53 protein-coding genes (1 of these 53 only partly in view) are annotated in these 55,842 nt (G+C 73.0%); 19 read left to right on the top strand and 34 right to left on the bottom strand.

The genetic code is table 11. The annotated features are described in order from the left end of the window. The 3 genes in view from QI554_RS09430 to QI554_RS09420 are tightly spaced (each overlapping or abutting the next) and all read left to right on the top strand, a layout consistent with a single transcriptional unit that may run on beyond the window. Nucleotides 1-1,903, top strand: partial view of an ABC transporter permease gene (locus QI554_RS09430; RefSeq protein WP_281468030.1) — the 3' portion only. Its footprint begins 77 nt before the window's first position; 1,903 of the gene's 1,980 nt are visible here — the last part of the coding sequence; its start codon lies off the left edge, out of view; the stop codon is at nt 1,901-1,903. Continuing rightward, nucleotides 1,900-2,691 carry an ABC transporter ATP-binding protein gene (locus QI554_RS09425; RefSeq protein ID WP_281468027.1) on the top strand — a complete coding sequence of 264 codons (792 nt, stop codon included), beginning with the start codon at nt 1,900-1,902 and terminating at the stop codon, nt 2,689-2,691. The genes QI554_RS09430 and QI554_RS09425 overlap by 4 nt, the downstream gene beginning before the upstream one ends. After that, nucleotides 2,691-3,374: an ABC transporter ATP-binding protein gene (locus QI554_RS09420; protein WP_281468025.1), complete on the top strand. Its 684-nt coding sequence runs from the start codon at nt 2,691-2,693 to the stop codon at nt 3,372-3,374. Before QI554_RS09425 ends, QI554_RS09420 begins: the two co-directional genes overlap by 1 nt. A 130-nt stretch (nt 3,375-3,504) precedes the next feature. Here QI554_RS09420 and QI554_RS09415 read toward each other — a convergent pair whose 3' ends face one another. The 5 genes from QI554_RS09415 to QI554_RS09395 all read right to left on the bottom strand — a co-directional run bounded on the left by QI554_RS09415 (nt 3,505) and on the right by QI554_RS09395 (nt 7,296). Beyond that, nucleotides 3,505-3,813, bottom strand: a complete 309-nt coding sequence (locus tag QI554_RS09415; protein ID WP_281468024.1) for a GNAT family N-acetyltransferase — start codon at nt 3,811-3,813, stop codon at nt 3,505-3,507. 51 nt (nt 3,814-3,864) lie between these two features. Further along, the gene (locus QI554_RS09410; protein ID WP_281468022.1) at nt 3,865-4,971 is read right to left on the bottom strand and encodes an amidohydrolase family protein; all 1,107 of its coding nucleotides are present in this window, start codon (nt 4,969-4,971) and stop codon (nt 3,865-3,867) included. Further along, nucleotides 4,968-5,996, bottom strand: a complete 1,029-nt coding sequence (locus tag QI554_RS09405) for an exonuclease domain-containing protein (RefSeq protein ID WP_281468020.1) — start codon at nt 5,994-5,996, stop codon at nt 4,968-4,970. Before QI554_RS09405 ends, QI554_RS09410 begins: the two co-directional genes overlap by 4 nt. Before the next feature lie 64 nt (nt 5,997-6,060). After that, on the bottom strand, nt 6,061-6,834 hold the full coding sequence (locus QI554_RS09400) for a YidC/Oxa1 family membrane protein insertase (RefSeq protein ID WP_281468017.1): 774 nt from the start codon (nt 6,832-6,834) through the stop codon (nt 6,061-6,063). 123 nt (nt 6,835-6,957) lie between these two features. Further along, on the bottom strand, nt 6,958-7,296 hold the full coding sequence (locus QI554_RS09395) for a DUF6412 domain-containing protein (protein ID WP_281468016.1): 339 nt from the start codon (nt 7,294-7,296) through the stop codon (nt 6,958-6,960). Between the two features lie 198 nt (nt 7,297-7,494). Between QI554_RS09395 and QI554_RS09390 the strand changes: the two genes are divergently transcribed. After that, nucleotides 7,495-8,724, top strand: coding sequence for an ATP-grasp domain-containing protein (locus QI554_RS09390; RefSeq protein ID WP_281468013.1), 1,230 nt, complete (start codon nt 7,495-7,497; stop codon nt 8,722-8,724). A gap of 74 nt (nt 8,725-8,798) precedes the next feature. Then, nucleotides 8,799-10,076: an MFS transporter gene (locus tag QI554_RS09385; protein ID WP_281468011.1), complete on the top strand. Its 1,278-nt coding sequence runs from the start codon at nt 8,799-8,801 to the stop codon at nt 10,074-10,076. Nucleotides 10,077-10,089: 13 nt separating this feature from the next. Here the strand turns inward: QI554_RS09385 and QI554_RS09380 are convergent, their stop codons facing one another. Beyond that, nucleotides 10,090-10,245, bottom strand: a complete 156-nt coding sequence (locus QI554_RS09380; protein WP_281468009.1) for a hypothetical protein — start codon at nt 10,243-10,245, stop codon at nt 10,090-10,092. 209 nt (nt 10,246-10,454) lie between these two features. On the opposite strand from QI554_RS09380, the gene QI554_RS09375 reads away from it, so the two are divergent. Further along, nucleotides 10,455-13,406: a tetratricopeptide repeat protein gene (locus tag QI554_RS09375; RefSeq protein WP_281468006.1), complete on the top strand. Its 2,952-nt coding sequence runs from the start codon at nt 10,455-10,457 to the stop codon at nt 13,404-13,406. Nucleotides 13,407-13,438: 32 nt separating this feature from the next. Beyond that, nucleotides 13,439-13,849: a nuclear transport factor 2 family protein gene (locus QI554_RS09370; RefSeq protein ID WP_281468004.1), complete on the top strand. Its 411-nt coding sequence runs from the start codon at nt 13,439-13,441 to the stop codon at nt 13,847-13,849. A gap of 198 nt (nt 13,850-14,047) precedes the next feature. On the opposite strand, the gene QI554_RS09365 is transcribed toward QI554_RS09370, so the two are convergent. From QI554_RS09365 to QI554_RS09350, 4 genes are all read right to left on the bottom strand, one after another. Further along, entirely contained in the window at nt 14,048-15,343 is a 1,296-nt protein-coding gene (locus tag QI554_RS09365; protein ID WP_281468002.1) for an amidohydrolase family protein, read from the bottom strand. Between the two features lie 5 nt (nt 15,344-15,348). Then, the gene (locus tag QI554_RS09360) at nt 15,349-16,659 is read right to left on the bottom strand and encodes an amidohydrolase family protein (RefSeq protein ID WP_281468000.1); all 1,311 of its coding nucleotides are present in this window, start codon (nt 16,657-16,659) and stop codon (nt 15,349-15,351) included. An 11-nt stretch (nt 16,660-16,670) separates the two neighbouring features. Beyond that, nucleotides 16,671-17,561, bottom strand: coding sequence for an SDR family NAD(P)-dependent oxidoreductase (locus QI554_RS09355; RefSeq protein ID WP_281467998.1), 891 nt, complete (start codon nt 17,559-17,561; stop codon nt 16,671-16,673). A 62-nt stretch (nt 17,562-17,623) separates the two neighbouring features. Continuing rightward, nucleotides 17,624-18,427: an acetoacetate decarboxylase family protein gene (locus tag QI554_RS09350; protein WP_281467996.1), complete on the bottom strand. Its 804-nt coding sequence runs from the start codon at nt 18,425-18,427 to the stop codon at nt 17,624-17,626. A 251-nt stretch (nt 18,428-18,678) separates the two neighbouring features. Here QI554_RS09350 and QI554_RS09345 point away from each other — a divergent pair, with 251 nt between their 5' ends. Next, nucleotides 18,679-19,338, top strand: a complete 660-nt coding sequence (locus tag QI554_RS09345; RefSeq protein ID WP_281467993.1) for a TetR/AcrR family transcriptional regulator — start codon at nt 18,679-18,681, stop codon at nt 19,336-19,338. Nucleotides 19,339-19,364: 26 nt separating this feature from the next. On the opposite strand, the gene QI554_RS09340 is transcribed toward QI554_RS09345, so the two are convergent. Further along, the gene (locus tag QI554_RS09340) at nt 19,365-20,306 is read right to left on the bottom strand and encodes a BAR domain-containing protein (RefSeq protein WP_281467991.1); all 942 of its coding nucleotides are present in this window, start codon (nt 20,304-20,306) and stop codon (nt 19,365-19,367) included. After that, nucleotides 20,306-20,830 (bottom strand): RNA polymerase sigma factor, encoded by a 525-nt coding sequence (locus QI554_RS09335; RefSeq protein WP_281467989.1) that lies wholly within the window; start codon nt 20,828-20,830, stop codon nt 20,306-20,308. The genes QI554_RS09340 and QI554_RS09335 overlap by 1 nt, the downstream gene beginning before the upstream one ends. A gap of 210 nt (nt 20,831-21,040) precedes the next feature. Here QI554_RS09335 and QI554_RS09330 point away from each other — a divergent pair, with 210 nt between their 5' ends. Then, entirely contained in the window at nt 21,041-21,292 is a 252-nt protein-coding gene (locus tag QI554_RS09330; RefSeq protein ID WP_281467987.1) for a hypothetical protein, read from the top strand. A 37-nt stretch (nt 21,293-21,329) separates the two neighbouring features. Here the strand turns inward: QI554_RS09330 and QI554_RS09325 are convergent, their stop codons facing one another. Continuing rightward, nucleotides 21,330-23,108 (bottom strand): serine/threonine-protein kinase, encoded by a 1,779-nt coding sequence (locus tag QI554_RS09325; RefSeq protein WP_281467985.1) that lies wholly within the window; start codon nt 23,106-23,108, stop codon nt 21,330-21,332. A 166-nt stretch (nt 23,109-23,274) separates the two neighbouring features. Continuing rightward, nucleotides 23,275-24,048, bottom strand: a complete 774-nt coding sequence (locus QI554_RS09320) for a hypothetical protein (RefSeq protein ID WP_281467983.1) — start codon at nt 24,046-24,048, stop codon at nt 23,275-23,277. A 239-nt stretch (nt 24,049-24,287) separates the two neighbouring features. Here QI554_RS09320 and QI554_RS09315 point away from each other — a divergent pair, with 239 nt between their 5' ends. Together QI554_RS09315 and QI554_RS09310 are read left to right on the top strand one after the other, a co-directional pair. Next, nucleotides 24,288-25,274: a metallophosphoesterase family protein gene (locus QI554_RS09315; protein ID WP_281467981.1), complete on the top strand. Its 987-nt coding sequence runs from the start codon at nt 24,288-24,290 to the stop codon at nt 25,272-25,274. A 90-nt stretch (nt 25,275-25,364) separates the two neighbouring features. Next, the gene (locus QI554_RS09310) at nt 25,365-26,195 is read left to right on the top strand and encodes an SURF1 family cytochrome oxidase biogenesis protein (protein ID WP_281467978.1); all 831 of its coding nucleotides are present in this window, start codon (nt 25,365-25,367) and stop codon (nt 26,193-26,195) included. Here QI554_RS09310 and QI554_RS09305 read toward each other — a convergent pair. Then, entirely contained in the window at nt 26,179-26,955 is a 777-nt protein-coding gene (locus QI554_RS09305; RefSeq protein ID WP_281467977.1) for an SIR2 family NAD-dependent protein deacylase, read from the bottom strand. The genes QI554_RS09310 and QI554_RS09305 overlap by 17 nt on opposite strands. 64 nt (nt 26,956-27,019) lie before the next feature. On the opposite strand from QI554_RS09305, the gene QI554_RS09300 reads away from it, so the two are divergent. After that, nucleotides 27,020-28,108, top strand: coding sequence for a Zn-dependent alcohol dehydrogenase (locus tag QI554_RS09300; RefSeq protein WP_281467975.1), 1,089 nt, complete (start codon nt 27,020-27,022; stop codon nt 28,106-28,108). A gap of 88 nt (nt 28,109-28,196) precedes the next feature. Here the strand turns inward: QI554_RS09300 and QI554_RS09295 are convergent, their stop codons facing one another. From QI554_RS09295 to QI554_RS09265, 7 genes are all read right to left on the bottom strand, one after another. Continuing rightward, nucleotides 28,197-28,982, bottom strand: coding sequence for an SDR family oxidoreductase (locus tag QI554_RS09295; protein ID WP_281467973.1), 786 nt, complete (start codon nt 28,980-28,982; stop codon nt 28,197-28,199). Nucleotides 28,983-29,107: 125 nt separating this feature from the next. Further along, a complete protein-coding gene (locus QI554_RS09290) occupies nt 29,108-29,752 on the bottom strand; it encodes a hypothetical protein (protein WP_281467970.1) in 645 nt (214 codons plus the stop codon). 10 nt (nt 29,753-29,762) lie between these two features. Next, the gene (locus QI554_RS09285; protein ID WP_281467969.1) at nt 29,763-30,392 is read right to left on the bottom strand and encodes a DUF6286 domain-containing protein; all 630 of its coding nucleotides are present in this window, start codon (nt 30,390-30,392) and stop codon (nt 29,763-29,765) included. Next, nucleotides 30,389-30,763, bottom strand: coding sequence for an Asp23/Gls24 family envelope stress response protein (locus tag QI554_RS09280; protein ID WP_281467967.1), 375 nt, complete (start codon nt 30,761-30,763; stop codon nt 30,389-30,391). The genes QI554_RS09285 and QI554_RS09280 overlap by 4 nt, the downstream gene beginning before the upstream one ends. Then, complete coding sequence (locus QI554_RS09275) at nt 30,763-30,945, bottom strand: DUF2273 domain-containing protein (RefSeq protein ID WP_281467965.1); 183 nt, start codon at nt 30,943-30,945, stop codon at nt 30,763-30,765. Before QI554_RS09275 ends, QI554_RS09280 begins: the two co-directional genes overlap by 1 nt. 65 nt (nt 30,946-31,010) lie before the next feature. After that, complete coding sequence (locus tag QI554_RS09270) at nt 31,011-31,307, bottom strand: hypothetical protein (RefSeq protein ID WP_281467963.1); 297 nt, start codon at nt 31,305-31,307, stop codon at nt 31,011-31,013. Between the two features lie 15 nt (nt 31,308-31,322). Continuing rightward, nucleotides 31,323-31,796: an Asp23/Gls24 family envelope stress response protein gene (locus QI554_RS09265; RefSeq protein WP_281468044.1), complete on the bottom strand. Its 474-nt coding sequence runs from the start codon at nt 31,794-31,796 to the stop codon at nt 31,323-31,325. 181 nt (nt 31,797-31,977) lie between these two features. Between QI554_RS09265 and QI554_RS09260 the strand changes: the two genes are divergently transcribed. Continuing rightward, a complete protein-coding gene (locus tag QI554_RS09260) occupies nt 31,978-32,379 on the top strand; it encodes an Asp23/Gls24 family envelope stress response protein (protein WP_281467961.1) in 402 nt (133 codons plus the stop codon). 2 nt (nt 32,380-32,381) lie between these two features. Here the strand turns inward: QI554_RS09260 and QI554_RS09255 are convergent, their stop codons facing one another. The 5 genes from QI554_RS09255 to QI554_RS09235 form a co-directional block, all read right to left on the bottom strand. Next, nucleotides 32,382-34,307 carry an ABC transporter ATP-binding protein gene (locus QI554_RS09255; protein WP_281467959.1) on the bottom strand — a complete coding sequence of 642 codons (1,926 nt, stop codon included), beginning with the start codon at nt 34,305-34,307 and terminating at the stop codon, nt 32,382-32,384. 87 nt (nt 34,308-34,394) lie between these two features. Continuing rightward, the gene (locus tag QI554_RS09250) at nt 34,395-35,165 is read right to left on the bottom strand and encodes an enoyl-CoA hydratase/isomerase family protein (protein WP_281467957.1); all 771 of its coding nucleotides are present in this window, start codon (nt 35,163-35,165) and stop codon (nt 34,395-34,397) included. Nucleotides 35,166-35,408: 243 nt separating this feature from the next. Further along, nucleotides 35,409-35,633: a helix-turn-helix domain-containing protein gene (locus QI554_RS09245; RefSeq protein ID WP_281467955.1), complete on the bottom strand. Its 225-nt coding sequence runs from the start codon at nt 35,631-35,633 to the stop codon at nt 35,409-35,411. 307 nt (nt 35,634-35,940) lie between these two features. Continuing rightward, nucleotides 35,941-37,539: a ribosomal protection-like ABC-F family protein gene (gene abc-f / locus QI554_RS09240; RefSeq protein ID WP_281467953.1), complete on the bottom strand. Its 1,599-nt coding sequence runs from the start codon at nt 37,537-37,539 to the stop codon at nt 35,941-35,943. A gap of 274 nt (nt 37,540-37,813) precedes the next feature. After that, the gene (locus QI554_RS09235) at nt 37,814-38,269 is read right to left on the bottom strand and encodes an ATP-binding protein (protein ID WP_281467952.1); all 456 of its coding nucleotides are present in this window, start codon (nt 38,267-38,269) and stop codon (nt 37,814-37,816) included. 444 nt (nt 38,270-38,713) lie between these two features. Between QI554_RS09235 and QI554_RS09230 the strand changes: the two genes are divergently transcribed. From QI554_RS09230 to QI554_RS09220, 3 genes are all read left to right on the top strand, one after another. After that, nucleotides 38,714-39,010: a DUF6191 domain-containing protein gene (locus QI554_RS09230; RefSeq protein WP_281467950.1), complete on the top strand. Its 297-nt coding sequence runs from the start codon at nt 38,714-38,716 to the stop codon at nt 39,008-39,010. A 183-nt stretch (nt 39,011-39,193) separates the two neighbouring features. Continuing rightward, nucleotides 39,194-42,193, top strand: coding sequence for a hypothetical protein (locus QI554_RS09225; RefSeq protein WP_281467948.1), 3,000 nt, complete (start codon nt 39,194-39,196; stop codon nt 42,191-42,193). Between the two features lie 102 nt (nt 42,194-42,295). Continuing rightward, nucleotides 42,296-42,931, top strand: a complete 636-nt coding sequence (locus QI554_RS09220; protein WP_281467946.1) for a DUF2889 domain-containing protein — start codon at nt 42,296-42,298, stop codon at nt 42,929-42,931. A gap of 57 nt (nt 42,932-42,988) precedes the next feature. Here QI554_RS09220 and QI554_RS09215 read toward each other — a convergent pair whose 3' ends face one another. After that, on the bottom strand, nt 42,989-44,443 hold the full coding sequence (locus tag QI554_RS09215) for an amidase (protein ID WP_281467943.1): 1,455 nt from the start codon (nt 44,441-44,443) through the stop codon (nt 42,989-42,991). Between the two features lie 130 nt (nt 44,444-44,573). On the opposite strand from QI554_RS09215, the gene QI554_RS09210 reads away from it, so the two are divergent. Then, complete coding sequence (locus QI554_RS09210) at nt 44,574-45,296, top strand: TetR/AcrR family transcriptional regulator (RefSeq protein ID WP_281467941.1); 723 nt, start codon at nt 44,574-44,576, stop codon at nt 45,294-45,296. A gap of 73 nt (nt 45,297-45,369) precedes the next feature. Here QI554_RS09210 and pgl read toward each other — a convergent pair whose 3' ends face one another. The 6 genes from pgl to tkt all read right to left on the bottom strand — a co-directional run bounded on the left by pgl (nt 45,370) and on the right by tkt (nt 53,998). Next, nucleotides 45,370-46,170: a 6-phosphogluconolactonase gene (pgl, locus tag QI554_RS09205; RefSeq protein ID WP_281467939.1), complete on the bottom strand. Its 801-nt coding sequence runs from the start codon at nt 46,168-46,170 to the stop codon at nt 45,370-45,372. After that, nucleotides 46,167-47,330 carry a glucose-6-phosphate dehydrogenase assembly protein OpcA gene (gene opcA, locus QI554_RS09200; RefSeq protein ID WP_281467937.1) on the bottom strand — a complete coding sequence of 388 codons (1,164 nt, stop codon included), beginning with the start codon at nt 47,328-47,330 and terminating at the stop codon, nt 46,167-46,169. The genes pgl and opcA overlap by 4 nt, the downstream gene beginning before the upstream one ends. Beyond that, nucleotides 47,327-48,871: a glucose-6-phosphate dehydrogenase gene (gene zwf / locus QI554_RS09195; protein WP_281467935.1), complete on the bottom strand. Its 1,545-nt coding sequence runs from the start codon at nt 48,869-48,871 to the stop codon at nt 47,327-47,329. The genes opcA and zwf overlap by 4 nt, the downstream gene beginning before the upstream one ends. Further along, complete coding sequence (locus QI554_RS09190; protein WP_281467933.1) at nt 48,868-50,565, bottom strand: glucose-6-phosphate isomerase; 1,698 nt, start codon at nt 50,563-50,565, stop codon at nt 48,868-48,870. The genes zwf and QI554_RS09190 overlap by 4 nt, the downstream gene beginning before the upstream one ends. Nucleotides 50,566-50,761: 196 nt before the next feature. Next, nucleotides 50,762-51,871 (bottom strand): transaldolase, encoded by a 1,110-nt coding sequence (gene tal, locus QI554_RS09185; protein WP_281467932.1) that lies wholly within the window; start codon nt 51,869-51,871, stop codon nt 50,762-50,764. Between the two features lie 36 nt (nt 51,872-51,907). Continuing rightward, entirely contained in the window at nt 51,908-53,998 is a 2,091-nt protein-coding gene (tkt, locus tag QI554_RS09180) for a transketolase (protein WP_281467930.1), read from the bottom strand. A gap of 253 nt (nt 53,999-54,251) precedes the next feature. Between tkt and QI554_RS09175 the strand changes: the two genes are divergently transcribed. After that, on the top strand, nt 54,252-55,196 hold the full coding sequence (locus QI554_RS09175) for a heme o synthase (RefSeq protein WP_425527946.1): 945 nt from the start codon (nt 54,252-54,254) through the stop codon (nt 55,194-55,196). 185 nt (nt 55,197-55,381) lie between these two features. Beyond that, the gene (locus tag QI554_RS09170; RefSeq protein ID WP_281467926.1) at nt 55,382-55,747 is read left to right on the top strand and encodes a hypothetical protein; all 366 of its coding nucleotides are present in this window, start codon (nt 55,382-55,384) and stop codon (nt 55,745-55,747) included. Nucleotides 55,748-55,842 lie beyond the last annotated feature (95 nt).

Raw genomic sequence — 55,842 nt, 5'->3', positions numbered from 1 at the left:
GTCGTACCGGGCGACGGGGGTGTTCAACCTCGGGTTCGGCGCGTTGGCGATGGTGATCGCGTATCTGCTGTGGCAGCAGGTGCGGGTGTGGGACTGGCCGGTGGTGCCGGCGGCGTTGTTCGACGTGCTGGTGGTCGCGCCGGTGTTCGGGCTGCTGTTGGAGCGGTTCGTGTTCCGGGGGCTGGGGCGGCGTGGCGCGGGCCCCGCGGAGATGCTCGCGGCGTCGCTCGGCGTCCTGGTGATGCTGCTCGGCGTCGCGATCCTCACCTGGGGCACCGAGTCGCGGCTGGATCCGCCGGCGCTGTTCGGCGGTCCCCCGATCGACCTGTGGGGCGACGCGACGGTGTCGCGGGCGGCGGTGATCGAGCTGGGCGTGGTGGTCGGTGTCGCGCTGCTGGTCGCGGCCGTCACCCGGTTCACCCGGTTCGGCGCCGACCTGCGCGCGGTCGTGGACCAGCGCGAGCTGGCCGAGCTGACGGGTGTTCCGGCGGACCGGGTCGCGGCGGTGGGCTGGGCGTTCGGGTCGATGCTCGCGGGGCTGACCGGGATCCTGCTCGCGCCGCATCTGCGGCTCGACCCGTTCGGGCTCACGCTGCTCGTCCTGGAGATCATCGGTGTCGCGGTCGTCGCGCGGCTGACGAGCCTGCCGGTGGCGATCCTGGTGGCGGTCGCGATCGGGGTCGGGCAGAGCGAGCTGACCCGCGTCCAGCTGACCGGTCGCGCGCAGAACCTGCTGCAGGCGTTGCAGTCGAACCTGTTCGTCGTCGTGCTGCTGCTGGCGTTGCTGCTGCTGCCGCGCATGGTCGAGGTCGGGGCGCGCGGCACGTCGCCGTGGACCGACCCGGGCGCGCGGGGGCGGCTGCCGGCGCTGTGGTGGCTGCCGTACCCGCTGCTGCTGGCCGCGCCGCTGGCGCTCGGGACGGAGCACCTGCAGTCGGCGCAGCAGGTCCCCGCGCTGGCGATCGTGTTCGTGTCGCTGGTGATCGTGACGGGGTACGCGGGCCAGGTGTCGCTGGGCCAGGCCGGTTTCGCGGGTCTGGGCGCGTTGATCGCGGCGTCCCTGGTGAGCGGGCAGTTCTTCGGTCTTCCGGAGACGCCGGGGCTGCTGGCGCTGCCGCTGGCGGCCCTGTTGGTGATCCCGCTCGGGCTGCTGACGGGCTGGCCGGCGATCCGACGGCGGGGCCTGGCGCTGGCGTTGACGACGTTCGCGGTGGCGGCGGTGGTGTCCCGGTTCGTGTTCGCGCAGCCGATCTTCACGACGGGGCTGAGGCTCGACCATCCGTGGCCGTTCGACGACGAACGTGCTTTCTACGTACTGGAGTTGCTGTGCCTGGGGCTGGTCCTGCTGCTGGTGCGGCGGCTGCACCAGGGGCGGCTGGGCCGGATGCTGGTGGCGACGCGCGACAGCGAGGGCGGCGCGGCGGCGTCGGGGGTCGACGTGCCGAACCTGAAGGTGTTCGTGTTCGCGGTGAGCGCGGGTGTCGCGGCGCTCGGCGGGGCGCTGCTCGGCATGGCCGGACGGGCCTTCGACGCGCAGGTGTTCGACCCGATCCAGGGCCTGATCTGGTTCGCGGCCGTCGTGGTGTTCGGTGTGGACAGCGCGGCGGGCGCGGTGCTGGCGGCGGCCCTGATCGTCGGCCTGGACAGCGGGACGCGGCCGGGCATGTCGGTGATCGTGGTGGGCGCGGGGGCGGTGCTGCTGTCGCGGATGCCCGGCGGCGCGCTCGCGACCGCGCGGCGGTTGTGGGACTCACGGCCGCCGGAGTCCGCGCCGCGTGCTCCCGTGCGGTTGACGGCGCGCGGCGAGGCGGTGCGGGCCCGCGTCCGCTCCCGGCGGCCCGCCGAGGCTCCGACGGGTGACGGTGCGGGCCTGCCCGACGCGCCGGCCGGAGGCGTCTCATGAGCGAGGCACAGGACATGCTCACGGCCCGCGGCCTGGTGCGGCACTTCGGCGGCCTGCGCGCGGTGGACGTCGTCGACCTCGACGTCCCGCCCGGGCGGGTCACCGCCGTGATCGGGCCGAACGGCGCGGGCAAGAGCACGCTGTTCCACTGCCTGGCCGGCGCGCAGCGCCCCGACGAGGGCCGGATCCGGCTCGGCGCCCGCGACATCACCCGGATGGCGGACCACCGGCGCGCCCGGCTCGGTATCGCCCGGACGTTCCAGGTCGGTTCGGTGTTCGCGAGCCTGACGGTGGCCGACAACCTGAGGGTGGGCGCGGAGAACCGGGGCGGGGCGAGCGCCACCGCGCGCCTGCTCGGGCTGCCGGATCCCGCGCGCGGGCGGACCCGCCGGGCCGTCGACGAGGCGCTGGACGCGGTCGGGCTGACGGACCTGGCGGACGTCCCGGCCGGGCGGCTGCCGACCGGCACGCTGCGGCTGGTCGAGCTCGGCCGGGCGCTGGCCGCGCGCCCGTCCGTGCTGCTGCTCGACGAGCCGGCGAGCGGCTTGGACGACGCCGAGACCGTGCGGCTGCGCGTGCTGCTGAGGCGGCTCGCCGACGAGGGGCTGGCGGTGCTGCTGGTGGAGCACGACATGGAGCTGGTCTTCGGGGTCGCCGACACCGTGCACGTGATGGCTGCGGGCAAGGTCGTGGCGTCCGGGCCTCCGGCGGCCGTGCGGGACGACCCGGCGGCGCGGAGCGCGTACCTGGACCCCGTGGGGGCCGCCGGACCCGAGGGGGGCGCCTGATGCCCACGGCGCTCTCGCTGCACGGCGTACGGGTCAGCTACGGCCCCGTCGAGGCGCTGCACGGCGTGGACCTGGCGTTCCCCGACGGCGCGGTCACCGCGCTGCTGGGCCGCAACGGCGCGGGCCGCTCGACGCTGCTGCGCACGCTCGCGGGCCTGCTGACGCCGACGGCGGGCCGCATCGAGTGGGACGGCCGCGACATCACCCGCTGGACGGCCGCGGAACGGGCCCGCGACGGACTGGCGTTGATCCCCGACGGCAAGGGCGTGTTCGGCGGCCTGTCGGTGCGGGACAACCTGACGGTGTTCGCCGGGGGCGCGACCGACATCACGCCCGCGCTCGACGCGTTCCCCGTGCTGCGGAAGCGCCTCGCGCAGCGCGCGGGCACGCTGTCGGGCGGCGAGCAGCAGATGCTGGCGGTCTCCCGGGCCCTGCTGCGCCCTTCACGCGTCCTGCTCCTCGACGAGCTCAGCCAGGGCCTCGCGCCGCGCGTGGTGGGGCAGTTGTACGAGGTGGTCACCCAACTGGCCGCCGAGAAGCGGGCGGTGGTGCTGGTCGAGCAGTACGCCGGCGAGGCCCTGCGGCGGGCCGACGTCGCCTACGTCCTCCGCCGCGGCCAGGTCGCGTTCGCGGGCGAACCCGGCGAACTCATGACCGACGGGCACGTGTCGCTGTTCGACTGACGCCGCGACAGGAGCAGGCGAACACCCGCCCTTGGCAACGTAGTTCACTTCGACAGCGCCGCCCCCGCACACATCGGCGACGACGGGCGACGTGCAGACGTGGGGCCGCACGTCGCCCGTCGGCTCCGCGTCAGTCCGTGACGTGGCTCTGCGATGCGTACACCAGGTCCTGGTACTCCGGGTGCTTGCCGATCCAGCCCGCATAGAACGGGCAGGTCGGCAGGACCTTCAGGCCGTCGGCGCGGGCGGCGTCGAGGGATGTGCGGACCAGGGCGCCGCCGATGCCGCGGCCTTCGAACTTCGGGTCGACCTCGGTGTGGACGAAGGCGATCAGCTCCGGGGTGCGGATGTACTCGGCGACTCCGGCGACCTCGCCGTCGACGCGGGCTTCGTAGCGGCTCGCGTCGGGAACGTCGGTCACCACGGGTGTCTCACTCATGTGCGGTCCTTTCAGGTGCGCTGATCCTGCGTGTGCCGAAGCCCGTCGGGGCTAGAGCACGGCCCCCGAGACGATGTTGCCCCGCAGCACGATCACCGTCGGAGCGGTCAGCACGGCGACGTCGGCGCGCGGGTCGGTCTCGTACACGACGAAGTCGGCCGGCGCGCCCTCGGTGAGCCCGTCGCGTCCGAGCCACTCGCGTGCGGCCCAGGTCGCCGCGGAGAGCGCGGCGCGCGTCGGGAGCCCCGCGCGGACGAGTTCGGCGACCTCGTGGCCGACCAGGCCGTGGGCGAGCGAGCCTCCCGCGTCGGTGCCGACGTAGATCGGGATGCCCGCGTCGTAGGCGGCCCGCACGTTGGCGTACCGGCGCGCGTGGAGGGCGCGCATGTGGGAGGCGTACTTCGGGAACTTGGCCTCGGCGCCGTCGGCGATCGCGGGGAACGTGTCGATGTTGACGAGCGTCGGGACGATCGCGATGCCCCGCGCCGCGAACTGCAGGACGAGGTCCTCGGTCAGTCCGGTCGCGTGTTCGACGCAGTCGATGCCGGCCGCCACGAGGTCCGGCAGCGAGTCCTCGGAGAAGCAGTGCGCGGTGACCCGCGCTCCGACCGCGTGCGCGGCGTCGATGGCCTCTTTGAGCGCGTCGTACGGCCAGCAGGGCGCGAGGTCGCCGCTGTCGCGGTCGATCCAGTCGCCGACCAGCTTGACCCAGCCGTCGCCGCGCCGCGCCTCCTGGAGCACGTAGGCGGTGAGGTCGCCCGGTTCGATCTCGTGCGCATAGTTACGCAAGTACCGGCGCGGGCGGGCGAGATGGCGGCCGGCGCGGATGAGCTTGGGCAGGTCCTCGCGGCCGTCGACCCAGCGGGTGTCGCTCGGGGACCCCGCGTCGCGCAGGAGCAGCGCGCCCGCGTCGCGGTCGGTGAGCGCCTGGCGTTCCGCGGTGTCGTGGTCGACGGCGCCGTGCGCGTCGAGGCCGACGTGGCAGTGCGCGTCGACGAGGCCGGGCAGCACCCAGCCGCGCAGGGTGACGGCGTCGGCGCCCGAGTAGCGCGGCCGGTCGAAGGTGATCCGGCCGTCCAGCACCCACAGTTCGTCGCGGACGTCGTCGTCGCCGGGCCCGGTGAGCACCGGGCCGACGACGTGCAGGACGGCGCTCACCGGGGTCCGCCGGGGCCGGGCGCGTCGGACGGGTAGTAGCCCGCGTAGTCCTCGGGCTCGTCGTACCGCGCGTTCGGCTCGGGTTCCTCGGGCTCGTCGGGCTCGCGGAGCACGTCGTACTCCTCGGGCGCCGGCGCGGCGGCGGGCGCGGGCACCGGCACACGCGCGGGGGCGGGCGGCGCGATCGGCCCGATCGGCCAGTCCCCGGCGATGCGTTCGCCGTGCCCGGGCTTGGTGCGGTCGAGGTACGCCTGGAACGAGGCGGCCTGTTCGGCGGCCCACGCGCGCTGCTCGTTGTGCAGGGCGTGCGGGTCGAGCACGGCGACCTTCGGGTAGCGGGCGCCGATCTCCTGGGCGAGGCGCAGGCAGGCGAGCGCGTCGCCGTCGGCGGTGTGCGCGCCGTCGACGGCGACGCCGTAGAACGCGCTGGTGGCCTCGAGGGTGCGCTTGCCGCGGCGGAAGCGGTCGAGCTGCTTGTCGATGATCAGCGGGTCGACGATCGGGCCGAGCACGGGCGTGCGTTCGGCGAGCGGGGTCAGGCCGTGCCTGCGCAGTTCGGCGTCCAGCAGCGTCAGGTCGAACACCGCGTTGTAGACGGCGACGGGGGTGCCGGACGTGAGGTGGCCGGCGAGGATGTCGGCGATCTCCGCGAGGCACTCGGCGGCGGGGCTGCCGTGGGCGCGTGCGTGCGCGGTGGTGATGCCGTGGACGGCGGTCGCCTCCGCCGGGATGTCCCGGTCCCCCGGGTCGACGAGCCACGTGCGGGTCGCGCCCGAGCTGTCGCACACCGCCGCGCTGACGATGAAGTCGGCGGTGACGTCGACGCCGGAGGTCTCCAGGTCGAAGGCGGCGAGCGGCCGCTGGTGCCAGCCTTCGTGCGTGCCCCGGGCGGGCGCCGCGGGTTTGGGCTCGCAGTCACGGCAGTACGTCGTCCACTTGCCGTCGACCCGGGTCAGCGCGCCTTCACCCGGCTGGACGTACGTCGAGCAGGTGGCACAGGCGGCGCCGTATCGGTTGGTGGCCACAGGCTGGTTCCTCACTCCTCACGTCAGGTCGCATCAGTTCACGGTGCGTCGGTCGGCCCCAACGCTACGGGGTCGCGACGACGCGCCCGGCACGGCACGCGACGAGGCGCCGCAGCAGCGGGCGTTCGGCGGCCGACCAGGCGGAACTGGTGACGACGTACAGGCCCGCGGCGAGCGGGGCGACGGCGACCGTGGCGACGGTCGCGAACGGGAGCCAGACGGCGGCTTTGGCGGCCGTCGCGGCGGTGGGGTCGGACGGGGTCTCGGCCCCGGCGGCGTTCGCGGCGGCCTGCCGGTGGTGGGCGTAGGCGACGAGCGCGGTGAGCAGGAGGACCGCGACGAGGACGAGCGTGCCGGGGCCGGACAGCGCCGCGACGGGGTGGGCGGACAGCGGTGCCCCGGCGAGGGTGTGGCCGAGCAGGTCGCCGTCGCTGGTGAACAGCCGGTACAGCACGAACAGGACGGGTGCCTGGGCGAGTGCGGGCAGGCACCCGGCGAAGGGTGAGACCCCTGCTTCGCGGTGCAGTTCGGCGAGTTCGCGTTGCAGGAGGGCCGGGTCCTTGGCGCGGCGGCGGTCGTGGCGGCGGCGCAGTTCCTGGACGCGGGGCGCGAGGGCGCGGCGGGCGAGGTCGGCGCGGGCCTGTGCGTACGAGAGCGGGATGAGCGCGACGCGTACGCACATGGTGAGCAGGACGATGGCGGCGGCGACCGAGCCGCTGCCGCAGAGCGGGGCGACCGCGTGCGCGAGGTGGGTGACGATCGCTCCGGCGATGTCGATGGGGCCGCCGGTCGCGGCGGAGGCGGTCGGGGGCATCAAGGCGTGCGTGATGGCGGGCATGGGAGGCCTCTCCGGGCGTCAGGAACGTGGACGCGTCGGACGGCGGCGTGGCGCGCGGAGTCGGCGGAACCAGGGTGCGCGAAGGCGGGGCCTCGGCGCGTTGCGAGTGCCGGAAGACTGCGGCTAGGCGGCCGTCGGGACCCGGCCGCCCGGGGCGCGCGGCCTGGTGTGGCCCGGCCCGTCGGGGTCGCGCAGCGGCAGAAACGCCAGTTTCAAAGCGAGTTCGCGCAGAACACGGGCGCGCACGCGCTCCGGTCCGCCGCGCAGATGGTCGCCCGCGAGGCGCACGGACAGCATGACGGCGAGCGTCGCGAACAGCGCCGCGAGCGCGAAGCCTGCGGCGAACAGGCCCGGCGCGGCGGCGTCTTGGCCGACCAGTCCGGCGACGGACGCGCCGGCGGTAAGCAGGGCGAGGCAGAACACGCGGACGAACTCGGCGACCTGCCTGATGCGGTCCGTCATGACGTGTGCCTCCTCCCAGGGTGCGTGCCGCGACCGGCTCGGTGGAGCCGCCGCGATCGGCGTGGCGCCAGCATCGCACACGACCGAGCCGGTCACGTGCGATGCCCGTCGTCGAACATTCCGGACCTGGTCTGCACGGCGGGCCGTGCGCGGTGCCACTATGTCGGCGTGCGCGTACTGGTCTCGGACGGTTTCGGTGTGACATCGCGTCAGGTCGCCTTGCTGCTGGCCCGTGCCGGGCACGAGGTCGACCTGCTGGCGCCCGAGGGGCGGCCGCCGCTGCGGCTGCCTCCGGAGGTCGGTCGGGTCCACCCGGTGCCGGCGTTCGGGTCGGCGCCGTGGCAGTGGCTGGAGGCGGCCGAGAAGATAGCCCGGGTCGACGGCCACGACGTGCTGATACCGGCGGGCGACCAGGTCGCCGTGCTGTCCCGGGCGGACGCCGGCTCGGGCGCGCTGGCCGGGCGTGTGGCCGTACCGCGGTTCGCGGCGCTGGAGCGCGTGCAGGACAAGGTGTCGGCGGCCGTGACGCTCACCGAGATCGGGCTGCCGCAGCCCGAGGGGACGGTGGTGAAGTCGGCGGAGGCGTTGCGGCAGGTTGCGGACCCGCCGCTGTACGTCAAGCTGGCGGTCGGCTCGCGCGGTGACGGGGTGTTCCGCATCGCGCGCCGCGAGGAACTGCTCGCGCTGGCCGACCGGCTCGAGGCGGACGGGGTGTTCGCGGGCGGCGGTCGGGTGCTGGTGCAGCATCCGGCGCAGGGTCAGATGATCAGCGCGCAGGCGGTGTTCGACAACGGGCGGCTGGTGGCCGCGCACGTGTTCCGGCACGTGCGGTCGGACGGGCGCAGTGGCGCGGTGGCCAAGCAGAGCGTGGACATGCCGTCCGTCCGCGAGCACATCACGCTGCTGGGCGCGCACGTCGGCTGGCACGGGGCGCTGTCGATGGACGGCGTGCTGACCGCGGACGGGCCGATGTGGATCGACGTGAACCCGCGGCTCGTGGAGCCGGCCAACGCGGTGCTCTCCGGGACAGACCTGGTCGCGGCGCTGATCGGGGTCTCGGTGGGCCAGGCCCCGCCCGCGGCGCTGCGGGGCCGACCGGCGGTCATGACCCACCAGTTCGTGCCCGCGCTGCTCGCGGCCGCGGGCGAGGGGCGCCTGGCGGTGCTGCGTGAGCTGTGGCAGGCGACGGTGCGGGGCGGCGTCTACCGGGACAGCGCCGAGGAGTTGCTGTCGCCTCGCACCGAGCGGCGGGCGATCCCGTCGCTGCTGGGGCTGGCGGCCGGACTGCTGACCGCCCCCGACTGGGCGGTGCGGCGGGCACGGCGGGGCGAGGACGTGGAGGCGCTGACGGCGTCGGCGTGGGGTCAGATACGGGCGGGGGCGCCGCCGGGTGACCTCGCGCCGACCGACTCGTTGTTCCGTGAGTGACTGAATCGACAAATACTCACGAAACAGCGGCAATCGCACCTTCGCCCGCTGAGCCCTCGCCCGCCGCGCCGTCCATGGCCCGGATCGCCGTCGCGTCGTTCTCCGGGACCGCGATCGAGTTCTACGACTTCTTCGTCTACGGCACGGCGGCCGCGCTCGTCCTCGGGCCGGTCTTCTTCCCGTCGTTCTCCGCCGTCGCCGGGACCCTCGCCGCGTTCGCCACCTATGCGGTCGGCTTCGTCGCGCGGCCGCTCGGCTCGATGCTGTTCGGGCACGTCGGCGACCGCATGGGGCGGCGCCCGGTGCTGATCGCGTCGCTGCTGATGACCGGGCTGGCGACGGTCATGGTCGGGCTGCTGCCGACGTACGCGCAGATCGGCGTCGCGGCGCCGCTGCTGCTCGTCGCACTGCGGTTCCTCCAGGGCCTCGGCCTGGGCGGCGAATGGGGCGGGGCCGTGCTGCTGGCGGCCGAACACGCGCCGGCGCGCAGGCGCGGGCTGTGGGCGAGTTTCCCGCAGACCGGACCCGCGGTGGGGTTCCTGCTCGCGAACGGCGTCATGCTCGTGCTGTCGGCGACCCTCACCGACGCGCAGTTCCGCTCCTGGGGCTGGCGGATCCCGTTCTGGGGCGCGGCGGTTCTGGTCGCGGTCGGGCTGCTGCTGCGGGCGTCGATGGCGGAGACGCCGGCGTTCCGCGAACTGACGGAGAGCCATACGACGGCACGCGTACCGCTGTTCGAGGTGTTCCGCGACCACTGGCGGATCGTGCTGCTGACCGCGGGGGCGCTGTCCGTCGGGTACGCGGTCTTCTACACCGTCACCACCTGGTCGCTGCACCACGGCACGCACGACCTGGGGGTGAGCCGTACGACGATGCTCGCCTGCATCATGGCCGCCGTGGCCGTCAAAGGCGTCTCGACGCCCTTTGTGGCCATGCTCGGTGACCGCTACGGCCGCAAACCGCTGTGCCTGCTCGGCACGACCGCGGTGCTGCTCTGGTCCTTCCCCCTGATCGGACTGCTGCAGACCGGCAAGCCGCTCTACATGACGCTCGGATTCGTGGTCGCGCTGCTGGGCTTCATCACGATGTTCGCCGTCCTCGGCGCCTACCTCCCTGAGCTGTACGAACCGCGCATCCGGTGCACGGGGGCCTCGACGGCGTACAACCTGGGCGGCGTCCTCGGCGGCGCGCTGACCCCCATCGTCGCCACCGAACTCTCCCGTGGCGACGGCACCCCGTGGGGCGTCGCCGCCTACCTGGCGGCGATCGCCGGCGTGAGCCTGCTGTGCTTCGCGGCGCTTCCGGAGACCCGCCCGGTCACGGTCGCCGAACCCGCGCCCGTGCCGGCCTGACGCCGCGCGGCTCTCACGACCCGGCGGGTCGTTCACCTGCCGCCGGGGTGGCGCGGCGTCGGCGCACCACCCCGGCGACGGCACGAACGGCGTTGACGACGGCGGCCGCACGGCCGAGCCATTCGAAGACCGTCGTCGGGTCGAGGTTCACGATGCTGATCAGGTGCACGGCGTCCTCCCGGACCACTCGGGCGAGGCCCTGGGCGGCCTCGCTGATCCAGGTGTAGGAGCGGGCGGAATACTCCTGGAGGGGCCGCGGAGTATGTGCGGAGACGATCGCGGGAGACGGCAGGCGTCGCGTGCCGCTGTCCGGACTATCCGGAGAATCAGCGGAGTTCGCCAGCTAGCCTGTGAGGTCAGCCTTGGGGGGAGGACCACGTGGGCCGCAGTCTCAGTCCGCTCGATCCGGACGCGCCGCAGGAAGTCCGCGAACTCGCCGCATCGCTGCGGGACATCGCAACCGCCGCCGGATACGCCAACGTCGCGGCTCTCGTACAGGACGTCGGCCGAAGCTCGGCGACGGCGGTGTACGACGCTTTCAACGCCCGCCGGGTGCCGACCGAGGACGTGCTGCGGCGAATCCTGAAAGCGTGCAACTCGGCCTACACGTTGCGGTGGGAGAACCGGCTGCGGGCCGCGCGTTCGGCCGAGGCGGGGGCAAAGACGGACGCCTCGCAGGCGGAGCCCGCCCCGCCACCCGTCGCGCCCCTCGTCCGGACGTCCCTCTCGCCGCCGCTGCGCGAACTCCCGGTCGCCGTCCACGGGCGCGACGACCTCCTCGCGGTGCTGCGGGAGCGGGTCGCGGCCCCGAACGGCCGCATGCAGGTGCTGCACGGGCTCGGCGGGTCGGGAAAGACCGCGCTGGCGCTGGCCGTGGCTCGGAACGCGCTCAACGTCGGCGCGCAGGTGTTCTGGATCGACGCGACGACCGAGCACGGCATCGACGCGGCGATGCGTCAGGCGGCGTGGGCGCTGGGGCTGACCGACGAGCAGTTGGACGACGCGTCGTCACGCGGGCTCAGCCCGGTCGACGCGGTGTGGGACCACTTGGAACGCGCACCGCGCGCGTGGCTGCTCGTCTTCGACAACGTCGACGACCGCGCGCTGGCGAACGCCGGCTGCCGGACACCGGGTGACGGCACAGGATGGCTGCGCGCGGGGCGGCGCGGACTCACACTCGTGACCACCCGCATCCGCGATGCGGAGCTCTGGGGCACGGACACCGAGCGGTGGCCGGTCGACGTGCTGCCGCCGGAAGCCGGCGCGGACGTGCTGCTCGACCTCGCACCGCGCGCCGGGGACCGCGAGGACGCGGTGCGGCTGGCCGAGACACTCGGCGGCCTGCCGCTCGCGCTGCGGCACGCGGGCGCGATGCTGCGGCGCACGACGGAGGGCACCGCCGGGCTGCTGTCCGCCCGGCAGGGCTTCCGCGTTCGGACGTTCGCGGACTACGGCGCCGAGTTCGGGGCATCCGGGATCAGCTTCCTCGACCGCGGTGCCCGGCAGGCACTCGACCTCGACGAGACAGAGGTGCGACACCGGGCCCTGGTGAGCCGCACGTGGGAACTGAGCCTCGACCTGCTCGAGCAGTCGGGCCTGCCCGAGGCCCGCGTGGTGATGCGGGTGCTGTCGTGCTTCGGGCTCGATCCCTTCCCCCTCGACCTGCTGGACCCGGCGGCGCTGGCGGCCAGCGGCGTGATCGGGTCGCCGCCGGACGTGGACCGGCTGGACCGGGCCTTGGAGGCCCTGAACGCGCTGTGCCTCGTCGACGTTCGCGAGGTGCAGCTCGGGGGCGCGGGACGGGCCAACCACCTGACGGTGCACCGGTTGGTGCTGCAGGCGACCCGCGTGCGGCTGGACCAGGAGGCGCCGCAGGTGCGGCGGGACGTGGGGCGCGCGGCGGCCGCCGCGTTGGAGGTCGCCGCGGCACCGGCGCCCGAGCTCGACGCGAACTGGGCGTACTGGCGAACGCTGAGCGGCCATGCGACGAGCGCGCTGGCGGGAGTGGACCTCGGGGACGAATCGGCGCTGCTTCCGGTGCTGCGCTCGGCGCTCCGCTGCTTTGCGTACCACTGGTTCGTCCGGGACTTCGCGGCCGGTGAGACGTTGGCGGCGGACGTGCTCGCCGCCTCGGCCGGGCTGCCGGACGACCACGCGCTGCGGCTGATCGCCCGCGACCGCTACGCGCTGGCGTACCTGAGCGGCGAGGCGGAGTGCGCCGAATACCGGACCGCGTGGCAGGGACTGCGCCGACAGTTCGGGGACCTCGACCCGGATGTGATGATCAGTCACCACAACCTGCTGGCCCGCGGCGCGTGGGGCGGCGAAGACGCCGCGGCACGCGTGGAGGAAACCTACGACCTTCTCCTGCGGCGCACGCGTGTGCACGGCGAGTACCACCCGTACACATTCCTCACGTGGTGGCTGTACGTGGACACCCTGGCCGAAGTCGGCCGTGCGGACGAGGCGGAGGAGCTGGTCGACGGGCTGTCCGCACGCATCGGGAGCACCGCGGAACTCGGAGACGTCGCGCTGGAGACCCGGCACCGGCTGGCGCACTGGCTCGACGACCGGGAACGCTTCGAAGCCGCCGAACAGCTGTACCGGTCGGTCCTTGCCACCTTGGACACGGCGGGCGAGCCGAGCCGTCGCCTGGAGTCCCAGGGCCTGCGGCGCTGTCTCCAGAAGAACCTCGAACGGCAGGGGCGCGACAAGGACGTGCTGGCCGCGCGTGAGGAGTACGTGGCGTGGCTGGCCGAGAACGTCCCGGCCGACGACCATGAACGCCTCAACGCGACGCACGAGTACGCGGACTGCCTCAAGGACGCGGGGCGTTACGCGGCGGCGGAGGCGCTGCTCCGCCAGGTCGAGGAGATCCGGCGCGGGTACGCCGACGACGCGTCCCCGGCCCTGCGGGACGACCGGCACTGCCTGGCTCACGTGCTGTTCGCGCTGGGGCGGCGCGAGGAGGCCCTCGAGCTCGTGCGGGCATCTGTGAGCACCACAGAGCCGCCGGAAGGTGTTTTCGACGATACCTACCGCCGCCATTTGTTCTGCCTCGTCAACACTGTGCGTCGCACCAGCCCCGAGGAGGCTGAGCGGCGTACGCGGGAGTACCTCGCATGGGCGGCCACCGTGGGCGGCACGGTGCCCGGTGTGCTGGCGGCCGAATGCGTGCTGGCCCTCCTCGCCCACGACGCGGGGGCCCTCCCGGCTGCGGACGCCAGACAACGCCTGGAAACCCTGCGGGGCCGGCACCAGGAGAACGACTCGCCGGACGAGGTCGAGACCCGCCTCATCGACGACTACTGCACGGAACTGGCCTCTTGAGTTCTGCGGCGCGGGTCTCCACCATCGGGCGCATGACCGACGCAGCCGAGACCCGCCGCCGCAACCGCGCCACCCTGGAACGCGCCCTCGCCGCGGTGGGGGACGTCCCGGCGCAGATGGCGCACTACACCGAGGACACGGTGTTCGAGTTCCCGTACGCGACCCCGCCCGGCCGGGTCGAGGGCAAGGCGGTCATCGCGGAGTACCTGACGGGCGCGCTGAAGATCTTCAGCATGAAGCTGACGGTGACGCAGATCCACGAGACCACCGATCCGGACGTGCTCATCGCGGAGTTCACCAGCGAAGGCGTGGTGACGACCACCGGCAAGCCGTACGCCAACACGTACATCTCCGTGGTCCGCTTCCGCGACGGACTGATCTGCGCACAAAAGGAGTTCTACAACCCGAACGCGGCGACGGAAGCCCTCACCCCGGACGAGTGACCTCGGTATGACCACTGCGACCGCCCGCCACAGCCACCACCCCGGCATGTGCTGCCGCGTCGTTCCCCCGTCGACCACCACCCCACCACGGTTGTACCGGCGGGAGCGTTTTCCCCGCGTCGGCCCTGAGGACCACGCGGCACGGCCCCGGTGCCCGCTCGAGCGGCGGGTACCGGGGCCGTGTTCGTTGCGCCGCGGCTACGGCGTGACGCCGGGGAGCCCCACGAACGCCGGGCACTTGTCGGCGCCCTTGGGGATGTCCTCGATCGCGAGGGGCTTGAAGACCTGGGCGACCTCGGGGCCGACCTTCGCCGCGATCGGGGCGAGGAAGTCGAGGTCGAAGCCGTACAGCTTCGCGGCGTTCCCGCCCACCATGGCGGCGACCTCGTACGGGTCGATGCCGTGGTAGGTGAGCTGGAGCGCCTCGCGGCTGAACGGGTGGCTGGCCTCCTTGTGGGGGTAGTCGCTGCCCCACATGACGCGGTCGACGCCCACGGCGTACCGCAGCGCGGCCTCGGCGGGGCGCTGGAAGCTCGCGCCGACGTGGCACTGGCGTGCCCAGTACTCGCTGGGCTTCAGCGACATCGAGGAGACCAGTTCGTGCCCCCATTCGTACTCCTGGGAGCCGACGGCCTTGCCCATGCGGCCCCAGTAGTAGTCGAGCCGGCGGCACTCCTCCGGGATCCAGGCGGTGCCCTGCTCCGTGAAGACGAACTGGAGCTCGGGGTGCCGGTCCATCGTCCCCGACACGATCAGGTGGGTGAACGCGCGGTGCGCCCACCACGACACCTCGGTCAGGAACACCACCTTGTCGATGAGCGTGTCGCCGATGGGCGGGGCGGCCGAACCGGTGTGGTGGTTGACCGGCATGCCGAGTTCCTCGCACACGTCCCACAGCGGCTTGTAGTGGTCGTACTGCCACAGCGGGACCAGGCCGGAGCCGGGCGGAGTGCCGGGCAGCAGGACGCCGCCGGTCAGCCCGGCCTCGGCCGCCCAGCGCACCTCCTCGACCGCCGCGTCCAGGTCGTGCAGCATGATCTGGACGATGCCCGCGCGGCGCCCGGGGGCCGCCGCGCAGAAGTCCACCATCCACCGGTTGTGCGCCTTGAGGCCTTCCCAACGCAGCTTCAGGTCACCGGCGTTGGCGGCCGGCGGCTGGTCGGTCAGCGACGACTTCGGGAAGAACGGCGGGACGGTGTTCGGGTAGATCACCTCGGCGACGACGCCGTCGTCCTCGAGGTCGCGCAGCCGCCGCTCCGAGTCCCAGTTCCGCTTGCCGGCGTCACCCAGCAGGTCGGGGTAGGGCACCTCGTAGTCGACGACCCACGCGTCGAACTGCTCGTGCAGGCCGGACGGCAGGTAGGCGCGGTACTCGTTGATCTCGCCGCCGCCGTGGCAGTCGGCGGAGACCACGGTGTAGCGCTCCGGCCCGTCGTACGCGGCCAACAGCGGGTCCTCGGGCATGCCGGACGGCGTCATGCCGGTGTCGCTCATGAGTTCTAGACCTCCGCAGCTTCCGCGTTCGGGTTGATCGCGGCGCCGGTGTCGTGACCGGTCATCCAGTGGCGGCCGATCTCCTTGGCCGCCGCCCACTTGGTGTCGAGGTCGCGGAGCGCCCCGTCGGGTCCGGTCTGCCCCAGGGTCTCCGGGGTCACACCAATACGCGCGGCGTGCGGCGCGAGAACGTCCAGGTCGAAACCGTAGACCCCGGCGACCGCTTCGCCGAGCATCACGCGCGTTTCGGCAACCGGAACGTCGCCGAACGTCTTGCGCAGGATGTTCAGGGTGTCGGGCCACGTGCCCTCGGGGTGCGGGAAGTCGTTGCCCCAGCAGATGTTGCCGAGACCGATCTCGTACCGCATGCCGATCTCGCGGCGCTTGGTGTTGGACGCCCCGATGAAGCAGTTGCGGTCGAAGTACTCGCTCGGCAACAGCTTGATCTCCTCGAAGCCGGCCAGCTTCTTGGCGCCGCGCGAACCGAGCAGCAGCCGGTCCATGAACCACAGCATGTTGCCGACCCACCAGCAGCCGGCCTCGGTGACGCCGAACTTCAGGCGCGGGAAGCGCTCGAACACGCCCGACCACAGCAGGAACCACAGCGGCCGCGCCGGCCACCACGTCACCTCGGTGACGTAGATGCCCAGGTGGTTGCCGTACGACTCGCGGTCGGCCGGACCGGAGTGCGTGACGACCGGCAGCTCGAGCTCCTCGCACAGCGCCCACACCGGGTCGTACTTGCGGTCGTGGTACGGCGCCTGGTTCATCCACATCGCGGGGATCATCACCGCGCCGAGCCCGTCGGCCTTGATGCGCCGGATCTCGGCGAGCACGTCCGGTAGTTCGGCGGTGATCGGGATGAGCGCGACGCCGCGGCGCCGCTCCGGCGAGGTCTTGCACAGGTCGGCCAGCCACCGGTTGTGCGCCTGCGCGCCGGCCAGGCCGAGTTCGGGGTCCATGTCGCCGGACAGGCCGAGGCCGGCGCCGAACGGCACGCAGGTGCGCGACTCGACGGCGTCCGCGTCCGGGAAGATCACTTCGCCGGTCACGCCGTCCTTGTCGAGCTCCAGGTCGCGCCGGTCCACCTCCCAGCCGCTGCGCAGCACTTCCTCATTGGTCTCGAACCAGTTCGCGGCGAAGTCCTCGTTGCGCACGCCGAGTTCGGTGATCGCCTTGAGCTGCGCCTCACGCTCGCTCATGAACTGGTCGAAGGCGGCGTGGTGCTTGGCGGACAGGTAGTCCCGGTACAGCTCGGTCGGCAGTCCGGCGTGGGTGTCCGAGGAGATGATGATGTACGGGTCCAGGCTGGTCACTCAGATCACTCTCACTTGTCCAGAATGAACGTCTCGAGGTACGACGGGTTCGAGCGCGCGAGCATGCTCTGCGACCGCGCGGTGATCTGCTGGTCGCTGTGCTCGCTGGGCGGCAGGATCCAGAAGCGGTTCTCGCGGATGCCCTCGACGACGTTGGCGGCGACCGACTCGACCGGCGTGAACTCGATCTCCTGACCGGCCTCGCGCATGGCCTTCTCCCACGCGTCGAGGGTGTTGTACGGCGTCTTGCGGGGCCGCGACTTGGCGTACTTCTCGGGCCGGTTGCGGTACGACTCCCACAGCCCGGTGCGCAGCATCTTCGGCCCGGGGAACAGCACCGACGCGCCCAACTTGGCCTGAACCTGGTGCAGTTGCGCATACAGTGCCTCGGTCATGGTGACCACGGCGGCCTTCGTCGACGCGTACACGGACGCGTTGGGCAGCGGCGCGATGCCGCCGTCGCCGGACGAGGTGTTGACGATGTGGCCCTCGGTGTCCTGCGCGAGCATGCGCGGCACGAACGCCTGGATGCCGTTGAACACGCCGAAGACGTTGACGGCGAAGCACCAGTCCCAGTCCTTGGGGTCGTGCTCCCACATCCGGCCCTCGGACCCGGAGCCGATGCCGGCGTTGTTGCACAGCACGTGGACCTGGCCGTAGCGGTCGAACGCGGCGTCGGCGGTGGCCGTCACCGAGTCCCGGTCGGACACGTCGGTGACCTGCGCGAACACGTCGCCGCCCTGCTCGGTGAGGACGGCGACGGCCTTGTCCAGGGCGCCCTGCTCGATGTCGGCGAGGACGACCTTCATGCCCTCGGCGACGAACCGCTCGGCCATCGCGAAGCCGATGCCGCTCGCGGCGCCGGTGACGACGGCGACCTTTCCGGTGAAGTCGTTCAGCATGTACGTGGATTCCCTTTGCGTCGCGGCGGCGTGGAACGTACGGGGTACGGGTGCGGGACCGGTCAGGCCGGGTCGCCCGGCGCGGGCGGTTCGTCGGCGATCTGCGCGACGTCGTCGTACCGCTGGTGGATGTACGGCAGCACGAGGTCGGCCTTGACGTGTTCGGCCACGAACCCCTGCTGGTCGCTGGTGCGTTCGCTGAGCGTGATGGAGACGAGCTTGCGGACCGGCAGGTCGGCGACCGGGTCGAAGTCGGAGTCGCGCAGGACGACCTCGCCCTCGACGCGGTGCGCCGAGCGGGTCTTCTCGTTGCGGGTGACGTGCACCAGCAGCGGGTCGGCGTCGAAGCCGTCGCCGTCGATCGCGGGTAGGAACTTGTAGTAGAAGCTCAGCGTCTGCCGCGGCTCCGGCAGCGGGAGCTCCTCGGCGACGGTGCCGCGGATCTCCAGGTAGGTGACGCCCAGGCGGGTGACCTTGGCGACGACCTCGTCGCCGTCGCGCTCGACGGTGACGTCGGCCAGCTTCTTCGGCTCGCCGAACACCTCGCGGCCGCCGATGACGGAGCGCTCGGTGGTCATCGGCATGGTCAGCGTGTAGTCGCCCTCGACGTCGCCGTGCTTGCAGCGGACCGCGACGGCGCCGGCGCCGAGCGGGTAGCCGTTGATGTCGCAGCCGGAGATGTTGGCGCGGACCAGCGGCCGGTCCGCGGGGACCAGCGGCGGCGGCAGGACGGCCGCGATCACCTCGGGGTCGGTCTCCCACAGGGCGACGACACCGGTCGACCAGATCTCGGGCAGGACGCTGCGGTCCTTGGCGGTCTTCGTCAGGGCCGCCTGGGAACGCGCGCCGTACCGGGCTCGTGCCACGTACCTCACCTCTTCTGGATCAGCGTGATCTCGCATGGTGCGGATGGAGCGGATCGTGCGGGTGGTGCGGTGGAGCGGTCGTGCCGTGGTGCGGGTGGTGCGGGGGTGCCGGTGGAACAGTGCCGGGTGTGGTGGTGCTCACTCGCACCGTTCTCTGTAACACTGTTACACCCGGATGGCGGCGAGGTAAAGAGGGACATGAGGGCCCCGGCGCGCCGCGGGGGTCCCGGCGACCGCGAGAATGGGATGCGATGGAGCGAACCAGAGCCACCCCGAAGCCGGCCCAGGGCGGGCCCGCGGGTCCGCGCGTGACCCGCGACGCCGTGCTGGACACCGCGATGCGCCTGGTCATGGAGACCGGGACCGAGGGCCTGAGCATGCGGAAGCTCGCCGCCGAGCTCGGGGTCGCCGTGACGTCGATCTACTGGCACGTGGGCAACCGCGAAGCGCTCATCGACGAGCTGGTCGAACGGGTGCTTCAGGACATGGGAACGATCCGGGTCACCGGGCGTACCCCGGTGACCCGGATCGTGTCGATCGCGCAGGCCAACCGCCGCATGATCCTGGACCGGCCGCACCTGATCAGCCTGGTCCGCGAACGCGGCCTGGAATCGTTGATGATGCTCCCCGCCCGACGCGCCCTGGTGCGCGAGTTCGCGGCCGCGGGCGTCCATGGCGCACGCGCGGCCCTCGCCGTCCAGGCGGTGCAGTTCCAGGTGGCGGGGTTCGTCATGCTGGAACGGGCCCTGACCGGCCATCCGCAGGAGCCCGCTCAGGTGCAGGCGTGGCTGGCGGAAGTCGCCGAGGGCGACCCGGAGTTGGCGGACAACCTGCACACTCCGGGGGCACCGGACGCACTGTTCGACGTCGCGGTGCGGTCGATGGTGGAGTCGTTGCTACGGGAGGACTGACCCGCGGGCCGTCCGCCGGCTTCGGATCAGGAGGCCGGCTGGGCCAAGGGGACGGCGGTGTTGGTGCTCCGGGTGCCCGGCGGAGGAGTGTCCGGCGCCTTCTCCTCGTGCAGGTACAGCGTGAATCCGGGGTCGACGAGGTGGTTGCGGTCGAAGTACGCCTGCGCCGCGGCCGCGTTGTCGACCTTGACCTGGATTTCCGACCCGTGCTCGATGTTCACCGAGGAGATCCAGAACCCCGGCTGCGGATCCTTCATCAGCTGCGCGCGGATCTTGTCCGCCTGGGCGCGCGCCTCCTTGGCGCTGTGCGTGGCCTGGACGAACTTGATCACCGAGCCGTCCACCGACGGGTCGTGCTTCTTCAGCTCCTGGACGAAGGCGTCCTTCTTGCTCAGGTCGGTGAGCCAGACCGAGATCGTGCACTTGCAGTCGTCGATCTCCGCGCTCACGTAGATGTCGCGGAACTCGTGCGGGCCGACGTCCCAGGCCCACCAGGCCGCCTTCTTCACCGGCTCCGGCATCCCTCCGCCCATGTCCCACGGCCCGGCCCCGATCGCCGTGCCGGTGGGCCGCGGGATACTCGCCTCCTTCTCCTCCTCGGTGCCCGCCGACGGGAGGCCCGGCACCAGCGTCGGGGCGGTCGTGATGGGCAGCGGCATGTGCTGCGCCCCGCTGGGCGTCGGGCTGCCGGGCATGTTCGTCGGCGCGTTGGGCGCCGGAGTTTCGGCCCCCGTCCGCACCGTCGCGCCGTCGCCCTGGGCGCCCGCCGCGACGACGATGCCGCCGCCGACCGCGGCCGCGAAGGCCGCCGCGCCCATGGCGGCCACCACGCCGGCGCGGATCCGCCGCGCCCGGGCGGCGCCGGTCAGCACCGCGTCGCGGTTGATCGGCCGCAGCGGGCCGGCCTCGTCCGCGAGCTCGGAGAGCCGGTAGGAGAGCCTGGTGTCGTCGATGCCGTTGTCTGCCATCACATCTCACCTCGTATCAACTGGGACGGCCGACCCGCCGCCCCCTCCGTCCAGGTCCGTGCCAGGGTCTTGCGTGCGTCGTGCAGGTGGCTCTTGACCGTGCCGACACCGACGCCGAGCAGATCGGCGATCTCGGTGACGGACAGGTCCTCGTAGTAGTGCAGCGCGATGACCGCGCGCTGCCGGGCGGGCAGCCGGGCCAGGGCCGCGCTCAGCGACACCCGGTCGGCCACCTGCCCGCTCGAGTCCGCCACCTCCGGGCGCGTCGCGATCCGGGGCAGCAGGCGCCGCCAGATCGAACCGCGCCGCGCCTCGTCCACCACGAGGTTGACGATCACGCGGCGCACATACCGCTCCACTTCCGTCACGTCGTCGGGCACCTTCTTGGACAGCACCCGCGTCAACGCCTCTTGCACGAGATCGTCCGCACGGTGGGCGTCACCGCACATCAGGTACGCGTACCGCTTGAGGGCCTGCCCTCTTGTCGCGACCAGCGCGTCGAGAACCTGCCTGCGCTCGTTCATCCGGCAATCCGCCCCCGTTCCGTCGGCGTGCTTTGAAAACCTTGAACGAACACCTCGCCCGGCGGGTTGGGTCGCTTTCCCGAGGAATCTCGGGGGAGCTCGTCACGCAAACGGTGTATCCCGATTTGCCCTGATACGTTCCTGGCCTCGATCGTTGTCGCGTACGCCCAGCGCATTACTCACACCACTCACACCGGCAAGGAGCTCCCCGTGGCGCGATGCGAGGTCTGCGGCAACGACTACTACGCCTCGTTCGAGGTGCACGCGGCCGACGCCGTGCACGTCTTCGACAGCTTCGAGTGCGCGATCACCCGGATGGCCCCCATCTGCGAGCACTGCCGCTGCCGCATCATCGGGCACGGCGTCGAGGCCGACGGCCGCTACTTCTGCTGCGCGCACTGCGCGAAGGCGGAGGGCGCGATGGGCATCAAGGACAACGTTTCGGTGGGCGCCGCGATGTAGCGGCCCCCGCAGACCTCCGGGGCACGGCCTGGCGCCGCTACGGCCGCCAGGCCGTCCGCATGCCCTGGATCCGCGCCAACTGCTGCCCCAGCGCGACGACCTGCGGGTGGTGCGCCCCGAGCGTCCGTTGCTCCTCCGCCAGCAGCGGCCCGAGCACCGACTCCGCCTGGTAGGCGTCGCCGACCGCCGCGAGCAGCAGCCCGATCCGTTCGCGCACCTCGAACCCGAAGTGCCGGTCCCCGTTGGGCACCGTGCGGAACGCCTCGTACAGCGCCCGGTACTCGTGCAGTGCCCGGTGCGTGTCGCCGAGCTCCTCCAGGCAGGACGCGACCTGCCGCCGGTACTCCATGGCCTCCGCGTCGAGCGGTCCGAGCCGGGCCGCGAAGGCGACCGCCAGGTACTCGAGCTCGGGCAGCGCGCGCCGGTACTGCCGGTCCGCGAGCAGCGTGTCGGCGAGCGCCTGCCGCAACTCCAGGACGACGGGATCGTGTTCGCCGTGCCGAGCGACGGCCGCGGGCAGCGCGGCACCCAGCACGTCGACGGCCTGCGCCAGCTGGCTCTCGCCGAGCAGCCGTGCGGCGGCGTCGAGCGCGTCGGCCACGTCGAGCCCGCCGGGCCCGGGGTCCGGCGCCGCGGACGGGACGGCGGACCAGTCGGTGGCGGTGATGTCCGTGACCGGCTCGCCGCCGAACGCGGGAACCGGCGCGGGCGCCGCCGCCTGCCGGGGTACCCCGGGAGGGACGGACGGCACCGGGGGCACAGCTGACACCGGAGGCGCGAAAGCCTGCGGCGGCACGCCGGACGACGCCGTCGGCGGAACGACGTGCGACGGCTGCGGCACGGCCCCCAGGTCTCCGCTGACCGAAACATCCGCGACCACGACCGGCGACGGCTGCGGCGCGGCGGGATGCCGCAGCGGCCGCGTCGGGTCCATCGCCGTCGCGGGCGCGAGCGCGGCGTCGGCGTCGCGCACGGCGGCCGGGAGCAGCGGCACGAGCCGCCGGTAGACCTCCTGTGCGGTCGCGGGCCGGTCCTCCGGCTGCTTCTCGAGCAGGTCGGACACCAGCCGGTCGAGCCCGGCCGGCACGTCGGGCCGGTGCGTCCCGACGGGGTCCGGACGATCCGTCAGGTGGCGCTGCAGCACGGCCAGCACGGTAGGGGCCGTGAACGGCGCCCGGCCGGCCAGCATTTCGTACATGAGGCAGCCGAGCGCGTAGAGGTCGCTGCGCGGCTCGGCGAGCCCGGTGAGCGCCTGCTCGGGCGCCATGTACGCCGGCGAGCCTGGCAGCGAACCGGTGTTGGTCAGCTTCGTGGAGTCCGGGTCGAGGACGGCCGCGACGCCCAGGTCCAGCACCTTCACCGTGCCGTCCCGCCTGACCATGACGTTGCGCGGCTTGAGGTCGCGGTGCACGACCGGCGCCGCGTGGATGGCCGCGAGCACCGAGCAGATCTGCGCGGCCACCGCGACGACCCACTCCCACGGCACCTGGTCCTGTTCGGCGATCAGGTCGCCGAGGTCCATGCCGTCGAGGAGCTGCATGACGAGGTAGAGGTCGCCGTCGTCCATGCCGGCGTCGTAGACGGTCACCAGTCCCGGGTGGTCGATGCCCGCCGTCACCCGGCACTCGCGCAGGAACCGCCGTTCCAGCGTGGCCCGGTCGGAACCGCCGCCGACCAGGTCGGAGCGCAGCAGCTTCACCGCCACCCGCCGCTGGAGCGTCCGGTCGTACGCCTTCCAGACCTGGCCCATGCCGCCCCGGCCGACGGCCACGGACAGCTCGTATCGGTCGGCGATGATGCGCCCTGGTGCCGTCACGTCGGTACCGTATCGATCCCTGGCGGCGCTGTCCTCACGCGAGTACCCGTCTGCCTCAGCGCATCCGCCGCCGCGGGTGCGGGGAACACGCGTACGCCTCGCGCCGGTTCGGCGCCGCGCCGACGGGCGCCGGAGACGCTCGGACGGACGAGCGCTGCCGGGGCTTTTACTTGCCGTCCCGCTCGCGCAGCCGTTCGCTCAGCCCTTCGAGCCGGGCGCGGGCGCGTGCCGCGTGCGGGTCGGCGGCCGGCGCGGGCTGCGCCGGACCGGGCTGCGGCTGCGGCGCGGCGTAATGGGGCGCCTGCTGCGGCGGTTGCGGCGACATCTGCGGCACCGGCCCCGCCTGCGGCGGCACGCCCGGCGCGTACGCGTGTCCCAGCACCCCGCCCGGTCCCGCCTGATATCCCGGCGCCTGCCCCGGCATCGGCCGGTACCCGCTGTCCGCGGGCCGGTGCCCCGGCGGGATCAGGGCCGGCTGCCACCCGTGCCCGGGCGCCCGGCGACGCAGTTCCGCGTCCGGGCTGACCGCGGCGCGCGTCGTGCGGCGCGTCGTGACGAGCCAGTACGTGGGCACACCCGCCAGCAGGCCGATGAGCAGGACGCCGGCGATGTCGCCGGGCACGGACTCGAGCCCGCTCGGCGTCGCGTCCGGGCCGCCGCGCGCCTTCGCGCGGTCGTCCGCGGCGCCGTTCGCGATCAGCAGCCCCAGCGCCGCCGCGAGTCCGCCCACGGCGATCCCGAAGGCCAGCCAGGCCGCGCGCGTCCGCCGGTACAGCGCCAGGACCAGGAGCGGCAGCCACGACAGAAGGGTGATCGAGACGACGGGCACCACGGCCCACGCGATGCGTACGGCCTGCGCCTTCGCGCCGCCGTGCCCGGCTCCGGGGAACGCCCCGGGCGGGACGCCGAGGGCGTAGGGCGCGGGCGTCTGGCCGGACATCGCGTTGCTCCTGGAGGGCTCGGGACGGCGCCGTGCGGCGGGAGAACCGGCTCCGGCCGGCGGACGCGCCGAAGCGGCGCGATGGCCGCAGCGTACCGGTGTTCGATCCGCATGTGGGCCAATCCGCCTGTTTCGTTGGGCGGATCGGCGCGGGGCCGGAGCGACCAGGCCGCGTGCCCCACCAAGCTCCGAACACGCCGCCCCACGCGGGCCGCCCGCCACCCCGCGATGATGGCCGCATGCCTGACCGTGGATCACCCTCCCTCCCGCCCGGCCTCGACCTGCCCGTCGGCACAGGTCCCGCGCCCGTCACCGGCGCGGCCCACCCGTCGCCCCCCACCACCCATGTTCGAGTCGCTCCGCTCCCGCCCCTCGTTCCCTCCCCCGCGTTCACGTTCGCGTTGATCTCGGACCGCACCGGCGCCGCCCGCCCCGGCGTGTTCGAGCGCGGCGTGGCGGCGCTGAACGTCCTGCACCCGAGCTTCGCCGTGCAGCTCGGCGATCTCATCGAGGGCTACACGGACGACCCCGAGGTGCTGGACGCCGAATGGGCGGAGGTCGACGCGATGCTCGCCCCGCTGCGGATGCCGCTGTTCCACGTGCCGGGCAACCACGACGTGGGCACCGAGCTGACCCGGCGCCGCTGGCTGGAGCGCTACGGCCGGCTGCACTACCACTTCCGCCACCAGGACGTGCTGTTCGTCGTCCTCAACACGCAGGACCCCGAGTACGACCTCGACCCGGAGGCCAAGGCGCGGCTCGCCGCCAAGCTCGCGGCGGCGGACGGCGACGAAACGCTGACCCGCGAGGCGTACTTCTCCGAGTTCGACTGGGACGGCACCCAGCTGTACGCGGGCCTCTCCGAGGAGCAGCTGGTCTGGGCCGAGGGCGTGCTGCGCGACCACGCCGACGCGCGCTGGACGTTCTTCCTCATGCACATGCCGCTGTGGCAGGGCGACGGCCATCCCGCGTACCACCGGCTGCGGGCCGCGCTCGGCGACCGGCCGCACACGATGTTCGCTGGGCACGTGCACAACTACAAGGCGTCCGAGATCGACGGCAACCGCTACATCCGGCTCGGCCCGACGGGCGGCGTGTGGGTCTTCGGCCCCGACGACCCCGGCAACGTCGACCATGTGACGCTCGTGACGGTGGACGCCGACGGCCCGCACGTGGCGAACCTCGCGCTGGACGGCATCCGCGACGTGGAAGGCCGCCTGGTCTGAGCCGTCCGGCCCGGCCGGCCCGGCCCGCGGAGCGGTGGCGGCTCCGCCCCTGCGCGGGGCCCGCGCGGGGGCGGAGTACCGTCTTATCCCGTGTACCGCTTCCTGCTGACCCCGCGCTGGATCGCCCTCAACCTGCTCGTGGTGCTGCTCATCCCGGTCATGATCAAGCTCGGGTTCTGGCAGCTCCACCGCTATGAGGCGAAGGCCGAGCGCAACGACAGACTCAGCGCGAACCGCGGCCACACCCCGGTGCCGGTCGGCGACCTGTTCGCCGTGGACCGGGACATCCCGGCGAGTGTGCAGTGGCGCAAGGTCAGCGCGACCGGGCACTACGACGCGGCGCACGAGCTGCTGATCCGCGGCCGCACCAACGACAACGTGTACGGCTTCTACGTGGTCACGCCGCTGATCACCGGCGACGGCACCGCACTGCTGGTCAACCGGGGCTGGGTGAAGGCGAGCGAGGACAGCGCCGCCGTGCGCCCCGTCGTGCCGGCCGCACCGAAGGGCGAGGTCACCGTCGTCGCGCGGGCGCGCCCGGCCGAGACGCGGGCGCGCAGCGGCATCCGCGACAACGACGGGCTCCCGGCGGGCATCGTCATGCGGATCGACACGGAGAAGCTCGCGCCGACGCTGCCCTACCCCGTGTTCGGCGGGTACGGCCAGCTCGTCGAGGAGACCCCGAAGCCGGCCGAGGCGCCGACCGCGCTCGGCACGCCGGAGTCCGAGGACACCGGGCTGAACATGGCGTACGCGGTGCAGTGGTGGATCTTCGTCGTCGCGCTGGTGGCCATGTGGGTCAAGGTGGTGCGGCGCGAGGCGGCGGAGCTCGAGGCCGAGCTCGCGGCGCTGGACGCGGCCGAGGCCGAAGCGGACGCGGAGCCGGAGCCCGCGCCCGCCCCCGTCACTCCGGCGCGCTGACCCCGTCGCGCGGTCCGAGCCCGTCCACGAGCTCCGGCAGCACCGTGCCGATCGGCTCGCGCAGCACGGCGTCGGCGACCGCGTCGTACGGCGTCTCCTCCGCGTTGACGACGACCAGCCGCGCCCCGGCCTCGCGGGCCACCCGGCACAGCGACGCGGCCGGCTCGACCTGCAGCGACGTGCCGACGGCCAGGAACAGGTCGCACACCTGCGACGCGATCGCGGCGCGCTCCAGGACCCGTCGCTCGAGGGCCTGCCCGAACATGATGGTCGCGGTCTTCTGGATGCCGCCGCAGAGCGTGCAGCGCGGGTCGTCCTCGCCGGCGTCGACGCGCGCGAGGGTCTCGTCGAGGGTGGTGCGGTGCCCGCAGTCGGTGCACACCACCTCGAACATCGTGCCGTGCAGCTCGATGACCTTGGCGGCGCTGTTCCCGGCGCGCACGTGGAGGCCGTCGACGTTCTGCGTGACCAGGCCGAGGAGCCTGCCCGAGCGCTCCAGCTCGACGAGCGCGCGGTGCCCGGCGTTGGGCTGCGCGAGCCGGGCCGGGTTGTCGCGGCGGGCGAGCCATGAGCGGCGCCGGATGTCCGCGTCGCCCATGTAGTCGGGGTAGCGGACCAGCTTCTCGGCGTCGGGGTTGGTGGTCCACACGCCCTGCGGACCCCGGTAGTCGGGGATGCCCGAGTCGGTGGAGATACCGGCGCCGGTGAGCACCGTGATGGAATCGGAGGCCCGGATCCACTCCCGGACGGAGGCGTTCATGAGATCGAGCGTAGCCACCGGCCAGATTTGACGGCACGTCATTTAGCGGACAACAGGAGGGGTCATGGTGCGCGCTGCGGTACTGCACGGGGTCGGCGAGCCGGTCCGGATCGAGGAGATCGAGCTGTTCCCGACCGGGCCGGGCCAGGTGCGGGTCAAGGTCGCCGCGTCGGGGGTGTGCCACTCCGACCTGTCGCTCGCCGACGGCACGCTCGACCAGGCGTTCCCCGTCGTGCTGGGCCACGAGGGCTCGGGCACGGTCGTCGAGGTCGGCGAGGGTGTCACGCACGTCGCGCAGGGCGACCCGGTGCTGCTGATCTGGGCGCCGCCGTGCGGCGAGTGCTGGTTCTGCGAGCACGCCGAGCCGCACCTGTGCGTCAAGGCGATGGACGCGGCGCGCGTGCCGTACGCCCGCCTCGCCGACGGCACGGAGGTGCTGCCCGGGCTGGGCACCGCGACGTTCGCCGAGGAGACGGTCGTCCCGGCGGCGGGCGTCGTGAAGCTGCCGCGGGGCGCCGCGCTGGCGGAGGCCGCGCTGCTGGGCTGCGCGGTGACGACGGGCACGGGCGCGGTGTGGAACACCGCGCGCGTCGCGGCCGGGTCGAGCACCGCCGTCATCGGCCTCGGCGGCGTCGGGCTGTCGGCGGTGCAGGGCGCGCGGGTCGCCGACGCGTCCGTGATCATCGCGGTGGACCCGGACCCGGACAAGCGCAAGCTGGCCCTGGCGCTGGGCGCGACCGACGCCCTCGAACCGGCGCCTGACCTCGGCAAGCGCGTGCGCGCGCTGACCGGCGGGCGCGGCGTCGACCACGCCTTCGAGTGCGTCGGCCGGGCGGCGACCATCCGCACCGCGTGGGGTCTGACCCGGCGCGGCGGCATGACCACGGTGGTCGGGGTCGGCGGCAAGGACGACAAGGCCGAGTTCAGCGCGCTGGAGCTGTTCCACTTCGCGCGGACGCTGACCGGCTGCGTCTACGGCTCGACCGACCCGGCCCGCGACGTGCCCCGGCTGCTGGAGCACGTCGCCGCGGGCCGCGTCGACCTCGGTGCGCTGGTGACCGCTCGGATCGGGCTCGACGGCGTCAACGACGCCTTCGCCGCGATGCGCGAAGGCCGGGGCGCGCGGTCGCTGGTGGTCCCGGCCTCCGCCTAGGGCCTGACCGGGTCGGACCGACCGGACCTGCTCGGTCCGGTCGGTCCGATGGAGTCGGTCCCCGGTCGGTCCGATGGGGTCGGTCCGGCTAGATCGACCGGATGGCGCCGCCGTCGACCGGCACCATCAGGCCCGTCAGGTACGACGCCGCCGGCGAGAGCAGGAACGCGGCGACCCTGCCGAACTCCTCCGGCGTGCCGTAGCGCTGGAGCGGGATGCCCGCCTCGCTGCCGGCCCGGGCCGCGGCCGGGTCGGCGGCGAGGGCGTCGAGCTCGCGGACCCGGTCGGTGTCAATGCGGCCGGGGAGCAGGCCGAGCACGCGGATGCCGCGCGGGCCCAGCTCGTCGGCGAGGGTCTTCGCGGTCATCGCGAGCCCGGGCCGCAGGCCGTTCGAGATCGCCAGCCCGCCGATCGGCTGCTGCACGGACACCGACAGCACGAAGCCGATGACGCCCTCGCCGCCGGCCGCCGGGCCGGTGCGGTCGCCCATGGCGTTGGCGGCCGCGCGGGCCAGGCGGACCCCTCCGAGGAACACCGACTCGAAGGCGTCGCGCCACGCGTCGTCCTCGGTGCCGACGACCGAGCCGGCGGGCGGTCCGCCCACGCTGATCAGGATGCCGTCGAGCCGGCCGAACCGGCTGACCGCCGCGGCGACCAGCCGCTCGGCGGCGCCCGAGTCGGCGTTGTCGGCCGCGACCCCGATCGCCTGCGGCAGCCCGCCCAGTTCGGCGGCGGCCTTGGCGGTGCGCTCCTCGGAGCGGCCGGTCACGACGACCCTGGCCCCGTCGTCGACGAGGGCGCGGGCGGTGGCGAAGCCGAGTCCTCGGGTGGCACCGGTGACGATGTAGACGCGATCGCGAAGTCCTAGATCCATGTCCAAATCCTGGCGTGCGGCCCGCGCGCCGTCACTGACCCGCACCGGTGACATACCCGACGCGCCGACGCCGGACGAGGCGCCGCGTCGCGCGTGCCTCGTCCCGGTCGTCGCCTCGGGCTCGGCTATTCGATGCGGCGGCGCGGCAGCCCACGTGCCGTACGCAGTTCGACGAACACCGGCAGGTACTCCAACTCGACCGCGCCGCGCCCGTGTTCGACCGCCTCGTCGCGGATCGCCTCGAGCACGGCGCGCGGTTCGGCGCCCGCCTCGGTGCGGACCGCCACGTTGAGGCGCGGCCCGTGGCGGCGGCGCACCAGGCGGGCGTGCACGGACTCGACGTCCGGGGTCCGCTCGAGGTCGTCCTCGATGGCGTCGGAGAGCGCGTAGCCGTTGACGGTGATGGTGTCGGCGTCGTCGCCGACCATGCCGAAGCCGGTGCCGAGTCCGGACGGGCCGCCGCCCGCGTCCGACGAGGTGTCGGCGACCCGGATGGTCTTGACCGGGCGGCGCCGGAACTGCGCGAAGAACCACCACACGCAGATCACCAGCAGCAGGCCCGGCGCGCCGAACGCGACCCACCACCACCAGCCGTGCCCGACCAGCCGCTCGGTCTGGCTCGGGGTGATGAGCGGCTTGTGCGCGGTGTGCAGCACGCTGCCGAGCTGGTCGTGGAACCAGCCGCGCGAGCGCGCGACGACGGCCAGCCCGCCGACCAGCAGCACGAGGCCGACGACGCTCAGCAGGACGCGGTTCAGGACACGGCGCATCGGGAGTCCGTCACCTTCCGCTGGTGGGTTGGATCCGCACGTCGACGAACGGCACCCGGGCGAGCAGCAGCGCGTCGGCGCGTTCGCGCAGCGCGGTCTCCAGCTCGTCGTGCAGTTCGTCGGGGTCGCGGAAGTGGTAGTCGACGCGCACCAGGGCCTTGCGGCGGCTGACCCGCACCCGGGCGTCCAGCACGCCGGTGGACGACAGTGCGGTGTGCCGCAGCAGCGTGCCCGCGGTGCGGCGGGTCATGTGAGCGGTCATGTCGGTGCCGACCGGCTCCAGAGGCAGCAGGTGGCGCTTCCCGGGCGTCCACGCGAGCAGCAGCAGCCACGCGCCGAGGACGGCCGCGACCGTGCCGCCGATCCACACCCAGCGGTCGGTCCACTGGTGCGTCTGGACCCAGTCGAGGACGTCGTACGCCCACTGCTGGGTGTGCTCCAGGCGGGCGGCGATGCCGAAGAACAGCAGTGTGCCCGCGACCCCGCCGAGCAGGAGCGCGGTCAGCGCCGCCGTGAATCCGCGCGTCGACCAGGCGCGGCGCGGCTTGCGGTAGCCGGCCGGGCGGGGCGTCTCCGCGCCTTCCCCGCCTCCGTCCGCAGGCGGGGCGCCGCCCTCGGGCGGCGCGTCGAGCACGCTCACTGCACGCGCCTCCTGCCCTTGCCGATCCGCGTCATGCGGCCGACGACGACGTCGATGCGGATGACGGGCATGCCGGTGAGCCGCTCGACGTCGTCGCGCACCCGGTGCCGCACGGTGCCGGCGATGTCGGTGATCCGGCCCGGGTAGGGCACGTCCAGGTCGAGCTTCACGGTCGCGTGGTCGTTGCGGACCTTCACGCCCGCTTTGGGCTCGCGCAGCTTCGTGTCGGGCGCGGCCGCGCCGGTCGCCTCTTTCGCGGCCCGGGCGGCGATCTTCTCAACGACGCGTTCGCCGATGCGCAGGGAGCCGCGGTACGGCGCGGGCGCGGGCGGCTCCAGGCGCGCCGCGCCGCTCAGGCGGGAACCCGCCATCAGCGGCGCCGGCCGCGCGACGAGAACAGCTCGCTGAGGTCGAGGTCGCCGTCGAAGTAGCGCCCGGCCAGGAAGCCGACCGCACCGAGCGCGGCGACCAGCAGGAACGCGCCGAAGCCGCCGATCGCCGCGGCGAGACCGAGGGCCATGCCGACCAGCAGGCCCACGACTGGTGTGCTCATGACTACCTACTCCTTGTGCGGCACCGGAGCGCCGTCATCCGTGTGGCTGCCCTATCCCGCGTGCGTCACCGCACGCGAGGATTCTGCCGCCTGCGGTGCCGCTCCATGACCGCCCGCCACAGTTGCGCGGGGAGTGAACCGCGTCGGTAGGCGGTCGTCTCCGCGGCGGCCGGCGGGTTGCCGGTGCGGCTCGCGGGGACGGGCCCTGCTCCGTCGGGGGAGAGCAGGGCCCGGTAGCGGGTCAGCCCGGCGACGAACTCCTCCGGATCCCCACCCCGGTCGGGGTGTTGTGTCCTGACGAACTCCCGGTACTCGCGCAGCAGTTCACGGCGCGCGTCCAGGTCTCCGGGATCCACCGCCATCGCCGGGCCCCCGTCCTACTGGAGCTGGCGCTCCCTCTCGTCCTCGTACTCGATGTGGATGTCGTCGACGGCGATGTTCACCTCGACCACCTCGAGCGCCGTCATGCGCTCGACCGACGAGATGACGTTCTCCCGGACAGCGGCCGCCAGTTCGGCGATCGGCACACCGTAGTCGACCACGATCGCGAGGTCGACGGCACACTGCTTCTCGCCGACCTCGACGCTCACGCCCTGCGCGACGTTGGGCTTGCCGCCCGGCACGCGCTGCCGCACGGCCGCGAACGCGCGGGCCGCGCCGCTGCCGAGGGCGTACACGCCGGCGATGTCACGCGCGGCGATGCCGGCGATCTTCGCGACGACTCCGTCGGCGATCGAGGTCCGCCCCCGGTCCGAGGTCAGCCTGGCCACCTCGGTGGAACGGCCCTGTCCAGGAACGACCCCCTCCTTCTCCACCTGCGATCCGGCCCGCTGGGTCGTCGTGTCCGACATCGACGCACTTCCCTTCGCCATAGGATTCTCCCCTGGTGTTTCGATCCTGCACATGCCCTATATGCGGGTCGCCACACCTGTACCAAGGGTATGAGCAAGTCGCCTCCGCGACCGGGATCGAATCGCCTTTGTCGCCCGGTGTACGCGCGGAATTCGCAGAACCGTTCGGGAAGGCGGTCCGATGGGCGCGCAAAACCACGCGCGGGACGACGCATTCGACACAAAGGCGGCACCGCTGCCGACGGCCGAGGAGCTGCTGGCCGCGACCACTCCTCCGGCCCGCGGCCGATCGGCCCATGCCGCACCCGACGCGTCGGCGTCGTTGGACGCCGAGCCCGAAGGCGCCCGCGCGCTGCGGGCCGCCGCCGACGCCGAACCGGGCGTGCGGTCGCGGAGCTGCCTCATCCGGACGGAGGACGACGGCCGGCCGGTGGTGACGCTGTCCATCGCGGTCGCCTACGGCCGGCCCCTGCACGAGGTCGCCGACCGGGTGCGGGCGCGCGTGACGAAGGCCGCCGGCCGCGCGCTGCACACGCGAAAGAAGCCCACCGTCGACGTCAAGGTCGTCTGGCTGGACGACTGAGGTCAGCCGGCCAGGGCCGGCTCCTCCGTCCCCTGGTCCGGTGCTGCGTCGGGGTCCTGGGTGCCGCCGGCGCCGAACTGCCGGTGGTACAGGTCGGCGTATGTGCCGCCCAGGGCGAGGAGTTCGTCGTGGCGGCCGCGTTCGGCGATGCGTCCCGCGTCGACGACGAGGATCTGGTCGGCGTCGCGGATCGTCGACAGGCGGTGCGCGATGACCAGCGCGGTGCGGCCGCGCAGGGCGTTGGCGAGGGCCTGCTGGACGGCCGCCTCGGACTCCGAGTCGAGGTGCGCGGTGGCCTCGTCGAGGACCACCACGCGCGGTGCCTTCAGCAGCAGGCGGGCGATCGCCAGGCGCTGCTTCTCGCCGCCGGACAGCCGGTGGCCGCGTTCGCCGACGACGGTGTCGAGGCCGTCGGGCAGGGCGCCGACGAGGTCGGCGATGTGCGCGGCGTGCAGGGCGTCCCACAGCTCGGCCTCGTCCGCGCCCGGGCGGGCGTAGAGCAGGTTGCCGCGGATGGTGTCGTGGAACATGTGCGAGTCCTGCGTGACCACGCCGACGGCGTCGCGCAGCGACTCGAGGGTGACGTCGCGGACGTCGTGGCCACCGATGCGGACCGCCCCGTCGGTGGCGTCGTACAGCCGGGCGACGAGCGAGGTGATCGTCGTCTTGCCCGCGCCGGACGGCCCGACCAGGGCGACGACCTGGCCGGGTTCGGCGGTGAACGACACGTCGTGGAGGACGGTGTCGCCGCGCGACCGGTCGAGTACGGACACCGACTCGAGGGACGCGAGCGAGACCTCGTCGGCGGCCGGGTAGTGGAAGCCGACGCCGTCGAACTCGACGCGCGCGGCGTCGGCGGGCAGCGGTGCGGCGCCGGGCTTGTCGGCGACCATCGGCACCAGGTCGAGGACTTCGAAGACCCGCTCGAAGCTGACCAGCGCGGTCATGACGTCGACGCGCACGTTTGCGAGCGCGGTCAGCGGCCCGTACAGCCGCCCGAGCAGGACGGTCAGCGCGACGAGGGTGCCGACGGTGAGCCTGCCGTCGACGGCGAGGTGGCCGCCGATCAGGTAGACCAGCGCGGTGGCGAGGGCCGCGACGAGGGTGAGCGCGGTGGCGAAGACGCGGTTGACGAGCGCGATGCGGACGCCGACGTCGCGCACGCGGGCCGCGCGCGCGGAGAAGAGCGCGTCCTCCTCCTCGGGCCGCCCGAAGATCTTGGCGAGCATGGCGCCGGAGACGTTGAACCGCTCGGTCATGACGGTCGACATCTCGGCGTTCAGCTGCATCTGCTCGCGGGTGAGCGCCTGGAGACGGCGGCCTATCCACTTGGCGGGCAGGACGAACAGCGGGAGCAGCAGCAGCGAGACCAGGGTGATCTGCCACGCCAGGTAGAACATCGTGCCGGCGACGAGGACGAGGCTGACGAGGTTCGAGACGGTCCCGGCGAGCGTCGAGGTGAACGCGCGCTGGGCGGCCAGCACGTCGTTGTTGAGCCGCGAGATCAGTGCGCCGGTCTGGGTGCGGGTGAAGAACGCGATCGGCATGCGCTGCACGTGCGCGAAGACCTGTGTGCGCAGGGCGTAGATGGAGCCCTCGCCGATGCGCGCGGAGTACCAGCGCTCGACGAGCCCGACCCCGGCGGCGACGACGGCGAGGCCCGCGACCACGAGCGCGAGGGTGGTGACCAGCCCCGCGTCGTGGCCGAGGACGCCGTCGTCGACGATGCGCTGGGCGAGCAGCGGCGGCAGGACCGTGAGCACCGCGTCGACGACGACGAGCCCGAGGTACGCGGCGATCTGCCCGCCGAACGGCCGCGCGAACGCGCCGACCCGGCGGACCGTGCCGGGGGCCAGCTTCTGCTTGACCACCGAACCGTCACGGGACCAGGACCTCGGGGACACCCCCAGCGAACCGCCAGGAACCATGCGTCGTCATTTCCCCTCGTCGCGGAGACTGCTGTCTGAACTGCCGGAGGGGTGCAACGCCGCCGCTCGCCGTGTTCTTCCTGGAGGCTACTCGCCCGCCCCGAGGAGGTCCTTGAGCCGACGCCCCTGCGCCTCGCGCTCGGCGGCGCGCTGCTCGTCGTAGGTGCGCTCGGCGGCGCCGCGCAGCAGGGCCTTGGTCTCGACGACGGCGTCGCGCGGCGCGGCGGTGAGCGCCTTGGCGAGGCCGAGCGCGGCCTCGTCGAGTTCGGCGCGCGGTACGACCTGGTTGGCCAGGCCCAGCGCGGCGGCCTCCGCGGCGCCGATGCGGCGGCCGGTGACGCAGATCTCCAGAGCGCGCGCGTAGCCGACGAGGTCGACGAGGGGCTTGGTGCCGGCCAGGTCGGGGACCAGGCCGAGCGATGTCTCGAGCATGCAGAACTGGACGTCGTCGGCGCACACGCGCAGGTCGCAGGCGAGGGCGAGCTGGAACCCGGCCCCCACCGCGTGGCCCTGCACCGCCGCGATGGAGACCAGGTCAGGACGCCGCCACCAGGTGAAGGCCTCCTGGAACTCCGCGATGGTCTCGTCGACCTCGGCGTCCCCCCGGGTCGCCAGGTCGGCCAGGTCCGCTTCCCCCGGCACGCCGCCGCCGCCCGGGAAAAGGCGGCGGTCGAGCCCGGCCGAGAACGACGATCCCTCACCCCGGAGGACCACCGCGCGGACGTCACCGGGCAACGAGCGCCCGACCCCGGCGAGATCCCGCCACGTGGCGGGCGTCTGCGCGTTGCGCCGGTCCGGATTGGCGAGGGTCACCACGGCGAGTGGGCCCGTGAGCTCCAAGCGGACGTTCTCCGACATGCTCTGCCTCCACGTGCGGAACGGTTCCGGGCCGGGGTGCGGTCCGGGGTGACCGGGATCGGCCACCCGGCCTACGGTATGAGGTCGGGTGGCCGCACATGAGAGGTGGTACCGGCTGGTAACTTAAAAGCCGTCGGCAGTACTGTGACGTGCTGCGGGAAGTGCCGCGAGAGACATGGAACTGGTCGGGCTGGTCTGACTGGTCGGGCAACAGGAGAAAGTACGCGCGGGTCGCGACAGGCGTCAGGAGGAGGTCGCCCTCGTCTTGCCCCGGGTGGCCCCGCCCCTACCGCGCAGGGTCACGCCGGACTCGCTCAGCATGCGGTGCACGAAGCCGTAGGAACGGCCTGTGGACTCCGCGAGTGCGCGGATGCTGGCGCCCGAGTCGTACTTGCTCTTGAGTTCCGCGGCGAGCTTCTCGCGCGCGGCGCCGGTCACCCGGCTGCCCTTCTTCAGAGTCTCGGCCACACGTGCCTCCTCATAGGAAGTGCGCTCTGGCTTCCCATGATCACCCCTGAGGGGCGGCGAGGCCAGTGGTTCCGGGCAGCTCGTAGGGCCCGTTGAGGCCGTTCCCAGGCCGCCGGAGCCCATGATCCATCGTTCGGAAGCCCGGATTCCGCGGCGAATTCCTTGACGATGTCCGGCGTCGCTCGGCAAAGCCGCTGGTCACGCATGGGGTTTGCGACCTTGCTGAGCGTGGCTGACCCTACGGGTGGCGCATTACGGCGCACGACCGGAACGTGTGCTTCCTCTTGTGAGGATTTGGTGAGGGTCCTCAGGCCAGCGCGACGAGGTCGGCGTAGTCCTCGTTCCACAGGTCCTCGACGCCGTCCGGAAGCAGGATGATCCGCTCCGGCTGCAGCGCCTCGACCGCGCCCTCGTCGTGGGTCACCAGGACGACCGCGCCGCTGTACGAACGCAGCGCCGACAGCACCTCTTCCCGGCTCGCCGGGTCGAGGTTGTTCGTCGGCTCGTCGAGCAGCAGGACGTTGGCCGCCGACACCACGAGCGTCGCCAGCGCGAGCCGGGTCTTCTCGCCGCCGGACAGCACGCCGGCCGGCTTGTCGACGTCGTCGCCGGAGAAGAGGAACGAGCCGAGCACCTTGCGGACCTCGACCAGGTCCATGTCGGGCGCCGACGAGCGCATGTTCTCCAGCACGGTGCGCTCGGGGTCGAGCGTCTCGTGCTCCTGCGCGTAGTAGCCGAGCTTCAGGCCGTGGCCCGGCTCGATGCGGCCGGTGTCGGGCGTCTCCACACCCGCGAGCAGCCGCAGCAGCGTCGTCTTGCCGGCGCCGTTGAGGCCGAGGATGACGACCCGCGAGCCCTTGTCGATCGCCAGGTCGACGTCGGTGAAGATCTCCAACGAGCCGTACGACTTGGACAGTTCGCTGGCCATGAGCGGCGTCTTGCCGCACGGCGCCGGGTCCGGGAAGCGCAGCTTCGCGACCTTGTCCGCCTTGCGCGTGCCCTCCAGGCCGGACAGCAGGCGCTCGGCACGGCGCGCCATGTTCTGCGCGGCGACGGTCTTGGTGGCCTTGGCACGCATCTTGTCGGCCTGCGACATGAGCTGCGACGCCTTCTTCTCGGCGTTGTCGCGCTCGCGCTTGCGGCGCCGCTCGTCGGTCTCGCGCTGCGCGAGGTAGGCCTTCCAGCCGACGTTGTAGACGTCGATCGCGGTGCGGTTGGCGTCCAGGTGGAAGACCTTGTTGACGCACGCCTCGACGAGGTTGACGTCGTGGCTGATGACGATGAAGCCGCCCTTGTACGTCTTCAGGAAGTCGCGCAGCCACACGATCGAGTCGGCGTCGAGGTGGTTGGTCGGCTCGTCGAGCAGCAGCGTGTCGGCGTCCGAGAACAGGATGCGGGCCAGCTCGACGCGGCGGCGCTGGCCGCCGGACAGGGTGCGCAGCGGCTGCGACAGGATGCGGTCGGGCAGGCCCAGGCTGGCCGCGATGGTGGCGGCCTCGGCCTCGGCGGCGTACCCGCCCTTGGTGAGGAACTCGGTCTCGAGGCGCGCGTAGCGGCGCATCGCCTTGTCGCGGGCCTCGCCGGTGGACGACGACATGGTCTGCTCGGCGGCGCGCATGCCGTTGATCGCGGCGTCGAGGCCGCGCGCGGACAGGATGCGGTCGGTGGCGAGCACGTCGAGGTCGCCTGTGCGCGGGTCCTGCGGCAGGTAGCCCACCTCGCCGGAGCGGGTGATGGTGCCGGCGGCGGGCTGCGTCTCGCCCGCGAGGGTCTTCGTCAGCGTGGTCTTGCCGGCTCCGTTGCGGCCGACCAGCCCGATGCGGTCGCCGGGCGCGACGCGGAAGCTGGCCTGCTCGAGAAGGACGCGGGCGCCCGCACGCAGCTCGACGGCGGTGGCAGTGATCATGTGGGGACGTGACTCCAGGTCAGGCCGGACTCACGGGTTCCGGCTCGGGGACTTCAGGGCAGCGGGCGGGCGGGCTTCCGCCTACCCCTATGGGGTCACGCCGCGGTCACGCAACGGATTAACTGCCTCGACCATACGCATCAGTCTAACGGGGGACCGAGAGCCGGGATTCCCCCGCATGCCACCCGCCGGGATCACCTGTGGATCCCGGCGGACGGTAGGTGCATCGTCCCCGTGCGGTTCAACGACGACGCCGGACGTCGGACCGGCGGCGTCAGGCGGACAGCAGGTCCACGTCGCACCACACGACCTTGCCGCCGGGTACGAGCCGGCTCCCCCAGTCCTCGGCGAGCGCCTCCACGAGCATGAGCCCGCGCCCGTGTTCGTCGGCGGTGGCGACGGGGGTGCGCGGACGCGGCAGCAGCGTGGCCGCGGCGTCGGTGACGGCGATGCGCACCGACCGCTCGCGGCGCAGCACCTCGACGGTGACGGTGCCGCTGTGCGGCGAGTGCCGGACGGCGTTGGTGACCAGTTCGGAGACCAGGAGTTCGAGGATGTCGAGCGGACCGGACGGGATGAGCGCCCGTACCGAGCCGCGCAGCGCGTGCCGAGCCGTGGGCACCGCCTCGACCGTGACCGGCAGGCGTAGGCACAGGACGACGACAGGCTGCCTGGCGGATTCGGTGGCGGACGCGGTGAGCTGCTGCGGTATCTGTGCGGTTCCGGTCACCCTGCCCGGCCCGGCCCGGCCGGGTACCGGCGCCGCTTGCGCGGTGCCGGCGGCGGCCCCCGCGCAGGGCGACCGGGTAGGTGCCGTCGGATCGGGCTTGGACTCCCCTTGCTGCCGCCGTGGTGCGGTCTCGCCCACAACTCCCCCTGAGTCGCCGGATTTCGCGCTGGTCGTCTTCGTCCCCGCGGGCGTTGCCCTTGTTAGTGAGATCGACTAGTGCGGCGTGCCCGAAACCTGGTTGGCGCGATGAGACCCGGCGCGAGGCGCATCCGTCGGGGCGTGGGTGGTGGCCGGTCCCATAGGGGCGCACGCCCGGCGCGCGATGGTGGTGCGACAGCGAAGGCGGGATCGCGGAGCCCGGAACAGGGGTGACGCGGCGTACGTTGGGACCCTGTAGGAACCCGGCCGACGTGGAGCGGCGGAGCATCGCGGAAGGAGGCGACGGTGATCGGCGGCATCTTCGAGGAGCTGTTCAGCCCCGGACGCAAGCACACCGACGACGAGCACAACCGGCTCGCCCTCGCCCGCGACGACGACCGCGAGGAGGGCGGCCCGGGCCCGGTCGACCTCGACCGCGGCGTCATAGTCATACGCCGCAGCGTCCCGGCCGCCGAAGCCGACGCCGCGGCGCGCGCGCAGGCGCCGGCGGCCGCCGGCCGCGCCGACCGTGGCGCGACGCGCCCGACGGCGTCCGTCGACCCGGGCGCGGTGGTCCTGCCGGGGCGTCCCCCGTCCGCCTGACCGGCGGCCCTCTGACCAGCGGCACTCCTCCGACGGGCGGCGATCCGTTCGGGAACCAACCGATCCGCCTGGACGTCCCGGATCCCGGGTGGCGCGTACGGCGCGACCGCCCTGTGCCGAGCGCCTTCGCGAGCGCTACCGTCGGCACCAGCAGCGGCAACAGCAGCGTCACGGAGGATCCGCATGCAGCCACGGCTCGAGGCCACCCTGGCCGACTTCGTCCCGGCCTTGCGGTTCCTGTCGCCGGAGAGCGTCGACCGCCACCTCGGCCATCCGGACCTCCCGCCGGCCTGGTGGACCGGCGTGCCCATCGCGCGCGCCGTCGACGCCATCGGCGCGGCCGAGCTGCCGAGCCGGCTCGCCGACCTCGCCTACGCGGAACTGCGCCACCTGCGCCTCGGCGACCTGCTGCCCGCCGCATGGCTGGCGCGCAACGACTTCCGCCTGTCCCAGTGGCCGGACGGCGTGCGCACGAGCGTGCTGGTCCGCACCCCCGACTGGGGCGACCTGCTGGGCGCCACGGTGCAGGAGATCGGCGACTGGACGCAGATCGGCACGTCCACCGTGCGTCCCGTCATCGCGCAGCTGTTCGCCGAGGTGCTGGGCCTGCTGCCGGCCGAGGGCGCAGGCGCCCCGGAGGAGCCGGACGCCGTGGCGGAGGACTCCGCGGCCGAAGACCCCACAGCGGCGGACGCAGCGGACGCGGACGACGCGCCGGACGAAGGCGAAGCCGCGGCACTCCAGGCCGACGCCGCCGACCGCCCCCGAGGCATCCGCATCGCCAAGCGCCGCCCCGCCGAAGCCGCGCAGGACAGCGCGTTCGCCCTGCCCGCGACCGACGCGGACGACTCCGCCGCCGACCGCGAGGCGTTCGCGGACACCGCGCCGGGCGGCGCCGACACCTCGTCGACCGAACTCGAGCCGGTCAGCGACCTGCTGGACGCCATCGAGGACGAGCTGCGCCCGGTCAGCATGCCCGCGCCGCCGACCGGCGACCTCGGCGCCGTGGTGCGCTGGCTCGCCGAAGAGGCGCCCGACGTCCCGCTGATGTCCGAGCTCGCGCGCGTCACGTTGGAGACCGTCGCGGTCGTCGGCGTCGAGGGCGCGCCGCCGGAGGTGCGCACCGCCGTGCTGCGGCTGACGTCGCTGGTGCCCGAGACGCTGCTGCCCGAGGGGCTCGACGTGTCGGAGGACGCCTTCGAGGTGCCCGGCGCGGACCTCGAGGACCCGTACGACGCCCCCGAGATGACCGTGATGCTGGCGGGCGTGCCGGACCCCGTCGAGACGTTCGAGCCGGAGGCCCCGAAGGCCGAGGTCCGGCCGGAGCCCGAGCACGAGCCCGCGTCCGCCCGTGACAAGGCGGCGGCGCGCGAGGCGTACCTGGAGGGCGACGACGAGGCGCACGAGGACTTCGCGCCCGTCTACGAGCCGGACTTCACCGGCGCGACGCCGACGCCGCCGTCCGTCCGCGCCGTGCCCGCACCGGTCGGTGCCGAGGACATGACCGTCCTCGCGATGCCCGCCGCGCGCGAACCGGAACCCGCCGACACGCCCGACCCGGTCGACGCGTTCGGGGAGATCCCGCCCGCGACCCGTGAGGACAGCGCGGTACGCGTGCCCGAGGCCGAGGAGCCGGCGCAGCCGGTGGACGCGTTCGGCGAGATCCCGCCGCTCACCCGCGACGACGTCCCGGTGCAGCGCCGGGACCTCGAACGCGAGGCCGAGGCCACGGTGTTCGAGCCGCCCGCGGCCGCCACCCAGGTCGCGGGCACGCCGCCGTGGGCCGGGGCGGACGACGTCACCGTCGAGGTCGGCAAGGCCGAACCGGCCGAGGACCGCGTGCCCGCGGCGAAGGCGGCCGAGCCCGAGGCGGAGGCCGCAGCGAGCCCCGCGGAAGGTGTCGTCTACCCGCCGAAGCCGTCCTCGCCCCCGCCGATCCCGCCGATGCCGAGCACCCCGCCGCCGGCGCCCGAAGCCGAGCGCGAGCCGGACCCCGAGCCGGACGACATCGTCATGGTGCTCGCGGCGCTGTTCCGCGGCCGCGAGCCGCGCTGGCGGATGCTGGCCCGCGACCGGATGTTCACCGACACCCCGCGCGACACGGCGTCCGTCGCGGCCGAGTTCGGGAAGTCCGACGCCGAGGTCGAGGCCCTCGAACGCGCCCTCAAGCGCCACCTGTACGACCAGCTCGAGCAGCCGGTGGGCGCGCGCGTGCGCGACCACCTGGGCTTCGTGCAGGCACGGTTGGGCTCGGTGTCCACCGTCACCGAACTGCTGGCGCTCGACGAGCGGCACACCGACACCGTGCCGGGCCTGGGCGTGCAGGTCTGGCAGGTCGTGCGCGGGCTGCTCAACCTGCACACGTCGGCCGACGGATGGCTGACCGCCGGCGCCCCGGGCGAACTGGCGTCGCGCACCTCCGAGGTCGTCGGCGGCGCCTGCGAGCAGTCCGGCACGGTCCCGCTCGCGGCGCTCAAGGAGCCGCTCCTCGGCCTCGGCATCCGCGCCGAGGTCCAGGAAGCGTGGATCGGACGCATGGAGGGCTTCGAGGTCGTCGACGGAACGGTCCGGCTGTGGCCGGCCCCGGCCGCCGCGCCGGCCGCCGACGAACCCGTCGACGCGGACGCGGCGACCGTCGAGGTGACGCCGGAGCCGGTGTCGACCGACCCGGGCGACGCCGCCCAGTGCTTCCGCGACGACCAGGGCGTCTGGTGGTACCGCGTCGACGTCGACACCCCGCTGCTGGACGGCGAACGCCTCCCGCTCCCCCCGGCGTTCGTGTCCGCCCTCGGCCTCCGCCCGGGCCAGAGCCTGCGCCTGCACCACGCCGCGGGCCCGGCCGCGCTGCGCTGGGAGGACCGCCCGTACTGCGTCTCCCTCCGCACCGTCCTCAACGGCATCGCCGCCGAGGACGGCGACATGGTCTTCATCGGCTCCGTCCGCCCCGGCCGCCTCGAGACCCGCCTCCTGGCCGGCGACGGCAAGCTCCGCCTCCCGCGCTGGGCCCGCGCCCTGCGCCACACCGGTGTCGACCCGGTCCCCGACCAGGTCAACCTCCCGTCCCTGCTGGGCGCACGCCTGGGCCTTGCCGAAGGCTGCGACCTGAAGGCGGTCCTGAAGCGCCTCCAGGACCGGGGCGACTCGGACGTCCTCGAACTCCTGGGCGTGGCCCCCGCCCGCTGACGCGCCCCCGGCGCGGGATAGTTGTAGGGCTCAGTCAAAATACCCGCAACCAGCCGGACACCACGCCACCCCGCAGAGGGGGCGCAGGGAGGGTCAGCCGACATGACGCAGTCCGCACCACCACAGCCCGAAACCCCCGAACGTGTGCCCCTCGCCGTTCACCGCCGCCAGCTGACCTTCGACGCCTTCGAGGAAGGCGACGACCTCCTCGTCACCGCGTTCCTGCGCGACGAACGCCCGTGGCAGACGGACGCCCGAGCGGTTCTCCACCACATGCAGCTCGACGTACGGGTGCGCAAGGCGGACCTCACCATCACCGAGGCGACCGCCGGCATGCACAGCTTTCCGCACGCCGAATGCCCCTTGATCGCCCCGAAGTTCGGCGAGCTCGTCGGAATGAGGGTGGGTTCGGGGTTCAACACCAAGCTGCAGGCGGCCTTCCGCGGGGTGTCCGGCTGCTCCCAGCTGTTCGAGCTGTCCCGCGCCCTCGGTTCGGCCGTGTTCCAGAGCGTCATGTCCTGCAACGCGCGGGCTCGTCTGAAAGCCGTTCCGGAGCCGCAGAACCCGCCCGTCCCCCCGCCTGCCGCGCTCGTCGACCGCATGGTCGCGCCGATCCGGGGGACGTGCCACATCTGGGACGAGGGCGGCGTCGCCGAATCAAAGATCAGGGCGGGCGTCGACCTGAACCACGGCCCCTACCCCATCCCGGCACTCGCTCCCGCGAGCCCTTCGAAGTAGCAGGAGTCCGGGGGCGGCGGCACGACAACAGGCCGCCGCCCCCGGACCAGAAGAACGTCAGACCATCGGGCGACGCCCGTCCGCGTACCCCCACGGCCGGACGGCCTCGACGGCCGCGCCGACGGTGAAGACGGTCGCGTCGTCGTACGTCTTGCCGACGATCTGCACACCGGTCGGGACTCCGTTGGAGGCGAAGCCCGACGGCACCGCGAGCACGGGCACGCGGCTGCAGATGTTGAACGGGATGGTCATCGCCATGTCCATGTAGGACGCGAGCTCGACGCCCTCGACCACCAGCTTGGTCTCGGTGTACTCGTCGCCGGCCTTCAGCGCGGGGACCGCGGTCGTCGGGCACACCAGCGCGTCGAAGCGTTCGAGCAGCGCGCCGAGTTCGGCGTAGATCTCGCCCTCCAGCTTGAGTCCGTCGAGGAAGCTGGTCTCCGCCGCGACCCGGGCCGCGTCCTCGGCGAACATCCGCAGGTAGCCGGTGACCAGGTCGGGGGCGGCCGCGATGGCCTCACCCGCGTCGGCGCCCATGATGCCCGCGAAGTGCGCGAGGCTGGCGCGCTTGATGGTCTCCTGGGTCCAGCCGAGCTCGACCTCCTCGACGATCGCGCCGGCGGCGCGCAGCGCCTCGGCGGTGGCGCGCGCGTTGGCGGCCACCTCCGGGTCGACGCGGAAGTCGCCGAGCCGGGCGCAGAACGCGATGCGCATGCCCTCGACGCCGCGGGCGCCCTCGTACGTCTCGGGCAGCACGAGCTTCGGGCGCAGCGAGACGACGTCGCCCGCCCACGGGCCGGCGATGACGTTCTCGAGGAGCGCGCAGTCGGCGACGGTGCGGGCCATCGGGCCGTCGTGGCAGAACTGGTCGAGGTTGTACGGCGGCATGGCCGGCACGCGGCCGAACGGCGGCTTGAAGCCGACGACGCCGCTGAAGGAGGCGGGGATGCGGATGGAGCCGCCGATGTCGGAGCCGGTGGCGAGCGGCGCGTAGCCGGCCGCGAGGGCCGCCCCGGAGCCGCCGGAGGAGCCGCCCGGCGAGTAGTCGGGGTTCCACGGGTTGCGGGTGATGCCCCACAGCTTGGACTGGGTGAACGCGGCGGAGGAGAACTCCGGGGTCGCGACGCGCATGTGGACGATGCCGCCGGCCTCGGCGACACGCGTGATCACCGGGTGGGTCTCGTCGGCGACGTTGTCGGCGAGGAGCAGGGAGCCTTCCTGGTGCAGGCGGCCCGCGATGGGCTGCTCCTCCTTGGCGGCGACGGGCAGGCCCTCGAGGGGGCGTATCCCGCCGCTTCCCTTGCCCATGTACCGCGCTTCGGCCTCGCGGGCGGCCGCGTAGGCCTCGTCGTGCAGCGTCTCGACGACCGCGTTGACCACCGGCTCGGTCGCGCGGGCGCGCTCCAGGACCGCGTCGAGGAGTTCGACGGGGGACAGTTCACGGGCCCGGAAGAGGGCGAGCGCCTCGGTGGCGGGCAGGTAGGCGAGATCGGCCGGAGTGGCGGACGACACAGGCGTGGCTCCCTTGCAGCGTGGGGTGGATCGAGACAGATTGACCGCGTGACCACTCCGTTGTCAACGGCGTTGATCAAAAAAGTCAACAGCGTTCACGTTTGCCGACGGCGCGAGACATAATGTGGGGATGCGCAAGAGCCCCACCGAGCCCGCCCCGCGTCGCCGACCGGACCCGGCGACCCGCGGCCCCGGCGGCGGCCGCAGGCACTTCCTCAACCGCGAGCTGCTGCTCGACACGGCCATCGCGGTGATCGAGAAGGACGGCCACGAGGCGCTGACCTTCCGCAGGCTGGGCGCCGAGCTGGACGTCGCGCCGACCGCGGTCTACCGGCACTTCGCCGACAAGGACGAGCTGCTGCGCGCGCTCGGCGAGCGGCTGATCGAGCACGCGCTCGACGGCTACGAGCCGGCCCCCGAGTGGCGCCGCACCGTCCGCGAGGTGGCCGTCGCGGCCCGCCGCGCGTACCTCGCGCACCCGCGCGTCGGCGCACTCGCCCTCGCCCGCGTCACCAGCAGCGACGTATCGTTCCGCCTGACCGACATATGCCTCGGCGCGTTCCGCTCGCTCGGACTCGACGCCGCCGACGCCGCGCGCTACTACCTGGCGCTGGTCGACATGACACTCGGGTCGGCCTCCCTGGAATCCGCCTTCGCGGCCCTGGACCCGGCCACCCGCGCCGCCGACGACGCGGTCTGGGGCGCCGAGTTCCTCACCGCCTCCGCCGAGCGTTTCCCGAGCCTGGCCGCGTCCGCCCCGTACATGACGGGCGCGTTCCGCGACGACCACTTCGAGTTCACGCTCGGCCTGCTGCTGGACGCGATCGAGCTGCGCGCGGCCGGACACGCCTGAGGGGCGGCACCCGGATCCGGGTGCCGCCCCTCGGGCCGGTCGTTCACCTCACGGCGTCGAACCGTCGTTCACCTCACGGCGACGCTATCCGGTTGAGCCCCTTGGGCAGTTGCGCGGCCGCCGTGCGGTCCAGCAGCCACAGGGTGCTCCGGCGGCCGTAAGCGCCCGCCGCCGGGACCTGCTTGTCGCCGCCGCCCGCGAGCGCGATGCGGACCGCGGCCGCCTTGTCCTCGCCCGCGGCCAGCAGCCACACGTCCTTCGCCGTACGGATCGCCGGGAACGTCAGCGTGATCCGGGTCGGCGGCGGCTTCGGCGCGCCGCGCACCGCCACGACCGTGCGCTCGGTCTCCTGCACCGCCGGCAACTCAGGGAACAGCGACGCGACATGCGTGTCCGGGCCGACCCCGAACAGCGCGACGTCGAAGGACGGCACGTCCACGCCGCCCCGCTCCCCCGCGGTCTCGGCCCGTGCCGCGACCGCGAGTTCGGCCGCGTACCGGGCGGCGGCGGCCTCGGGGTCGTTGCCGTCCGGGCCGTCGTTCGCCGGCATCGCGTGCACGAACGCCGGGTTCAGCGGCAGCTTGTCGAGCAGTTCGGCGCGCGCCTGCGTCTCGTTGCGCTCCGGGTGGCCGCTCGCCAGGAACCGCTCGTCGCCCCACCACACGTGCACGTGCGCCCAGTCCACCGCGTCGCGGGCCGGCGACTCGGCGAGCTCGCGCAGCAGCGCGTTGCCGTTGCGGCCGCCGGTGAGCACGACGTGCGCGACGCCCCGCGCGGCCTGGGCGTCGACCACGCGGGTGATGAACCGCGCGGCCGCCGCCCGGGCGAGGAGCGCCCCGTCGTTGTGCACCAGGACCGTGGGGGTGCCGGTCACTTGCCGCCGCCCGACGTGCCGCCGGTGCGCTTGCGCGGCGCGGCGGTCCGCTTGGCGGTCTTCTTCGCCGCCGTGGCGCCGGACCGCGAGCCCGCCGCCGAGCTCGCGCTGGAACGGCCGGTGCGGCCGGTCGTGGCGGGCTTCGCCGCCTCGTCCGCCGACTCGGCCAGCGTCGAGCTGCCCGGCACCGCGGTGACCGCGACGGTCGCGGACTCGTGCGCCTCCGCCTGCTTCGCCGCCGTGGACGCGGTGTTCCTGGCCTCGTGCGCCGCGTGCGCGAGCGTCGCCGCGTACACGTCGTCCGGGTCGAGCCGGCGCAGTTCCTCGGCGATCAGCTCGGCGGCGTCGCGGCGCTTGAGCGCCACGTGCCGGTCGGGCTGGCCCGGCGTGGTCAGCGTGGCCAGCACGCCGTCCGGCCGGGTGATGGCGATGTCGCCGCCGACCGTCACCAGCTTGACCGCGGTGATGCCGGGGCCGGCCGAGACGACCCGTTCGACGGGCACGCCGAGCCGGTCGGACAGCCACAGCGCCAGCAGCTCCGCGCTCGGGTTGCCGGCCTTGGCCTCGACGGCCGCGGACGAGATCTTCTCGTAGCGCTGGTCGAGCGCGGCGGCCAGCAGGCTGCGCCACGTGGTGGTGCGGGTCCAGGCCAGGTCGGTGTCGCCCGGCACGTAGCCGGACGCGCGGATCTCCAGCCAGTCGGGGCGCCGCGGCGCGGCGACGGCGTCGGTGATGCGGCGCTGCGCGAGCACGCCGAGCGGGTCCTTGCTGGCGGTCTCGGGCGCGGCGCCCGGCCACCACACGACGACGGGCGCGTCGGGCAGCAGCAGCGGGAGCACCACGGACTCGGCGTGCTCGGCGAGTTCGCCGTGCAGGCGCAGGACGACGGTCTCGCCCGCGCCGACGTCGCCGACCCGCACCTCGGCGTCCAGGCGCGGCGTGATGTCCGCGCCGGGACGGCCGATGACGACGAGGATGCGCGAGGGGTGCTCGCGGGCCGCCTCGGTGGCGGCCTTCATCGCGTCGTACTGGTTGCTCTCGTCGGTGACGATGACGAGGGTGAGCACCATGCCGAGGGCCGGCGAGCCGATGGCGTGCCGGGCGTCCACCAGGGCCGCGTTCACGGCACTGGACTTCGTGTCGGTCAGGTCGATCATCATGGGCGGCGCCAGCTCCGTCCGTCACGTGCGAGCATCTCGTCGGCGGCCTCGGGGCCCCAGGTCCCGGACACGTAGGTGTCCGGCTTTCCGTGCTTGTCCCAGTACTTCTCGATGGGGTCGAGGATCTTCCAGGACGCCTCGACCTCCTCCCAGCGCGGGAACAGCGGGGCGTCGCCGAGCAGGACGTCGAGCAGGAGGCGCTCGTACGCCTCGGGGCTCGACTCGGTGAAGGACTCGCCGTAGGCGAAGTCCATGTTGACGTCCCGCACCTCCATCGCGGTACCCGGCACCTTCGAGCCGAACCGCACCGTCATGCCCTCGTCCGGCTGGACGCGGATGACCAGGGCGTTCTGCCCGAGCTCTTCGGTGGCGGTCTCGTCGAACGGCAGGTGGGGCGCGCGCTGGAAGACGACCGCGATCTCGGTGACGCGGCGCCCGAGGCGCTTGCCGGTGCGCAGGTAGAACGGGACGCCCGCCCAGCGGCGGTTCTCGATCTCCAGCTTGATCGCGGCGTAGGTGTCGGTGCGCGAGGTCGGCGAGATGCCGTCCTCCTCCAGGTAGCCGACGACCTTCTCGCCGCCCTGCCAGCCGGCCGCGTACTGGGCGCGCACGGTGTGCCGGCCCAGGTCCTCGGGCAGCTTGATGGAGTTGAGCACCTTGAGCTTCTCGGCGACCAGCGCGTCGGCGTCGAACGACAGCGGCTCCTCCATCGCGGTGAGCGCGAGGAGCTGGAGCAGGTGGTTCTGGATGACGTCGCGCGCCGCGCCGATGCCGTCGTAGTAGCCCGCGCGGCCGCCGATGCCGATGTCCTCGGCCATGGTGATCTGCACGTGGTCGACGTACGAGCGGTTCCACAGCGGTTCGAACATCGTGTTGGCGAAGCGCAGCGCCAGGATGTTCTGGACGGTCTCCTTGCCCAGGTAGTGGTCGATGCGGAAGACCGCCTCGGGCGGGAAGACCTCGTCGACCACGTTGTTCAGCTTGACCGCGGTCGCCATGTCGCGGCCGAACGGCTTCTCGATGACCGCGCGGCGCCACGAGTCGGGGTGCGGCGGGTCGGCGAGGCCGTGCTTCTTCAGCTGCGCGACGACGACCGGGAAGAACTTCGGCGGCACGGACAGGTAGAAGGCGTGGTTGCCGTGCGTGCCCTGCTTCTCGTCCAGCTCGACGATGGTGCGGCGGAGATGGTCGAACGCGTCGTCGTCGTCGAAGTCGCCCTGGACGAACCGGAAGCCCTCGGACAGCTGGCGCCAGACCTCCTCGCGGAAGGGGGTGCGCGCGTGCTGCTTGACCGCGTCGTACACCACCTGCCCGAAGTCCTCGTCGGCCCAGTCTCGGCGGGCGAAGCCGGTGAGCGCGAAGCCCGGCGGCAGCAGGCCGCGGTTGGCGAGGTCGTAGATGGCCGGCATGAGCTTCTTGCGGCTCAGGTCGCCGGTCACGCCGAAGATCACGAGCCCGGACGGGCCGGCGATGCGCGGCAGGCGGCGGTCCTGGGGGTCGCGCAGCGGGTTGTTGGGCCACCCCGTGGGAACGCGGGTCATGCGGTACCTCCGGCAGGGGACGCGGCGGGAAGCGCGCGGACGTCGGCGAGGAGTTCGGCGAGCCCCTCGGCGGCGTCCAGCAGGTGCAGCCGCAGCACGGGGCGCTCACGCTTGCCGAGGGCGCCGAGGTCGCCGAGCGCCTGGGCGCGCTGCAGCTGCGCGAAGGTGTACGGGCGGCCCGCCACCGGCAGGTCCTCGGTCACCTCGCCGGTGACCTGCAGGAACGCGCCGACGCGCGGTCCGCCCTTGTGGAACTGCCCGGTGGAGTGCAGGAACCGCGGCGCCCAGCCGAAGGTGACCTGCCGGTCGCCGAGCGCCTCGGCGAGCAGCGGCCGCAGCTGCGGCGCGGTGCTGTCGGCGAACCGGTCGAGGTACGCCATGACGGCCAGGTAGCCGTTCTCGGGGACGGTCGCGAGCAGCGCGCGCACCGCGTCGGCGGCGGTGGTGGCGCCGTCCAGCAGCGCGGCGTCGCCGTAGACCGCGATCACCCCGTCCACGAAGGCGGGGTCGCCCTCGGGCAGTGCGCCGTCGCTCTCCAGCGCGGTGAGCAGCGCGCTGGTGTTGTCCTTGGACTCCTGGACGTTGGGCTGGTCGAACGGGTCGATGCCGATGATCCGGCCGGCGACCGCGGTGGCGTACTCCCAGAGCAGGAACTGCGCGCCGAGCGGGCCGCGCACGTCGACGTCGCAGACGTCGCAGCCCTGCGCGCCGCCGTCGCCGGTGCTCGCGAGGACGGCGTCGCCGCCGGCGCCCGTGAAGCCGGGGGCGTCGGTGCCCTCGACGACGACCGGCAGGATGCCGCGGGCCAGCTTGCCGGTGGACTCGGCGATCAGCTGCTCGGCCCAGTCGCCGAAGCCGACGATGCCGGATCCGGCCGCGTCGGCCAGCACCAGCTTGTCGCGGCCCGCCACGGCGGCCGCGCCGAGCGCGGCGCCGAGCACCAGGCCGGGGTTGTCGTCGTTGCCGGACAGCGCGGGGGCGAGGGCCGCCGCGTCGTCGAGCAGCCGGGCGACGTCAACGCCGGCGAGCGCGCTGGGCACCAGGCCGAACGCGGTGAGCGCCGAGTAGCGGCCGCCGACGTTCGGGTCGGCGAGCACGACGGTGTAGCCGGCCTCGCGGGCGGACTTCTCCAGCGGCGAGCCGGGGTCGGTGACGACGACGATCCGCGCGGCGATCTGGTCGGGCGTGAGGCCCGCGTCGCGGAAGGCCTGCTCGAACGCGCGCCGGTGGCTGTCGGTCTCGATGGTGCCGCCGGACTTGCTGGCGACCACGATGACGGTGCGCGCGACGCGGTCCGCGAGGGCGCGGCGCACCTGGTCGGCGTCGGTGGTGTCGAGGACGGTCAGCGGCCTGCCGTAGGTGGCGGCGATGACCTCGGGGGCGAGCGACGAGCCGCCCATCCCGGCGAGCACGACGTGGTCGAGGCCCTCGGCCTGGACGCTCTCGCGGAGTTCAGCGAGCTGCGGGAGCAGGGCGCGGGACGACGCGGGGAGGTCGACCCAGCCGAGCCGGATGGCGGCCTCGGACTCGGCGTCCGGACCCCAAAGCGTCGGGTCCGACGCGGTCAGCCGCGCCGGGACCTTGTCGGCGACCTGCGACGCCATGGCGTCGCGCACTGCCGTGGCCTGGACGAGGTCACCGGAAACGGTGACGTCCACGCCGCCGGCGGTCACGCGTTCGAATGCGTGTTGCACGGGCGGTCAGCCCTCCTGTGGTTTTGGAGTCTGCTGAAATCATGCCCTGATTGCGTGGATTTCTCGGGGCGGCGCGGCCGTTCGGGTGACCTGCGGCCGGCCGCCCCGAGAAGGGGTGTTGCGGGTGCTGCAAAGTACTGCGGTTGCTATGTGACGCGTCCTGATGAGGGGTCAGGACGCGGTGGTGCGGCGCCGGTTACGGGCGCAGCCGGTCCAACTCGGCCTGCACGGAGGCGAGCAGCTCGTTCCACGAGGTCTCGAACTTCTCGACGCCCTCGTCCTCGAGCAGCTGCACGACCTCGTCGTACGAGACGCCGACCGCTTCGAGGGCGGCCAGCTCCGCGCGGGACCGGTCGTAGGTGCCGTGCACCGCGTCGCCGGTGATCTCGCCGGACGCGGCGACCGCGTCCAGGGTGGCCTCCGGCATGGTGTTCACGGTGCCGCGCACGACCAGGTCGTCGACGTACAGGGTCGGCTTGTAAGCCGGGTCCTTGACGCCGGTCGACGCCCACAGCGGGCGCTGCGGGTTGGCGCCGGCGGCCGCCAGGGCCTGCCAGCGGTCGGACGCGACGACCTCTTCGTACGCCTCGTACGCGAGCCGCGCGTTGGCGAGCGCCGCCTTGCCGCGCAGCGCCTTGGCCTCGTCCGAGCCGATCTTGTCGAGCCGCGCGTCGATCTCGGTGTCCACGCGGGAGACGAAGAACGACGCGACCGACTCGATCTCGGCCAGGTTGTGCCCGGCGGCCTTGGCCTGCTCGAGACCCGTCAGGTAGGCGTCCATGACGGCCTTGTACCGCTCGAGCGAGAAGATCAGCGTGACGTTGACGCTGATGCCCTCGGCGATCACCGCGGAGATCGCGGGCAGGCCGGCCTCCGTCGCGGGGATCTTGATGAGCAGGTTGCGGCGGTCGACGAGCCACCACAGCTGGCGGGCCTCGGCGACCGTCGGCTCCGTCTTGTGCGCCAGGCGCGGGTCGACCTCGATGGAGACCCGGCCGTCGACGTGGTTGCTCGCCACGAAGACCGGCTTGAGGACGTCGCACGCGCGGCGCACGTCGGCCGCCGTCATCATCCGCACGGCCTCGTCGACCGTGACGCCGCGCACCGCGAGGTCGCGCAGCTGGTCGTTGTAGTCGTCCTTGCCGGAGATGGCCTTCTGGAAGATCGCCGGGTTGGTGGTGACGCCGACGATCTCCTTCTCGCGGACCAGCTCGGCAAGGTTGCCCGAGTCGAGGCGGGCCCGGCTCAGGTCGTCGAGCCAGATCGCCACGCCCTCAGCGGAGAGGCGACGGAGGTTGTCCGTCATGACGTTCGCTCCTCTGTTCTTGTGTGTGTATCCGGCTCAAGCCGACGCGCTGCGCAGGGATTCCCGCGCGGCGGTCACGACGGCCTCGGCGGTGATCCCGAACTCGGAGAACAGCGTCTTGAAGTCCGCGGACGCGCCGAAGTGCTCCAGGGACACGCTCTTGCCCGCGTCGCCGACCAGCTCGCGCCAGCCCAGCGCGATGCCGGCCTCGACCGAGACGCGCGCCTTCACGGCCGGCGGCAGCACGTGCTCGCGGTAGGACTGGTCCTGCGCGTTGAACCACTCGACGCACGGCATCGACACGACGCGGGTCGGGACGCCCTCGGACTCCAGGGTCTCGCGGGCGGCCATCGCCAGCTGCACCTCGGAGCCGGTGCCGATGAGCACGACCTGCGGCAGGCCGCTGGACGCCTCGGCCAGCACGTAGCCGCCCTTGGCGGTGCCGTCGGCGCTGTTGTGGTCGTCGCGGTCGAACGTCGGGACGTCCTGGCGGGTGAGCAGGATGCCGGCCGGGCGGTCGGTGTGCGACAGGATCGTGCGCCACGCGACGGCGACCTCGTTGGCGTCCGCCGGGCGGACGACGTCCAGGCCCGGGATGGCGCGCAGCGCGGCGATGTGCTCGACCGGCTGGTGGGTCGGGCCGTCCTCGCCGAGGCCGATCGAGTCGTGCGTCCACACGTAGGTGACCGGCAGCTTCATGAGCGCGGCCAGGCGCACCGCGGGGCGCATGTAGTCGGAGAACACCAGGAAGGTGCCGCCGTACACGCGGGTGCCGCCGTGCAGCGCGATGCCGTTCATGGTCGAGCCCATGGCGTGCTCGCGGATGCCGAAGTGGATCGTGCGGCCGTACGGGTCGGCCGACTTCAGCGGGTTGCCCGCGGGCAGGAACGAGCTGGACTCGTCGATCGTGGTGTTGTTCGACTCGGCCAGGTCGGCGCTGCCGCCCCACAGCTCGGGGATGATCGCGCCGAGCTCCTCCAGCACCTTGCCGGACGCCTTGCGCGTGGCCATCGCCTTGCCGGTCTCGAACGACGGGAGGGCCTTCTCCCAGCCGTCGGGCAGCTGGCGCTTGGCGACCCGGGCGAGGACCGCGGCGCGCTCGGGGTTGGCGGTGCGCCACGCGTCGAGCTGCTTGTCCCACACGGCGCGGGCGGCGCGGCCGCGGTCGACGACCAGGCGGGCGTGCGCGAGCACGTCGTCGGCGACCTCGAAGCTCTGCTCGGGGTCGAAGCCGAGGATCTTCTTGGTGGCGGCGATCTCGTCGGCGCCGAGCGCGGAGCCGTGCGCCTTCGCGGTGTTCTGCGCGTTGGGCGCGGGCCACGCGATGGTGGTGCGCATGCCGATCATCGTCGGGCGGTCGGTCTCGGCCTGGCCGGCGCGCAGCGCGGCGTACAGCGCCTCGACGTCGATGTCGCCGTTCGGCAGCGGCTCGACGCGCAGGGTGTGCCAGCCGTACGCCTCGTAGCGCTTGAGGACGTCCTCGCTGAACGCCGTCTCGGTGTCGCCCTCGATCGAGATGTGGTTGTCGTCGTACACCGCGACGAGGTTGCCGAGCTTCTGGTGGCCGGCCAGCGAGCTGGCCTCCGCCGAGATGCCCTCCTCCAGGTCGCCGTCGGAGACGATGGCCCAGATGGTGTGGTCGAACGGCGACGTGCCGGCCTCGGCCTCGGGGTCGAACAGGCCGCGCTCGTAACGGGCCGCCATCGCCATGCCGACCGCGTTGGCGATGCCCTGGCCGAGCGGGCCGGTGGTGGTCTCGACGCCGCTGGTGTGGCCGTGCTCGGGGTGGCCGGGGGTGCGGCTGCCCCAGGTGCGGAACGCCTTCATGTCGTCCAGCGTCAGGCCGTAGCCCGAGAGGAACAGCTGCGTGTACAGCGTGAGGCTGGTGTGCCCGGGGGACAGCACGAAGCGGTCGCGGCCGACCCAGTCGGGGTCGGTCGGGTCGTGCTTGAGGAGCTTCTGCCAGATGAGGTAGGCGGCCGGCGCGAGGCTCATGGCCGTACCCGGGTGGCCGTTGCCGACCTTCTGCACGGCGTCCATCGCGAGGACACGAGCCGTGTCCACCGCGCGCTTGTCGAGGTCGGTCCACTCCAGCGCGCTGCTGTCGTTGGTCGGCATGGTGCTCACCCTTGTCAGGGCTCCTTCCGGTTCTCTCCGGTTGAACGCCGTGGTCGCCGGAATACCGGGCCAGTCGCCCGTGCGGCGTAAACGGCACTAAGCCGAGCCTACCGGGGCCCGGATGCGTCGACGCGGCGGAGGAGTCCGGTCGGGTGGCGCCGGCCGTCCGCGGGCGGCGCGCGGAGATGCCCCCCGCGCTTCGGCACATTGGCGAGGGACTACAGTTTCCTGCTAGTTCCTAACCGCTGCTGATGGGGTGTTCGTGACAGCCGTCGAATCCCGACCGGCCGGGCTCGCGGGTTCGTCCCGCGGCAGTCGTCCGCCGGTGGCCCGGGTCCTCGCGTTCGTGGCCCTCACGAAACCGCGCATCATCGAGCTGCTGCTCATCAGCACGATCCCGGTCATGTTCCTCGCCGCGAAGGGCCTGCCCGACCTGGGCCTGGTGCTCGCGGTGTGCTTCGGCGGCTACCTGTCCGCGGGCAGCGCCAACGCGTTCAACATGTACCTGGACCGGGACATCGACCGGCTGATGCACCGCACCGAGCGGCGGCCGCTGGTCACCGGGATGGTGTCGCCGCGCGAGTGCCTGGTCTTCGCGACGGCGCTCGGCGTGATCTCCACCGCGTGGTTCTGGGTCTTCGCGAACCCGCTGTCGGCCGGCCTGTCGGTGCTGGCGATCTTCTACTACGTGGTCGTCTACACGATGATGCTGAAGCGGCGCACGCCGCAGAACATCGTGTGGGGCGGCATCGCCGGCTGCATGCAGGTCCTCATCGGCTGGACCGCGGTGACCAACTCGCTGGCTTGGGCGCCGTTCGTGCTGTTCATGGTCATCTTCTTCTGGACGCCGCCGCACTATTGGCCGCTGTCGATGAAGTGCAAGGACGACTACGCCAACGCGGGCGTCCCGATGCTGCCGGTCGTCGCGGGCAACAAGGTCGTCGCCAAGCAGATCGTGATCTACAGCTGGGTCATGGTCGCCACCTCGATGCTGCTGTGGCCCGCCGCGCACACCGGCTGGCTCTACCCGGCGGCCGCCGCGGTGCTCGGCGTGGCGTGGCTGTACGAGGCGCACGCGCTGCAGCGCCGCGCGAACGCCGAGACGACCGGCACGAAGCTGAAGGAAATGCGGCTGTTCCACTGGTCGATCACCTACCTGACGCTGCTGTTCGTCGCCGTCGCGGTCGACCCGCTGATCTTCGGCTGACACCTCTATTACGTCGGTTAATACGTCGGTCGCGGCCACGTCGTCCGGCGGTCCCGGCGTGCGGCGGGTCTGTTGTGACCATCCCCACGGAGCCGGACCGATGACTCGTCGGTAGCATTCGCGCAAGATCGAGCGCATCGGCGAACGAGCGCGACGAGCACGTCAGAGCCAAGCGAGGTGTGAGCATGACCGCCACCACGGAGACTCCCGAGGCCCCGGCTGCGGACGGCCGGGCCGACCGCACGGTCCGCCGTCTGGCCCGCAACCTCTCGCGCTTCGCGAGCCGCCACGCGGTGGACGGCAACGCGCAGGCCGACGCCGTGGTCGAGTACGTCGGACGCGACGCCACCCGCATCGTGCTCGTCGGCGCCGACGGCCAGTGGGGCGACCAGGTCGCCAAGGACCCGCAGACCGCCCGCAAGGCGATCGAGGCGGCCGGCCTGACGCTGCACGAGGAGTTCCCTAACGACGTCGCGCTGCGCGTCAAGACCGGGCAGTACGAGTGGACCCGCATGGCGGGCATCCAGGTCGGCGGCCCGGCGAACGCCTGACACGCCGTCACCCAGAACAGCGCCGCGGGGGCCCCCCCGGGCCCCCCGGGGGGCCGGGGCGGCCGGGGGGGGCCCGCCGCGCCCCGGCACCCCCG

Source organism: Yinghuangia seranimata (assembly GCF_029953285.1).
Lineage (GTDB): Bacteria > Actinomycetota > Actinomycetes > Streptomycetales > Streptomycetaceae > Yinghuangia > Yinghuangia seranimata.
The sequence above is the reverse complement of the archived record's forward strand: the minus strand, read 5'-3'. Positions and strand labels throughout refer to the sequence as shown.

What these genes read in the sequence shown, in the direction of transcription:
- QI554_RS09425 (WP_281468027.1), top strand. Translation starts at nt 1,900, where the DNA reads ATGAGCGAGGCACAGGACATGCTCACGGCCCGCGGCCTGGTGCGGCAC.
- QI554_RS09420 (WP_281468025.1), top strand. Translation starts at nt 2,691, where the DNA reads ATGCCCACGGCGCTCTCGCTGCACGGCGTACGGGTCAGCTACGGCCCC.
- QI554_RS09415 (WP_281468024.1), bottom strand. Translation starts at nt 3,813, where the DNA reads ATGAGTGAGACACCCGTGGTGACCGACGTTCCCGACGCGAGCCGCTAC.
- QI554_RS09400 (WP_281468017.1), bottom strand. Translation starts at nt 6,834, where the DNA reads ATGCCCGCCATCACGCACGCCTTGATGCCCCCGACCGCCTCCGCCGCG.
- QI554_RS09395 (WP_281468016.1), bottom strand. Translation starts at nt 7,296, where the DNA reads ATGACGGACCGCATCAGGCAGGTCGCCGAGTTCGTCCGCGTGTTCTGC.
- QI554_RS09385 (WP_281468011.1), top strand. Translation starts at nt 8,799, where the DNA reads ATGGCCCGGATCGCCGTCGCGTCGTTCTCCGGGACCGCGATCGAGTTC.
- QI554_RS09370 (WP_281468004.1), top strand. Translation starts at nt 13,439, where the DNA reads ATGACCGACGCAGCCGAGACCCGCCGCCGCAACCGCGCCACCCTGGAA.
- QI554_RS09365 (WP_281468002.1), bottom strand. Translation starts at nt 15,343, where the DNA reads ATGAGCGACACCGGCATGACGCCGTCCGGCATGCCCGAGGACCCGCTG.
- QI554_RS09355 (WP_281467998.1), bottom strand. Translation starts at nt 17,561, where the DNA reads ATGCTGAACGACTTCACCGGAAAGGTCGCCGTCGTCACCGGCGCCGCG.
- QI554_RS09345 (WP_281467993.1), top strand. Translation starts at nt 18,679, where the DNA reads ATGGAGCGAACCAGAGCCACCCCGAAGCCGGCCCAGGGCGGGCCCGCG.
- QI554_RS09340 (WP_281467991.1), bottom strand. Translation starts at nt 20,306, where the DNA reads ATGGCAGACAACGGCATCGACGACACCAGGCTCTCCTACCGGCTCTCC.
- QI554_RS09335 (WP_281467989.1), bottom strand. Translation starts at nt 20,830, where the DNA reads ATGAACGAGCGCAGGCAGGTTCTCGACGCGCTGGTCGCGACAAGAGGG.
- QI554_RS09320 (WP_281467983.1), bottom strand. Translation starts at nt 24,048, where the DNA reads ATGTCCGGCCAGACGCCCGCGCCCTACGCCCTCGGCGTCCCGCCCGGG.
- QI554_RS09315 (WP_281467981.1), top strand. Translation starts at nt 24,288, where the DNA reads ATGCCTGACCGTGGATCACCCTCCCTCCCGCCCGGCCTCGACCTGCCC.
- QI554_RS09305 (WP_281467977.1), bottom strand. Translation starts at nt 26,955, where the DNA reads ATGAACGCCTCCGTCCGGGAGTGGATCCGGGCCTCCGATTCCATCACG.
- QI554_RS09300 (WP_281467975.1), top strand. Translation starts at nt 27,020, where the DNA reads ATGGTGCGCGCTGCGGTACTGCACGGGGTCGGCGAGCCGGTCCGGATC.
- QI554_RS09295 (WP_281467973.1), bottom strand. Translation starts at nt 28,982, where the DNA reads ATGGATCTAGGACTTCGCGATCGCGTCTACATCGTCACCGGTGCCACC.
- QI554_RS09290 (WP_281467970.1), bottom strand. Translation starts at nt 29,752, where the DNA reads ATGCGCCGTGTCCTGAACCGCGTCCTGCTGAGCGTCGTCGGCCTCGTG.
- QI554_RS09280 (WP_281467967.1), bottom strand. Translation starts at nt 30,763, where the DNA reads ATGGCGGGTTCCCGCCTGAGCGGCGCGGCGCGCCTGGAGCCGCCCGCG.
- QI554_RS09275 (WP_281467965.1), bottom strand. Translation starts at nt 30,945, where the DNA reads ATGAGCACACCAGTCGTGGGCCTGCTGGTCGGCATGGCCCTCGGTCTC.
- QI554_RS09270 (WP_281467963.1), bottom strand. Translation starts at nt 31,307, where the DNA reads ATGGCGGTGGATCCCGGAGACCTGGACGCGCGCCGTGAACTGCTGCGC.
- QI554_RS09265 (WP_281468044.1), bottom strand. Translation starts at nt 31,796, where the DNA reads ATGTCGGACACGACGACCCAGCGGGCCGGATCGCAGGTGGAGAAGGAG.
- QI554_RS09260 (WP_281467961.1), top strand. Translation starts at nt 31,978, where the DNA reads ATGGGCGCGCAAAACCACGCGCGGGACGACGCATTCGACACAAAGGCG.
- QI554_RS09255 (WP_281467959.1), bottom strand. Translation starts at nt 34,307, where the DNA reads ATGGTTCCTGGCGGTTCGCTGGGGGTGTCCCCGAGGTCCTGGTCCCGT.
- QI554_RS09250 (WP_281467957.1), bottom strand. Translation starts at nt 35,165, where the DNA reads ATGTCGGAGAACGTCCGCTTGGAGCTCACGGGCCCACTCGCCGTGGTG.
- abc-f (WP_281467953.1), bottom strand. Translation starts at nt 37,539, where the DNA reads ATGATCACTGCCACCGCCGTCGAGCTGCGTGCGGGCGCCCGCGTCCTT.
- QI554_RS09225 (WP_281467948.1), top strand. Translation starts at nt 39,194, where the DNA reads ATGCAGCCACGGCTCGAGGCCACCCTGGCCGACTTCGTCCCGGCCTTG.
- QI554_RS09220 (WP_281467946.1), top strand. Translation starts at nt 42,296, where the DNA reads ATGACGCAGTCCGCACCACCACAGCCCGAAACCCCCGAACGTGTGCCC.
- QI554_RS09210 (WP_281467941.1), top strand. Translation starts at nt 44,574, where the DNA reads ATGCGCAAGAGCCCCACCGAGCCCGCCCCGCGTCGCCGACCGGACCCG.
- opcA (WP_281467937.1), bottom strand. Translation starts at nt 47,330, where the DNA reads ATGATGATCGACCTGACCGACACGAAGTCCAGTGCCGTGAACGCGGCC.
- zwf (WP_281467935.1), bottom strand. Translation starts at nt 48,871, where the DNA reads ATGACCCGCGTTCCCACGGGGTGGCCCAACAACCCGCTGCGCGACCCC.
- tal (WP_281467932.1), bottom strand. Translation starts at nt 51,871, where the DNA reads ATGACGGACAACCTCCGTCGCCTCTCCGCTGAGGGCGTGGCGATCTGG.
- QI554_RS09170 (WP_281467926.1), top strand. Translation starts at nt 55,382, where the DNA reads ATGACCGCCACCACGGAGACTCCCGAGGCCCCGGCTGCGGACGGCCGG.